Origin of the sequence: Streptomyces sp. DG2A-72, assembly GCF_030499575.1 — a bacterium.
In the GTDB taxonomy this organism is placed as follows: Bacteria; Actinomycetota; Actinomycetes; order Streptomycetales; family Streptomycetaceae; genus Streptomyces.
In genome coordinates, this window is sequence record NZ_JASTLC010000001.1 from 5,763,727 (window position 1) to 5,821,397 (window position 57,671).

The window sequence follows — 57,671 nt, forward strand, 5'->3', positions numbered from 1 at the left end:
CGCCGAACGCGAAGATCGCCGCAGCCGACGCCGCGATCAACAAGGTGGCCACGGACAGCGAGCCCGAGGAGCTCCAGAAGGTCGATTCCAAGTCATTCGGAGACCTTGCCGATGGCTTCAAGGAGCGGGCGACCCACCTTCAGGACGCCGGAGCGCCTCCGGGTGTCGACGGCGGTGCGACCAAGCAGCAGGACGCCGTCAAGAAGCTCAACGCCGTCTCCACGGCCTACGCCGACCTGAAGAAGCAGGTCGATGCGCTGAACACGAAGGACCAGGCGAAGTTCGCGTCCGGGCTCAATGAGCTGTCGAACGGGATGAAGGACGTGGTGACCCTGCGCAAGAACGCGGTCGCCGCGCTCAAGCAGCTGGAAGAGGGCGACGCCAAGGCGTCTCTGGTCAAGCAGGAGAGCTGCAAGAAGGCAGCCGCGTCGGCCTCGGCCACTGACAGCTGAGGCACCACCGCGGCCGGACGCAGAGCCTGCGCGCCCATCGCCGCGCCACCAAGGCCCGACCCAGAGCCCTTGCGGCCCGGTGCGGGTCACAATGTGGGCGTGAGTAACTCCAGCCTGTCCTCGCTGCCCTCCATCGACCGCCCCGAGATCACCTCCCGCCTCCGGGACGCCCTGCTCGCGGCCTCCTTCACCGCCGACGGACTGCTCGAGCTGCTCGGCGCGCCCGCGTACGCGGCGCTCGCACGGAGCGAAACCGTGCCCGCGCTCCGGGCGACCCGCGGCGACACGCCGCTGGAGATGCTCGTACGGCTGTTCCTGTTGCAGCAGCCCGTGCCGCACGCGCGCGTGGCGGACGTTCTGCCGCTCGCGGAGTGCCTGGAGGGCGGGTGGCTGGTGTCCATCGGCGGGGACGAGGTCGCGGCCACCGTGGATGTACGGCCGTACGGCGGGCCCGGTGGCGAGGACTGGTTCATCGTGTCCGACCTGGGGTGCGCGGTCGGCGGGGCCGGTGGGATCGGCAGCCGGGACGAGCGCGTCGTGCTGGGCGTGGGCGGCGCCTCCACGACCCTGGCCGGCATCACCGTACGTACGCCCGTCTCCGCCGCCCTCGACCTCGGCACCGGCTCCGGGATCCAGGCCCTGCACGCCGCGCAGCACGCCACGCGCGTGACGGCGACCGACGTCAACCCGCGCGCGTTGCACATCACCGCGCTCACGCTGGCGCTGTCGGGCGCCCCGGGGGCCGACCTCAGGGAGGGCTCGCTGTTCGAGCCGGTCCGGGACGGTGAGACGTACGACCTGATCGTGTCGAACCCGCCGTTCGTGATCTCGCCGGGGGCGCGGCTGACCTACCGGGACGGCGGGATGGGCGGGGACGATCTGTGCCGCTCGCTCGTTCAGGGGGCGGGGGAACGGCTGCGGGAGGGCGGGTTCGCGCAGCTCCTCGCCAACTGGCAGCACGTGGAGGGGGAGGACTGGCAGGACAGGATCAGGTCGTGGGTGCCGCGCGGGTGCGATGCGTGGATCGTGCAGCGCGAGGTGCAGGACGTCACGCAGTACGCCGAGCTGTGGCTCAGGGACGCCGGCGACCACCGGGGCGACCCGGCCGAGTACCAGGCGCGGTACGACGCGTGGCTGGACGAGTTCGAGGCGCGCAAGGTGAAGGCGGTCGGCTTCGGCTGGATCACGCTGCGCAGGACGGGGACGGCCGTGCCCTCGGTGACGGTCGAGGAGTGGCCGCATCCGGTCGAACAGCCGCTCGGTGAGACGGTCCGGGCGCACTTCGACCGCCTCGACTTCCTGCGCACGCACGACGACGCCGACCTGCTCGAAGGCCACTTCCGGCTCGGCGCCGAGATCGTCCAGGAGCAGGTCGGGCTGCCCGGCGCCGAGGACCCGGAGCACGTGGTGCTGCGCCAGCACCGCGGTATGCGCCGGGCCACCAAGGTGGACACGGTCGGCGCGGGCTTCGCGGGCGTCTGCGACGGCACGCTGAGCGCGGGCCGCATCCTGGATGCCATCGCCCAACTGATGGGCGAGGACCCCGTCCTGCTGCGCGACCGCACGCCCGCGCAGATCCGGCTGCTGGTGGAACAGGGGTTCCTCGATCCGGCGTAGGGACGAGGCCTGCGGTCAGTGGGCACGGATTTGTTCCGGCGCCGAATGGAATGAGCCAGAAGAAGGGCAGCGACAACTCGATCAAGTTGTGCCGCGACAAAATCGAGTCGACCTGGGAACCCGGTTCGGAGCCGGTCGAGATCGGGCCGAGACCGGTCAGCGTTCGTCGGCGGATGATCCACAGCCGCGCCGGTCCCTCGTTCACCCGAGGTTCGCCGGGTCGCCGTCCGCACGTGTCAGCCTCCCGGCACTGGGCACGCGTGGACGGGAGAAAAGGGGCACAAAGGGCCATGGAGAGCGGACCGGCGATCTTCGCGGGTGTGGTGTTCGCCCTGTTCGGCAGCGGACTGCTGGTGTGGACGGCGGTGCGCGTACGACACCGCGAACCCGTCGCCCACGGTGTGAGCCCCGTCGCATCGGCGACCCTCGCGACCATCGCCGCGGTGATCGCGCTGATCCTCGGAACGTGGTGCTTCACCCGCGTCTGAGAACCGCCCGGGGACAGGGACTTCGATAATGAGGAGGTCACCCTCCGGATAGGTTCGAAAAGGCCGGTGGGCACTCCGGGCGGCAGGAATGGCGGGAGTCGGGTTACCGTTCGAGTGGCCGTTGCGGGCTTTTCCCGTTTGACACGGGGGCGGGATGTACCGTCACACTCCGCAGCGTCAGCATGACCCGACCCCGGGAACCAAGACCTGGGGAGTGACCCCAGCGTCGACCGGAGAGAAGAGCGAAGTTGTCCCCGACCAGCGACACCGCACACGGCGGCCGCCGACTCGTCATCGTCGAGTCGCCTGCCAAGGCGAAGACGATCAAGGGCTATCTCGGCCCCGGCTACGTCGTCGAAGCGAGCGTCGGGCACATCCGCGACCTCCCCAACGGCGCCGCGGAGGTGCCGGAGAAGTACACCGGCGAGGTCCGCCGCCTCGGTGTGGACGTCGAGCACGACTTCGAGCCGATCTATGTCGTCAACGCCGACAAGAGGGCCCAGGTCAAGAAGCTCAAGGATCTGCTGAAGGACTCCGACGAGCTCTACCTCGCCACCGATGAGGACCGCGAGGGCGAGGCCATCGCCTGGCACCTCCAGGAGGTGCTCAAGCCCAAGGTCCCGGTCAAGCGGATGGTCTTCCACGAGATCACCAAGGCCGCGATCCAGGCCGCCGTCGCCAACCCGCGCGAGCTCAACCAGAAGCTCGTCGACGCCCAGGAGACCCGCCGCATCCTCGACCGTCTCTACGGCTACGAGGTCTCGCCGGTCCTGTGGAAGAAGGTCATGCCGCGCCTGTCGGCCGGCCGTGTCCAGTCGGTCGCCACCCGACTCGTGGTGGAGCGGGAACGCGAGCGCATCGCGTTTCGTTCTGCTGAGTACTGGGACCTGACGGGCACCTTCGCGACCGGCCGCGCAGGGGATTCGTCGGACCCGTCGTCGCTGGTCGCCCGCCTTCAGACCGTCGACGGCAGGCGGGTCGCGCAGGGCCGTGACTTCGACTCCCTGGGACAACTCAAGAGCGCGAACATCCTCCACCTCGACGAGGCGAACGCCCGCGCCCTGGCCGCCGCCCTGGAGCGGACGCAGTTCTCCGTCCGGTCCGTCGAGTCCAAGCCGTACCGCCGCTCGCCGTACGCCCCGTTCCGTACGACGACGTTGCAGCAGGAGGCCAGCCGCAAGCTCGGCTTCGGCGCGAAGGCCACGATGCAGGTCGCGCAGAAGCTGTACGAGAACGGCTACATCACGTACATGCGTACGGACTCCACGACGCTGAGCGACACCGCCATCGGGGCCGCCCGCGCCCAGGTCACGCAGCTGTACGGCGCCGACTACCTGCCGTCGTCCCCGCGGACGTACGCCGGGAAGGTCAAGAACGCGCAGGAGGCGCACGAGGCGATCCGCCCCTCGGGCGACCGCTTCCGCACGCCTGCCGAGACCGGACTGACCGGCGACCAGTTCAAGCTGTACGAGCTGATCTGGAAGCGGACCGTCGCCTCCCAGATGAAGGACGCGACCGGTAACTCCGTCACGGTGAAGATCGGTGGCACCGCCGCCGACGGCCGCGACGTCGAATTCAGCGCGTCCGGCAAGACGATCACGTTCCACGGCTTCCTGAAGGCGTACGTCGAGGGCGCCGACGACCCGAACGCGGAGCTGGACGACCGCGAGCGCCGCCTGCCCCAGGTGCGCGAGGGCGACGGGCTCAGCGCCGAGGAGATCACGGTCGACGGGCACGCCACCAAGCCCCCGGCCCGCTACACCGAGGCCAGCCTGGTCAAGGAGCTCGAAGAGCGCGAGATCGGCCGCCCGTCGACGTATGCGTCGATCATCGGCACGATCCTCGACCGCGGCTATGTGTTCAAGAAGGGCACGGCACTCGTCCCGTCCTTCCTGTCCTTCGCTGTGGTCAACCTCCTGGAGAAGCACTTCGGGCGGCTCGTCGACTACGGCTTCACCGCCAAGATGGAGGACGACCTCGACCGCATCGCGCGCGGCGAGGCGCGGGCCGTGCCGTGGCTGAGGCGGTTCTACTTCGGTGAGGGCGACGCGGCCGGTGCCGCTGACGCCGGGAACGGCGACGGGGACCACCTCGGCGGCCTCAAGGAGTTGGTGACCGACCTGGGTGCGATCGACGCGCGCGAGGTGTCGTCGTTCCCGGTGGGCAACGACATCGTGCTGCGGGTCGGGCGCTACGGCCCGTACATCGAGCGCGGCGAGAAGGACACCGAGCAGCACCAGCGCGCGGACGTGCCCGAGGACCTCGCCCCGGACGAGCTGTCCGTCGAATTCGCGGAGGAGCTGCTCGCCAAGCCGAGCGGGGACTTCGAGCTGGGTGCCGACCCGGAGACGGGCCACCAGATCATCGCCAAGGACGGCCGCTACGGCCCGTACGTCACCGAGGTGCTCCCCGAGGGCACCCCGAAGACCGGCAAGAACGCCGTAAAGCCGCGTACGGCCTCGCTGTTCAAGTCGATGTCTCTCGACACGGTGACGCTCGAGGACGCGCTGAAGCTGATGTCGCTGCCGCGTGTCGTCGGCACCGATGCCGAGGGCCAGGAGATCACCGCGCAGAACGGGCGCTACGGGCCGTACCTGAAGAAGGGCACGGACTCGCGTTCGCTGCAGTCGGAGGAGCAGCTCTTCACGATCACCCTCGAAGAGGCACTGGCGATCTACGCCCAGCCCAAGCAGCGCGGCCGGGCCGCCGCCAAGCCGCCGCTGAAGGAGCTGGGCGAGGACCCGGTCAGCGGGAAGCCCGTCGTCGTCAAGGACGGCCGCTTCGGGCCGTACGTCACCGACGGCGAGACCAACGCGACCCTGCGGTCCGGCGACAGCGTCGAGGAGATCACCCCGGAGCGCGGCTTCGAACTGCTCGCCGAGAAGCGGGCGAAGGCGCCCGCCAAGAAGACGGCGAAGAAGACGGCCGCGAAGAAGGCCCCGGCGAAGAAGGCTCCGGCCAAGAAGACGGCTGCCAAGAAGACCGCGGCGAAGAAGACAACGACGACGGCGAAGAAGACGGCCGCGAAGACGGCGGCGGCCAAGAAGGCGACGGCTTCGAACTCGGCGGCGTCTTCGGCGAAGGACTGATTCGGCGAAGGACTGATTCGGCGAAGGACTGATTCGGCGGAGGACTGAGGCTCACCGCGCGTCGTGTGAGCGTCCGTATCTTCACTTCTGGTTCGCAAAAGGCGCGCCCCGGCAACGCTTTGGTGTCGGGGCGCGCGCACGTTCGGACGGGCGCGTCGGGCTGTCGGTGGCTGCCGATAGGCTGAATGCATGACCCGAGCCGAGCAGCCAACGGCCCCTCACCCGGCCCCCGACGACACCCTGGTCGCGGATTCCCGCGAGCGTGCCGTCCGCGCACTGCTGCGCCAACCGCAGCTCAAACGCTTGTGGAGCGCGCACCTCGTGGGCGGAGTCGGTGATGTGCTCGCGCTGCTGGTGCTGGTCGTCCTCGCCCTCCAGGTGGCCATCGCCGATGGCTCGTTCGGCGGCGGCTACCGTGGCGTGGCGTTCGCAGTGGCGACCGTCTTCGCCGTGCGCATCCTCGCGACGCTGCTCTTCGGAGCCGTGCTGCTGGGCCCGCTCACCTCGCTGACGTCCCAGGACGGTCCGCTCGACCGCCGCTGGACCATGGTCGGCGCGGACGGGCTGCGGGCCGCGCTGCTGATCGTCGCGCCGCTGTGGATCGACTGGACGCCGGACGACGCGCTGGCCGTCCTTCTGGTGACCGTCTTCGTGACCGGTGTCGCCGAGCGCTTCTGGACGGTGTGCCGGGAGAGCGCGGCGCCCGCGCTGCTGCCGGCCCCGCCCCCGGAGGGGGCGACGGTGCGCCCGCTGCCGGACCACCTGGACGCCCTGCGGCGCCTGTCGATCCGTACGACCTTCGTGGCGATCCCCCTCGCGGCTGCCGCGCTCATCGCGGCGGGCCTGCTCAACAACCTGCTGGGCGCCGGAATCGACTGGTTCGAGCAGCACCAGGCCGCCCTCGCCTCGTATGTGGCGGCCGGTCTCTTCGCCGCCTCCCTGTCCGTGCTGTCCTTCCTGGAGGTGCCCGGCACCCGCACCCCGCGCGCGCGGTCGCCGCTCGAAGGGCTGCGCCGGCCCAAGACGGGCGATGGCGTCGACAGGGGCCGGACTGGCGCGCTGCCCTTGCTGGTGCTGGCCTGCGCCGCCGTTGCCGCGGCGATCGCGGCGGCCGTCGCCGTGTCGGTGCTGCACGCCAAGGACCTGGGCGGCGGCCCGGTGACGTACGGGCTGCTGGTGCTCGCGCTGACCGGCGGTGTCGTCGTCGGCATCCGTACGGCTCCTTCGGTGCTCCCCGCCCTGTCGCGCCGCCGGCTGCTCGCGCTGGCCATCGCCTTCACCGGCGTCGCGCTGCTGGCCGCCGGGCTGGTGCCGGACCTGACCACCGTGCTGCTCATCGTCGCGCTGGCCGGCGTGGGGGCGGGCGTGGCCGCCAACACCGGGCACACGCTGCTCGACCAGGAGGCCGAGGACCACCGGCGGGCGCGCACGACCGAGCATCTGCACGCGGTCGTACGGGTTTTCGTGGCGCTCGGCGTGGTGATCGCACCGCTGGTGGCGGCGCTCATCGGGCCGCACCGCCTGGAGAACGGCAAGTTCGTGTTCGCGCACGGCGGCGCCGCGTTCACGCTGATGCTGGTCGGCGCGCTGCTCCTGCCGGTGGCCGCGCTGGTGCTGGCCAAGGTCGACGACCGCTCCGGTGTGCCGCTGCGGAAGGACCTGCGGGACGCGCTGCTCGGCGGTGACGACCCGGAGACGGTGCCCGCCGCGTCCGGTTTCTTCATCGCCCTGGAGGGCGGCGACGGTGCCGGGAAGTCCACCCAGGCCGAGGCGCTCGCCGAGTGGATCCGGGCCAAGGGACACGAGGTCGTGGTGACCCGCGAGCCGGGCGCGACGCCGGTCGGCAAGCGGCTGCGGTCGATCCTGCTGGACGTGTCGTCGGCGGGGCTGTCCCACCGGGCGGAGGCGCTGCTGTACGCGGCGGACCGCGCGGAGCACGTGGACACGGTCGTACGGCCCGCGCTGGAGCGTGGCGCGGTGGTCGTCTCGGACCGCTACATCGACTCGTCCGTGGCCTACCAGGGGGCGGGGCGCGACCTGTCCCCGACCGAGATCGCCCGCATAAACCGGTGGGCGACGAACGGGCTGGTGCCGCACCTGACCGTGCTTCTGGACGTCTCGCCGGAGACCGCGCGCGAGCGGTTCACCGAGGCGCCGGACCGGCTGGAGTCGGAGCCCGCCGAGTTCCACGCGCGCGTGCGGTCCGGTTTCCTGACGCTGGCCGCCGCCGACCCCGGGCGGTACCTGGTCGTGGACGCGGGCCAGGAGCCCGAGGCCGTCACGACCGTCGTCCGCGCGCGGCTCGACCAGATGCTGCCGCTGTCCGAGGCCGAGATCCAGGCCCGCGAGGAGGCGCGCCGGAAGGCCGAGGAGGAGGCCCGGCGCAAGGCCGAGGAAGAGGCCGCCCGCAAGGCCGAGGAGGAGCGGCTGGAGCGCGAGCGCCAGGAACAGCTCGAGCGGCTGCGCGCCGAGGAGGAGGAGCGCAAGCGGCGCGAGTTGGAGGAGGCGCAGCGGCGCGAGGCCGAACGGCAGGCCGAGGAGGCCCGGCAGCGGGCCGAGGAAGCGCGTCGGCGTGCGGAGGAGGAGCGGGTTCGGCTCCTCGCCGAGGAGAAGGCGCGCGCCGAGGAGGAGGCCCGCCGCAAGGCCGAGGAGGAGCGGCGGCGCCAGCAGGCCGAGGAAGAGGCCCGGCTTCGCGCCGAGGCGGAGGCACGGCGCCTGGAGAAGCAGCGGAAGGCCGAGGAGGCGCTGCTGCGCGCCGAGGAGGCACGCCGGCTGGCGGAGCAGGCGGCGGCTGCGGCAGAGGCGGGGCCTCGGCAGGAGACGGCTCCTGGGGCGCCGGGTGGGGCTCGGGAAGCGACGCCGGGTGCTGCTTCGGATGCGGCGCGCGGTGCGGCTTCGGACGCGGTGACGGTGCCTACGCCGGTCGTGACGCCGGAGGAAGCGGCGCGCGGGCGGTCGGCTGAGGAGACGGCTGTGCTGCGCCCGGTGCGGGGGGATGCGGCTGAGGGCGGGACCGGTCAGGCCGGTTCCTCGGAGGCCGGTTCTTCCGGGGAGGCCGCTGCTGGTTCTTCCGGTGTCGGCGAGTCCGAGGTGACGGCCGAGCTGCCCAAGCCGGAGGTGGCTCCGGGGGCTGCGGACGAGACCGCTGTGTTGCCGCCGGTGGCGCCCGGTGCCGCCGATGAGACGGCCGTATTGCCGCCGGTCGTCCCTGGTGCCGCGGATGAGACTGCGGTACTTCCGCAGATGCCGCCCGGTGCGGCGGACGAGACCGCGGCGCTTCCTCCCGTACAGGGGGAAGATCCGGCGGACCGGGTTCCGCCGGGGTTCTTCCGGGACGAGTCGGCGGGGGCGCGGCCGGACGGCACCGAGGACCGTACGCGCGAGATGCCCCAGGTCGATGCGGAGGGGGCGCCCCGACGGCGGGCGCGGTCCGACTGGGCCGAGGAGACGCCGCTGGATGATCTGCCCACGTTGGCGGACGAATTGCTGGGGCCGCGCGAGGACGACGAGTTCGACGACGAGCGGGGTGGGGGGCGCGGCCCGCGGCGCTGAGCTCGGCTGGCGGGCCGCCCCGAGGCGGGCTCCCGGCTGTCCCGGCGTCTCGGCTGTCCCGGAGTCCCGGCTGTCCCGGAGTCCCGGCTGTCCCGACAGTCTCAGGAACCCCGTTGTCAGTGCCACCCCCCACAATGGGTGGCACAGCACGGACCGTGACGAAAGGGCGGGGTGACCCATGACCGTATGGGATGACCTGGTCGGCCAGGAGAAGGTGAGCGCGCAGCTCGATGCCGCCGCTCGCGATGCCGATGCCCTGGTCACCGCCACGGCCACGGACACGCCGCCCCCCGAGGCGTCCAAGATGACGCATGCCTGGCTGTTCACCGGCCCCCCCGGCGCGGGGCGCATCCAGGCGGCGCGGGCCTTCGCCGCCGCACTGCAGTGCGTCAGCCCCGACCGCGCGCTCGGCGGAGCCCCCGGCTGCGGGTTCTGCGACGGCTGTCATACGACACTGATCGGCACGCACGCCGACGTCAGCACGGTGGTCGCCGTGGGCACGCAGATCCTCGCCGACGACATGCGGGACACCGTCCGCAAGTCGTTCACCTCGCCGGCGACCGGCCGCTGGCAGATCATCCTCGTCGAGGACGCCGAGCGGCTGAACGAGAAGTCGGCCAACGCCGTTCTCAAGGCCGTCGAGGAGCCCGCCCCCCGCACGGTGTGGCTGCTGTGCGCCCCCTCCATCGAGGACGTGCTGCCCACCATCCGCTCCCGCTGCCGCCACCTGAACCTGCGGACGCCCTCGGTCGACGCCGTCGCCGACATGCTCGTACGACGTGAGGGCATCGAGCCCCCGGTCGCCGCCGCCGCGGCCCGCGCCACCCAGGGGCACATCGACAACGCCCGCCGCCTGGCCACCGACCCGGCCGCACGCGAGCGCCGGGCCGCCGTGCTCAAGCTGCCGCTTCGGGTCGACGACATCGGCGGCTGCCTCAAGGCCGCCCAGGAGCTCGTCGACGCGGCGGCCGAGGACGCCAAGCAGCTCGCCGCCGAGAGGGACGACAAGGAGACCGAGGAGCTGAAGGCGGCGATGGGCGCGTCCCAGGGCGGCCGTATGCCGCGGGGCACGGCCGGCGTGATGAAAGACCTGGAGGACAAGCAGAAGCGCCGCCGCACGCGTACGCAGCGGGACAGCCTCGACCTCGCCCTGACCGACCTCACCGGCTTCTACCGCGACGTCCTCGCCCTCCAGCTCGGCTCCCGCGTGGCCATCGCCAACGCCGACGCCGAGGAAACCCTGCAGCGCCTCGCCCGCGCCGGCTCCCCGGAGTCCACACTCCGCCGCATCGAAGCCATCGCCGCCTGCCGAGACGCCCTCGACCGCAATGTGGCCCCGCTGCTGGCCGTGGAGGCGATGACGATGGCACTGAGAGCGGGCTGAGGGGCGGCGGTCGAGCATCCTCGAACATGCGGGGGTGGCCGATGTGTTGACGACGTAACTCGTACGAGGCACAACTGCAGCAGCCGTCCGAGGCGGGACGGGCGGTCGGGCGGGACAGGCCCCGCACCTGTCCGAGGCGGAGCTCGTACCCGTACGTGGCAGGCCCCGCACCTGTCCGAGGCGGAACTCGTACCCGTACGTGGCAGGCCCCGCACCTGTCCGAGGGGGGACCCGTGCCCGTACGGGGCGCACCGCAGGCCCGATCTCGGCCGACCTGCGTCCGACCTGTGTCTGACCGAGAGGCGACCCGCATCCGACCGAGACCTCACCCGCATCCGACCGAGACCTGACCCGCACGCCTACGAGCCACACCTTGCACGCACAGCGACCAGTCCACCGCGCAGGGTTACGCTCGCTGGATGCACATCAGGCGCGCATCCCGACCGACCAGCCGGAGCCCGAAGCCGAAGCCGAAGCCGAAGCCGAAGCCCAGGCTCCAGCACCCCGCCCGCCCCGGCACTCCCGGTACTACAACCACCGCTGCTGCACTCCTCACGGCCATCACCCTGCTCGCCTCCGCCTGCTCCTCCGGAGGTGCGACGACGTCGGCCGGTACGGCGGCCGAGGCGGCGCTGGCCGCGCTGCCTCAGGCGACGCCGGCGGCGCTCTCGCCGTTCTACGAGCAGAGACCGGGCTGGCGCAGCTGCGGGGTCCCCGGGTTCGAGTGCGCCACGATCAAGGCGCCGCTCGACTACGACCGGCCCGACGCCGGCGACATCCGGCTCGCCGTCGCCCGCAAGAAGGCCGCGGGCCCGGGCAAGCGTCTGGGATCGCTGCTGGTGAACCCGGGCGGGCCGGGCGGCTCGGCGGTCGGCTACGTGCAGGCGTACGCCGGTGTCGGCTACCCGGCGGAGGTCCGCGCGCGCTACGACATGGTGGCCGTGGACCCGCGCGGGGTCGCCCGCAGTGAGCCCGTCGAATGCCTCGACGGGCGGGAGATGGACACGTACACCCGGACGGACACCACGCCCGACGACGAGCGGGAGACGACCCAACTCGTCGACGCGTACAAGAAGTTCGCGGAGGGCTGCGGCAGCGACTCGCCCGAGCTGCTGCGCCATGTCTCGACTGCCGAGGCGGCGCGGGACATGGACATCGTGCGGGCGGCGCTGGGGGACCGGAGGCTGAACTTCGTGGGGGCGTCGTACGGGACGTTCCTCGGGGCGACGTACGCGGGTCTGTTCCCCGACCGGGCCGGGCGGATGGTGCTGGACGGCGCGATGGACCCGTCGCTGCCCGCCCGCCGACTGAACCTCGACCAGACCGCGGGCTTCGAGACGGCGTTCCAGTCCTTCGCGAAGGACTGCGTGCAGCAGCCGGACTGTCCGCTCGGCGGCAAGGGCACGGCGCCGGCGAAGGTCGGCGACAACCTGAAGGCGTTCTTCACGAAGCTCGACGCACAGCCCATCCCCACCGGCGACGCGGACGGCCGCACGCTCACCGAGTCCCTCGCCACCACCGGCGTGATCGCGGCGATGTACGACGAGGGAGCGTGGGCGCAGCTGCGCGAGGCGCTGACTCTGGCGATGAAGGAGAAGGACGGCGCGGGCCTGCTCGCCCTCTCCGACAGCTACTACGAGCGTGACGCCGACGGCCGCTACACCAACCTGATGTTCGCCAACGCCGCCGTGAACTGCCTCGACCTCCCGGCCGCCTTCGACACCCCCGAGGAGGTGCAGAAGGACCTCCCCACCTTCGAGAAGGCCTCCCCGGTCTTCGGCGAGGGCCTCGCCTGGGCCACCCTGCCCTGCGCGTACTGGCCAGTGGCGCCCACGGGCGTACCGCGCCGCATCGAGGCCAAGGGCGCCGCCCCGATCATCGTGGTCGGCACCACCCGCGACCCCGCGACGCCCTACCGCTGGGCCCGCGCCCTGGCCGGCCAGCTCTCCTCCGCCCGCCTCCTCACCTACGAAGGCGACGGCCACACCGCTTACGGCCGCGGCAGCGACTGCATCGACTCCACGATCAACGCCTACCTGCTCCGCGGCACCCCTCCCACGAAGGGAAAACGCTGCTCATAGCCCACCTCACCGGCCCCGGCGCGGGTGGCCCGGGGCCGGTACGGAGCACCCCCCGAAACTGTGTAGACTTACCGACGTTGCTGATCGCACCATAGTGCGGACAGCGCGCCGCCTTAGCTCAGATGGCCAGAGCAACGCACTCGTAATGCGTAGGTCTCGGGTTCGAATCCCGAAGGCGGCTCCACTTAGGACCAGGTCAGATGCCCTCTGACCTGGTCTTTTGTGCTGGGCCTCTGATGGCTGGTCAGCTTGTTGGGCGGCGGCGCCTGAGGGGGAGCGCAAGGGGTGCGCATTGAGATTCGCTGTCCCATGCCTGTGACCTGGTACTTTGCGCACGGGGGTGTCTCGGCCCGCGAGTGTCGGGAAAGCCGGGCGTGTCGATGGCCGGGTCAGGGTGGTCGGTGCAGGGGTGGAAGTGACTGGCTATCGGTGTTCCAGGTAGGAACGGCGCTGCGGTGGCCCCGTCTCCGGCGGTTGCCGGCGTGTGGACCCTGGGTTTGGGGAATGCGTGGAGATCGCGACTTCTGTTGGGAGTCCACAAATTCTGTCCGGGCCGCGGTCCCGGCCACGGACTCTGCGAGATGTGCGTTGCCGAGGCCTATGCCGACATCAGCGAGGCCGACCGGGCCGTCAGCGCGGATCAGGACCGAGCGGAGGGCGTGGCGGCTGATCTTCTCCGCGGTGGGGTCCAGTAAGCGGCCCTATACCCAGGAGTGTCCGCTGTGGCCGACCATGATCAGGTCCGCCCGGTGTTGTTCGGCTGCACGCACCAGTTCCTGAGCCGCGTGCCCGGCCCGTGTCCCGCCCTTGAAAGTGACGCTGTGCTCGGTGACGTATGGCTCGGCGGCAGCCAGCCAGCGGTGGCAGGCCCGTTCCTCGATCTCCAGTTCCTCGGTCACCTCGCCGACCGTCTCGCCGTAGTGCGGCAGATGCGCCTCCACGGCCACCGCGGTCAGCTCGGTCTCGTGCGGGTGGGCCTGCTATGCGCGGCGATCCGCAGGGGCTGCCGTGCTGATTGTCGAAGCGGGCCGTGATGCGCAAGTACGGCGTCGGCCACCCGATGGTGCAGAACGACTTGGAGTCGGCCTGGCTCCGGCCACGTGATCAGCGAGTTGACGTCCATGGGTACCTACGGGCGGCAGATCCTGGCCGGCCGGCAAGCCGAGGAACTCCTGCGCAGCCTGCTCCACCTGGCCGCCAAGCACACCCACACCGCTCCCGGCCACCCCGCGATCTCCGCCGCCCGCTACTGCTTCCAGGCCCACTGCGCCGACCACGCCCACCTGTCGGAACTGGCCACCCTCGCCGAGACCGTCGCCCAGTGGTGGGACGGCATCGAGGCGTACGTCCTGACCGGGATCACGAACGCCGCCGGCGAGGGCAACAACCGCGTCATCAAGCTCGACGCGCGATGCGCCTTCGGCTACCGCAACCGCGCCAACCAGCGCCTACGGTCACTCTGCGCGACCACGAGACGCTCCCGACGCGAAGGGGTCCCCGACTGAATTCGATGACCCACTCATGTACGGCACCTGTTATTAAGGTGAACGATCGAATTCTTTGCGCCTGTGCGGTCGGTTTGTTGCCCGATCTTGGAATATCCCTTGGTCTTCGGCTGTGCCACCCCTGCCATGATCCTCAATCGCCAAGTGATTGTGATCGCTTCGTCAAGTGTTCAGGGGTGGGCTGTGGGGGATTCGGGGGGTAGACGTGTGTGGTCGTCGCGTACGGCGTGGCTGGCTGCGTTCGTCTTGTTGATTCAGCCTGTTGCGACGGCCGCCGCCTATACGGCCGTTGCCGGTGGCCAGGTCACCGGTTCCGACGGCACGACGTCCCTTTCTGCGGAGGCGACCGCCTCCCAGAAGGCGGTGGCCAGTGGTTCCGCGGTTGAGGTCGGCGCCGACCGTACGGAGTACACGACGACGTACGCCAATCCGGACGGCACGACGTTCAGGCTGGACCAGTCGACGGTGCCGGTGCGGGTGCACCAGGGCGACGGGTCGTGGGTGTCCCCGGATCCGAGCCTGGAGATGCGGTCGGACGGGACGGTCGGCCCGAAGGCGACGGTGGTGGATCTGGCGTTCTCTGATGGCGGTGACGGTTCGGGGCTGGTGGACATCGCCCGGGGTGGCAAGTCGTTGCGGCTGGGCTGGCCGGGGACGCTGCCGAAGCCGACGCTGGACGGGGCGAGCGCGGTCTACGCCGATGTGCTGCCCGGCGTGGACCTGCGGATGACGGCGACGACCGAGGGCTTCCGTGAACTGCTCGTGGTGAAGACCCCGCAGGCGGCTGCCGACCCGGAGCTGAAGAAGGTTGCCTTCTCGCTGCAGTCGGACGGGCTGACGGTGGCGTCGACGAGCGGCGGCGGGATGACCGCCGTGGACGACGACGCGCGCCCCGTCTTCTCCGCTCCGGCCGCGCTGATGTGGGATTCACAGGGCGACGCGACCACCTCCGGCACATCCACTCAGTTGGAGCGGACGACTGCGGTCACGCAGGCGAGCGACCCCTCCCCGGCGCCCACCACGGACCCCTCCGCCGGGGCGTCGGCGGACGGTACGGCGGGCCCGGGCGGCGGCGACGCATCCACGGTGCTGCCGGTCCAGGTCGGCCCGGATTCGCTGGCCGTGGTGCCGGACGCGGGCATGCTGGCGAACAGCGACAGCAGCGCCTACCCCCTCTACATCGACCCCAGTGTCGGCCTGGACCAGACGGCCCACACGTATCTGCGCTCGGACGGTGTCACCGACTTCAACTGGGATAACGGCAGTAGCAACGAGGGCAAGGGCATGGGTCATTGCTCCTCGTGGAACGGCTACTACTGCGGCCCCGGCTACACCGAGCGGCTGTACTTCCAGTTCTCGCCGAGCAGCCTGGCGGGCAAGAAGGTGTTGTCGGCGACTTTCCGGGCGACCGAGAGCTGGTCGTTCACCTGCGATGCGCGCTGGATCGATCTGGAGCGCACCGGCAACATCTCGTCGTCCACCACCTGGTCGACCCGTCCGCCATACCTGGGGACGATGGCCAGCCGGGACGTCTCGGCGGGCCGCAGCTCTCTGTGTGATCCTTCGCAGCCGGACGCTCCGATCGAGTTCAGCGGTTCGAGTCTGACGTCCGCGGTGGGGGATTTCGCGGCGGGGAAGTTCTCCCGGTTGACGCTGCTGCTGAAGGCTCGGGACGAGACGGACACCAGCGCGTGGAAGCGGTTTCGGAACGACGCGGTGCTGTCGGTGACCTATGTGGGGCTGCCTGCCGCGCCGACCAAGGCGGGCCTCGTCGAGGGCAGCGGGATCAGCTGCGAGACCAACTCGGGCGACCCGGACGTGATCGCGGATCCCACCCCCAGTCTGACCGCGACGGTGTGGACGGCGACCGGTGGTGGCAGCGGGGCGAGCCTGCGCGCCCACTTCTACATCCAGAAGCAGAACAGCGACGGCAGTTGGTCGGTGGCGACCGAGCCGGTGCGGCCCACCAGCGGCTACGTCGGCAACGGCGCCGTGCTCACCTACCCGTCACCGATCACGTTGTCCGAGGGGCCGCTGTACCGCCTGGCGGTGTTCTCCCGCTCCTACTACAACAGCGGTGCCGATTATCTGGAGTCGCACAGCACGGTGACCACCAAGGGCTGGTGCTACTTCAAGGTGGACACCACCGCCCCGAAGGCGCCCACGATCACCTTCGGCAGCCCGTACTCGGAGTGCACGGCCAACGCTTGCGACCCGGCCGGAGGCCCGGGCGTGGCGGGCCAGTTCACCTTCTCGCCGGCCTCGGGGGACACCAACACTGCTTACGAGTACAAGCTGGCGACCTCCACCTCCTGGTCCAAGCCGATCTCCGGCAACAAGGTCACGGCCGGGATCACCCCCAGTTGGCGGGCACCCAGCAACTGCAGGTGCGGGCGCAGGACAGTGCCCAACGCTGGGGCGCGAAGACGATCGTGAAGTTCAATGTCGCCGAGGGGCAGACGGCGATCGGCCGCTGGCACTTCGACGACGCGGCACCGGGCTCCGGCGTGACCACGGCCGCGGACACGGCGACCGAGGGCACACGTCACCCGGCGACCCTCTACACCCAAGGCGCGGGCTGGTCGTCGCTGGCACGCCGGGGTGACGGGGACCGTTCGCTGTGGCTGAACGACACCTCCGACACCACCCGCCAGTCCGGGTATGCGGCCTCAGCCACTCCGGTGGTCAACACCCAGTCGTCGTTCACTGTTTCGGCATGGGCCTACCTTTCGGACGGATCCGACTTCCGCACGGTGGTGTCGGAGACGGGCAGCGACGGCTCCGGGTTCGCCCTGTACTACTCGCCGGGCATCCAGCGCTGGGTGTTCCTGTGGAACTGGTACGAGAACGGAGTACGCAAGTACCTGGGCGCGAACGCCGACGCGGCCGGGGTGCCGCTGAAGGCGTGGACGCACCTGACCGGCGTCTACAACTCCGTGGACCGCACCATCTCCCTGTACGTCAACGGTCGTTTGCAGGGCTCGCCGGTGGCGCTGCCCAGCACGTCGGACGCCACAGTCACCGACGGCACCCTGCAGTTCGGCCGGGCCAGCTTCACCCCGGGCAGTTACGTGAACTACTGGCGGGGACGGGTCGACGAGGTAGCTGTCTGGCAGCGCGTCCTGACGGACGACGAGGTCGCCACTGAGGACCAGTTGCTCGACGCCAATGGCGCGACGGGCGTGGAGCTGATGGGCGCCTGGAACCCGGACGGCGCCGGCGGCACCACGCTGACGGACTCCACCTCCGGCTACGGCCGCACGCTCACCCTGGCCGGCGGTGCCTCGCTCGACGGCCGGGCCCTCGTCCTGAACGGAACGGACGGCGCCGCCACCGCGCCCGGACCGGTGCTCGACGACACGGCCTCGTTCACCGCCACCACGCTGGTGGACGTGGACAGGGACGCCCTGTTGTCCAAGCCGGTCGGATACACCGCCCAGGTCATCGGCCAGCGCGGTGCGGACGGCTCCTCCTGGGGTTTCTGGTACCAGTTGACCGGCACCGACCTCGACCCGGACACCGACACCACCGTCCCGGTCGGCAAGTGGTACTTCGGCCGGCTGAACACGGACGGCGGTTTCGACGGAGTGGTCTCCGACGAGGCCGCAGTGCTCGGCAGCCCCGTACGGATGACCGGAACCTACGACGCCCCCTCCGGCACGATCCACTTCTACCTCGGCCCCGACGAGAACGGCGCGGATGCCACCCATCCCTACACGGCTGTGGCGGGGGCCGGTGACTTCGCGGCCGGTGAGGGATACGTCGGCGGAGCGTGGGGCCACTACCTGCCCGGAAAGATCACCGACATCAGGCTCTGGACCGGTGCCATGGCCGACCAGCAACAAATCATCGACACCGTCGGGGACTGACCCCACGACGCACATCCGGTGGGGCGGTGAACAGCCGTCCCACCGGGCCGCAGCGCAAATTCTCCCACTTCCACTTCTCCCGCTTCCACAGCTTGATCGCATGGAGGTCCGGTCATGAGTTCCGGCATGAAAGCCCGCTGGATCCGCGGCGCCCTGACACCTGTCGTCGCCGTGCTGAGCATGGCCTTGGCCGCTTCGGCGGGGCTGGGGGCACCGGTGGCGCATGCGGCCGGTGGCGGCCTGGGCAAGCCCTCCCTGCCCAAGCAGCGGGTCGACAAGGTCCGGGCGCACCCCGGCCTCGGTGCCAAGCGGGCCCGGGAGCAGGTCGCGAGAGGCAGAACCGTCAACGCGGCTCAGGCCAAGCGAGCGCGTGCCCAGCAGCACGCCGTCTGGCCCGCCGACGCCACGGCCACTGGGCGGATACCCGGGCAGGGTGCGACGCGGCTGATGGCGGGAGGACTGGCGGTCACGGTTGCGGCCGGTCGCGCGAATGGCTCCGCGTCAGGCCAGGTGCAGGTGCGGATTCTCGGGCAACGGCAGGCGCAGGCGGCAGGCATCAAGGGTGTAATCCTGACGGCCTCGGCGAGCGCACCGGGCTCCGCCCGACTGAGCGTCGATTACTCGGCGTTCGCCTCGGCCTACGGCGGCGGCTGGTCCGGGCGGCTGCGGCTGGTCCAGCTCCCCGCGTGCGTCCTGACCACACCGCAGAAAGCGGCCTGCCGGACGCAGACCCCGCTCGGCTCGCACAACGACATCGGCAAGCAGACCCTGACGGCCAAGGTCGGTCTCGGCCAGGCAGGCCGCGGCGCCGGTCCGGAGCGGGCCTCGCGTTCGATGCCGCGCGCCGCCCTGATGGCCGCCGATACGACCTCCTCGGCCACGGTATTGGCTGCGACCGCCACATCTGGGGAATCGGCGTCCGGCGCCGGCAACTACGCGGCCAGCCCGCTGTCGGCCTCCACCAGCTGGGCAGCCGGCGGCTCTTCGGGCGCCTTCAGCTGGTCGTATCCCATGACCACGCCGCCCGCCGCCGCGGGGCCGGCTCCCCAGCTGTCGTTGTCGTACGACTCCGGCAGCGTGGATGGCAGGACCGCGTCGACGAACAACCAGGGTTCCCAGGTCGGTGAGGGTTACGACCTGACCTCGTCCTACGTCGAACGGTCCTACGGCTCCTGTGACGACGACGGCCAGGACGGCAAGTACGACCTGTGCTGGAAGTACGACAACGCCCTGCTGGTGCTGAACGGCAAGTCCACCGAGCTGGTCAAGGACGACACCACCGGCGCCTGGCACCTCAAGGACGACGACGCCTCGACCGTCACCCACTCCACCGGCGCGGACAACGGCGACGAGGGCGACTCCGGCCTCGATGGCGCGGGCGAGTACTGGACGGTCACCACAGGCGACGGCACCAAGTACGTCTTCGGTCTCGACAAGCTGCCCGGCGCCGACACCCAGCGCACCAACTCGGTGTGGACGGTCCCGGTGTTCGGCGACGATTCCGGAGAGCCCGGCTACTCGGCCGGAGACTCCTTCTCCGGCCGTGCGCTCAACCAGGCCTGGCGGTGGAACCTGGACTACGTCGTGGACCCGCACGGCAACGCGATGTCGTACTGGTACACCGCCGAGACCAACTACTACGGCAAGAACGGCGCGTCCACCGGCACCGCCCAGTACACGCGGGGCGGCTACCTCACCAAGATCCTCTACGGCCAGAACAAGGACACCCTGTTCACCGGCACGGCCTCGGACGAGGTCACCTTCGGCTACGACGAGCGGTGCACTGCCTCCGACTGCTCCTCACTGACGTCCTCCACCGCCTCCAACTGGCCCGACGTCCCCTTCGACCGCATCTGCGCCTCCGGCGCCGACTGTCTTGCCACCGGTCCCACGTTCTTCACGCGTAAGCGCCTGACCAGCATCGACACCCACGCCTGGTCGGCCTCCACCAGTGCCTACACGGATGTCGACTCCTGGGCGCTGGCCCAGCAGTTCCTGGACCCCGGCGACATCGGCAACAGCTCCGACCAGACCCTGGTCCTCAAGAGCATCCGGCACACAGGCAAGAACGGCACCGCCGTCTCCCTGGATCCGGTGACGTTCACCTACCAGATGCGGCCCAACCGTGTCGATTCCTCCACCGACAACATCCTGCCGCTGAACCGGCCCCGTATTCAGACGATCACCTCGGAGACGGGCGCCGTCACCACCGTGACCCTCTCGAACCCGGAGTGCGTACGCGGCTCGACCATGCCGTCGTCCGAGGACAACGACACGATGAGCTGCTACCCGGTGTACTGGCACATCAACGGCGCCACCGAGGCGTCGCTGGACTGGTTCAACAAGTACCGGGTGACCGACGTCATCACCTCCGACCCCACGGGTCACGGCGAGACGATGGAGAGCCACTACAGCTACTCGGGCCCGGCCTGGCACTACAGCGACAACCCCATCACCCCGGACAAGGAGCGAACCTGGTCCGACTGGCGGGGCTACCGCACCGTCACCACCGTCAAGGGCGCGTCCAGCGAAACCCAGTCCAAGACCGTGTCGCTGTACCTGCAGGGCATGGACGGCGACAGGCAGAAGGACGGTACGACCCGCTCGGTCTCCGTTCCGGGCATCGGCTTCACCGGCCTGAGCGTGGCCGACCAGACCGACAGCGACCGCTTCGCCGGTTTCAGCCGTGAACAGGTCACGTACAACGGCTCCGCGCCGGTCTCCGTGACGGTCGACTACCCCTGGTCCCAGCTCACCGCCAGCCAGAAGAAGTCGTACGCCGACATCCAGGCCTACTTCGTCCGCACCTACAAGACCGAGACCTCCACCTACCTGACGGCCACCGCCGGCTGGCGCACGCACAGCGTGAACACCAGCTTCGACAGCTACGGCATGCCCGTCAGCGTCAACGACTCCGGCCAGCTCGGCCTCAGCGGCGACGAGACGTGCACCCGCACCTGGTACGCCCGCAACGCGAGCCTGGGCATCACCTCACTGGTCTCCCGCACCCGGGTCGTCGGCCGCGCCTGCTCCACCGCCGAGACCGACCTGAACCTGCCTGCCTCGTCCGGCTCCCGCGGCGATGTCCTGTCCGACAAGGCCACCGTCTACGACGGCACCAGTGCCACCGCCTGGACCGCCTCGCAGACTCCCACCCTCGGCAACGCCACCTGGACCGGACGTGCCTCCGCCTATCCAGCGACCGCCACCAACGGCGAGCGGTACCCGACCTCCTGGCAGACCGTCGCCAGCACGACGGGCTACGACACCCTGGGCCGGCCCGGGACCGTGACCGATGCCGCCGGCAACCCGACCACCACCGTCTACACCCCGACCACGACCGGCCCGCTGACCAAGGTCACGGTCACCAACGCGAAAACCCAGAAGAGCTACTCCTACCTCGACTACGCCCGCGGCACCCCCGTCAAGGTCTACGACGTCAACACGAAGCTGACCGAGTCGACGTATGACGCCCTGGGCCGGGTCACCGCCGTCTGGCTGCCCAACCGTTCCCGTGCCGCCGGATACGGCGCCAACTACACCTACGCGTACTCCGTCACCGGCACCGCCCCGTCCTGGGTCTCCACCTCCACCATCCGCGCCGACGGCGTCTACAACACCAGCTACACGATCTACGACTCGCTGCTGCGCTCGCTGCAAACCCAGTCTCCGACGGCGAACGGCGGCCGTCTGCTCACCGACACTCGCTACGACAGCCGCGGCCTGGCCTACGAGACCTACGCCGACGTCTTCGACTCTGCCACGTCCCCGTCCGGCACCTACGCACGGGCTGAATACGGTGGCGCGCCCAAGCAGACCGACACGGAGTTCGACGGCGCGGAACGTCCGACAAGCAGCACCTTCTACGTCTACGGCGTCAAGAAGCGGTCCACGTCGACGACGTACACCGGAGACTCCACCGCCACCACTGCTCCGGCCGGCGGCTCAGCCGTCCGCACCATCGCCGACATCTTCGGCCGCACCACCGAGCGCCGCGACTACTCCGGCAACGACCCGGCCGACACCGCCTACGGCGCGGGCAGCGGTGCCGCCTACACCTCGACCAAGTACGCGTACACCCGCGACGGCAAGCCGGACACCGTCACCGGCCCCGACGGCACCAAGTGGTCCTACACCTACGACCTGTTCGGCCGACAGGTCTCGGCGACGGACCCGGACAAGGGAACCACCACCACGTCGTACACCGACCTGGACCAGGTCTCCGGCACCACGGATTCCCGCAACACCACCCTCCTCTACGGCTACGACGAACTCGGCCGCACGACCGACGAGTGGCAGACGGCCAGGACCGATGCCGACAAACTCACCCACTGGGCCTACGACACCCTGGCCAAGGGCCAGTTGGACTCGGCCACCAGCTACGTCGGTGGCGTGACCGGCACGGCCTACACCCGGAAGGTCACCGCCTACGACAGCCTGTACCGTCCGACCACGACCCAGTTGGTCCTGCCGTCTACCGACCCCCTGGTCACCTCCGGCGCCGTGGCAGCGACGACGACGTCCTCGACGTACTACAACCTCGACGGCACCCGGCAGTACATCTCCGAGCCCGCGGCCGGCGGCCTCGCCGCCGAGACCGTCAACACCGGCTACGACACCGTCGGTCTGCCCACCACCGTCAGCGGCTCCAGCGGATACCTCCTCGGCGCCGCCTACTCCGCCATCGGCCAGACCGACCAGCTCACCCTCGGCACCTCCGCGGCAGCCGGCACCAAGAAGGCCTACATCACCAACGCCTGGGAGGAAGGCACCGACCGGCTCAAGCAGTCGGCCGTCACCGACCAGACCCACAACTACGAACTTCAGGAACTGAACTACGCCTACGACGACGCCGGCAACGTCACCTCCATCACCGACCCCACCACCCTCGGCGGCACGGGCAAGGCCGACGACCAGTGCTTCACCTACGACGGACACCGGCGCCTGACCGAGGCCTGGACTCCGACCACCGCCGACTGCTCCACCTCCGGCCGCACCGCGGCCAACCTCGGCGGTGCCGCCCCGTACTGGACCTCGTACTCCTACAGCGACAGCGGGCTGCGCGACACGGAGACCAGCCACACCTCTGCCGGCGACACCACCAAGACCTACTGCTACGGCGACACCGCTCACCCGCACGGACTGACCGCGACGACCACGGCGTCCTCATGCACGGGAGTCACCGCCACCTACGCCTACGACAAGACCGGCAACACCACCGGCCGACCCAACGGCACCGACTCCCAGAGCCTCACCTGGAACCCCGAGGGCCGGCTCGACACCCTCACCGAGAAATCCAGCTCCGGCACCACGAAGAGCACCACCAGCCACATCTACGACGCTGACGGCAACCTCCTGATTCGTCGCAACACCGGTGGAGAGACCGTTCTCTACCTTGACGACGCCACCGAGGTCCACCTCGACGCGTCCACCTCGACGACCAAGTACTGGGCCCAGCGCTACTACACCGCAGGCGCCACCACGATCGCCCTGCGCAGCAACCAGACCGGCACCGAAACACTGTCCTGGCTCGCCGCAGACCGGCACGGCACCAGCAGTCTCGCCCTCGACGCCACCAGCCAGGCGATCACCACGCGTTACACCACCCCCTTCGGGGCGCCGCGCGGCGGCGGCACCGGAACCTGGCCCGACGACAAGACCTTTCTCGGCAAAGCCACCGACTCCACCAGCAGCCTCACGTATGTCGGCGCGCGCGAATACGCCCCTGCCACCGGCCGCTTCCTCAGCGTCGATCTTCTCCTCGACACGAGCGACGCACAATCCCTGAACGGCTACACCTACGCCGACGACAACCCCACCACTGGCAGTGACCCCACCGGGCTGCGGGACTGCGGCGAAACCGAATACTGCGGAAAGGGCAGCAGGCCCAACCTGGAGTACGGAACCGCAGCGAGCGCTGACGCGAAGGACATCCTCCCCGACGGCAGGCACGTCGACGCGGCTGTGGTCGGGGCCACCGCGGCCGCGATCCGAGCAGCAGCAGCACAGACCACGTACGAGCAGGACGCGTACATCGCCAAGATCAGCGGCAAGAATTCGGTTTCAGGGGCCGTTGCCGTTGCTGATCAGGAATGGCAGACGAAGGAATATCTTGCGGCTGCGCGCGAGGTTCGGGCGGATGTGCTGGCGAGCCTGCAGAAACTCGTCGCCGAAGGAAAGCTTTCACCCACTCAGTTCAGGCGGTTCACGACCATCTCCGTGGCGTGGGACGAGAAAAAGAAGACGATCTACTGGGCCGCTCTGAAGTCGCAGCGCAAGGGCAGTAGAGGGTACTGCGCCGAAGACCTTTGCGACAGCGAGGCGGAAAGCCACGGTTCCAAGAAGGAGGACCTTCAATTCACGGAGACTCTTCGGCCTCGCGACGAGGAGGAGGTGGAAATCTGCATACGATGCCAGGACTCCCACGAGCTTGATCAGTTCAAGGCGTCCGGTGCGAAGATGCAGGAAGGAGGGCGACTAGCCGAGCTCCAGAATTCCGAAGCGGTGTCGGAAGCCGAAGCGGAAGAGTACGCAGAACTCGAAGCGGAGAGTATGGCTCAGGCCGAAGCCATGGCGTTTGAGGATGAGTGACATCCGAGAATGAGCAAGTGTTTGGGTTTCTGTCGCCTGAGCGTTCCCGGAAACCGCAAAGGCGACAGAATCCGGACTTTCGCATGGGCTAATATGGCGCTATGGATGAAGACTGGTTCGAAGTTGAAGACGATGAAGTGGACGACCGACAGAAGGCGTTCGTGGACCGGGTGAGGTCGTACGCTCGGAATTGGCCAGAATGCCTACCCCAGTACACGACCGTGCTGGTTTTCGAGCCAGGGGAGGAGATGGACGACGATGAAATCGAAGAGGACAAAGGCGAACTGCGCCTGATCGTCGACGTATGCGATATTATCGGGAAGCGTGTCCTTCTGACGCTCGGAGCCATTCTGGTCGAAGGCGAACTTCTGTGCAGCGCTGTGCACAACCAGACCTACTGGCCCGAGGAGAACCCGTTGGTGACGACGGTGAAGTCCTCCGGTGACCCGGAGGAACTGGGAGAGACTGCTGCGGCCTGGTTCGAGGAAGTCCTGCGCCGACCGGTGATCGGACAAATCAGCGGTCCAGGCCGCTGGTCGTTCGTCCCACCGGGAAGCCCCCTTCCGAAGGGGTACCGCTGGATGCGTGGAGGGCACCTGTCGCAGGCGTAGCCGTCCATCGAGACGCCGTCCCGCCTCTCTGGCGGTGGCCTCAGAGCGGTTCGCATCAGCGGCTCAGGTCGACCCGGACGACATGGCCGACCTGACAACCACTGAGGCCGGGGAGCCCGCACATGCGGATCTCGTTGCGGAACTCGCCGCTTCGGCGGAAATCCTGCTCGTGTCGCTGCTCCTCAATGTTCCAAGGCGGCTCGCGACGCGGACACGTTGACCGGTGTCTTCTCATGGGTCGCGGTCGATCTCGATCGGATCCACCGAATGAAGCCGACCGGACTGCGGTCGTGTCCCGATCCGTTGGCAGGGGAGCGCAAGGGGAGCGCGGACGCCTGTGGACGGTGCAACACGGGGTACGAACAGCGGGACCACGACATGTGCTCTGATCTGCGAAAACGGGATCTGATGCGACCACGCAGCACAGCCCGGCACGACCCCTATCGGGCTCGTAATGCGTAGGTCTCGGGTTCGAATCCCGAAGGCGGCTCCATCTGAAGCCCAGGCCAGACGGCGTCTGACCTGGGCTTCTGTCGTTCAGCGGACCCGACGACGACGGCGCGCACGGGCCGTGCGGCTGTCCGTGGTCTCTATTGTGGTCTCAATTGCAGGTTCCGGCTCTTCTTCGTCTTGGGGCGGGTGAAAGTCAGGCCCCGCCCTTGCGCTCCGGGCAGATGCTCGCGTGCTTCGTGCAGTCCTTCGGGCACGGCGCGGGGCATCCGCGCCTGTAGCTCTTGTGCGTCCTGCAGCCCGGCGGACACGGCTCGAAGCCGACCGGGCTGGCGGAGCCGCTGTGCGAGGAGAGGGCAATCAATTGGGGACGGGAGTAACTTCCGTGCTCATGGGAGTAGGCGCCGCTCCGTTCTGATTCACGGTATTTTCGCCCCATTCAAGCGCACATTTCGGCCCGTCATGCAATCCTTATGCGTTTTCAACATGCGAGGCGCATACTTCGCAGAGGGATTCCTTTTAGTTGATTCTGATAACGGCTTAAGGGTTTCCTCATGCTCCGCTGAAGGTGGCATCCCAGTGTGACGGCCATGAACGAATCGGTCGTACTGGCGCGAGAGCCCGCCGACGAGGCGACGCCACCCGGCCCGGACGGTCCCGCATCGGGCCCGGCACACCTCGTCGAGGTCGTGATCCCGGTCTACAACGAGGAAAGGGTCCTGGAGCGGAGCGTCCGAAGACTCCACGTCTACCTCACCGAGGGCCTGCCGTACCGGTTCCGGATCACCATCGCGGACAACGCCAGCACGGACGGCACCTGGCAGGTCGCCACCGCCCTGGAACGGCGGCTCGCACACGTCCAGGCGGTGCACCTGGACCTCAAGGGACGTGGCCGGGCCCTGCGCCATGTCTGGAGCCGCAGTGACGCCGACGTCGTCAGCTACATGGACGTGGACCTGTCCACAGGGCTGGACGCGTTCCTGCCGCTGGTCGCCCCGTTGATGTCCGGTCACAGCGACCTGGCCATCGGCAGTCGTCTGCACCGCGGCTCGATGGTGGTACGCGGCCCGAAGCGGGAGTTCATATCGCGGACGTACAACATGCTGCTGCGTACCACGATGGCCGCCCGTTTCTCCGACGCGCAGTGCGGCTTCAAGGCCGGCCGCACCGATGTGGTCAAGGCGCTGCTGACCCACGTCGAGGATGAGGCATGGTTCTTCGACACCGAGCTGCTGCTGCTCGCCGAGCGCAGCGGGTTGCGGGTGCATGAGGTACCGGTGGACTGGGTGGACGACCCCGACAGCCGGGTCGACATCGTCCGTACCGCATTGGACGACCTGAGGGGGATGGTCCGAGTCGGTCGCCGGACGCTGTCCGGGTCGGCCGGAGTGCGGGTGCCGCCGCGGGAGCGGCCCCGCATCTCCACCGGGGTGCGCGGGCAGCTGTCCAGCTTCACGGTGATCGGCATCTGCTGCACCGTCGCCTACCTGCTGCTGTACCTGCTGCTGAGGCAGTTGATGCCCGCGCTGGCCGCCAACGCGCTGGCGCTGCTGGTCACCGCCGTCGCGAACACCGCCGCCAACCGTCGCTACACCTTCGGCCTGACCGGCCCGCGTGACGCATTGCGCCACCAGGTGGAGGGCGGGCTCGCCTTCGTCATCGGGCTGGTGGTCAGCACCGGCACCCTGGCCCTGGTGCGGACGGACGAGCAGCACGCCTCCCGGCTGGCCGAACTCCTCGCGCTGGTCGGTGCGAACGTTCTGGCCAGTGCGGCCAGGTTTCTTCTCATGAGGGTGTGGGTGTTCAACCCGCACCGCACGAAACGCCAGTTGTACGGCACACCTGTGCCGTCCGAGGAGCACTGAATGAGTGACAGAACGTACGCACCGCCGCGCGGGGTACTCGACCGCACAGCCGAGGCCGAGCGACCTGGCAACGGCGGCTCCCGACTCGGGCGGCTGCTGCTCGGTGGGCCGGACGATCCCCGGTGGGCCCGGCCCGCACTGTGGGCCGTGATGGTGCTGGCCGCCGCGCTCTACACATACGGGCTGGGCGCGAATGGCGATGCCAACAGCTACTACGCGGCGGCGGTGCTGTCCGGTACCAAGAGCTGGACCTCCTTCTTCTTCGGCTCCCTGGACACCGGCAACTTCATCACCGTGGACAAGCCTCCGGTGGCGTTGTGGCTGATGGGACTCTCCTGCCGGGTATTCGGGTTCGGTACCTGGCAGATGCTGCTGCCGATGGCCGCTTCCGGTGTGGCCTCGGTCGCGGTGCTGTACAGCGCGGTCCGGCGGGTCTTCGGGTACGCGGCTGCCACGGTCGCGGCGCTGGTCATGGCCCTGACTCCGATCACGGTGGCGATCACCCGGGACAACAACCCCGACCCCGTCCTGGTGCTGCTCTGCGTCTGTGCGGCCTGGTTCCTGCTGGAGGCGGTGCGCAGCGGCAAGCTGCTACCGCTGGTCTGGTCGGCGGTGCTGGTCGGTTTCGCCTTCAACGCCAAGATGCTCCAGGCCTTTATCGTGCTGCCCGCCTTCTTCGTGACGTATCTGTTCGCCGCGCCCGGCCGCATCGGGCGACGGATCAGGCACATCCTGGCCGCCGGGGTCGCGCTGGTGGTGTCCACCGGCTGGTGGATGGTGACCGTGGACTCCATCCCGGCCGCCGACCGGCCCTTCATCGGCAGCAGCACCAAGAACTCGATCTGGGACCTCGCCACCGGCTACAACGGCCTGGCCCGCATCCTGGGCAAGGGCGGCGGCAAGGGTGGCGGGCGGGGCGACGCGGTACGGCATGCCGGTGGTACGACAACCGATGCCGTACACCAGTTGGCCCAGACCGCTGCCGGGCGGGCCGGCGGTGGTGGCAGAGGCGGCTTCGGCGGGTCCACCGGCATCAGCCGGCTGTTCAGCGAACAGCTCGGCGGGCAGATCTCCTGGCTGCTGCCCTTCGCGGCGGTGGCACTGATCAGCGCCCTGGTACTGCGCGGGCGTCGGCCCCGGACCGACTGGAAACGTGCCGCACTGGTGCTGTGGGGCGTGTGGATGCTCACCCACTTCGTCACGTTCAGTTACGCCTCGGGGACGTTCCATCCCTACTACACGACGATGCTCACCCCGTCGGTCGCCGCTCTGACCGGCGCGGGCGGGGTGGCGCTGCTCCGGGCGGTGCGCCGGGGCTCGGTGTGGGCGGGCGTGCTGGCGGCGGCGGTGCTCGGTTCGGCTGCCTGGGCGGTGGTGCTGCTGCGCCGGACGCCGGACTTCGCCTCCTGGTTGTGGCCGCTGATCGCGTTGGCCGGCCTGGTCGCGGTGGTGGCGTTGCTGGTCGGCACGGCTCGGGAACCGCGTGCGGCGGTGCCCCGACGTGGGCGACGGCTCCTCCCCGTCGGCGCGGTGACGGCGCTGGTCGCGCTGTTGGCCGGTCCGGCGGCGTACGCGACCGACACCGTCGCAGCGGGAGCCATCCAGGGCAGCAATCCGATGGGCGGCCCCTCAAGCCGTACCGGCGGCTTCGGAGGCTTCGGCGGCCTCACCGACCTCCGGCCGGGCCTCAAGGGCCAGTACGGGCACGGCGCGTACGGCGGCTTGGGTCGCTTCATGGGCGGCGGCGGTCATGGTGGCGCGGACATGATGGAACAGCTCCGCACAAGCAGGGGCTTCGGCGGTGGGCGGGGCGGCTCGACCAGTCCCAAGCTGATCAGCTACCTCGAACGGCATCAGGGCGGCGCGAAGTGGCTGGTGGCCACCTCCAACGCCACCTCGGCGGCCCGGATCATCCTGGCGACGGGCGGCAAGGCGGCCCTCGCCATGGGCGGTTTCACCGGCAGCGACCCGGCGATGACGGTCACGAAGTTCCTGAGGTACGTGTCATCCGGCCGACTGCACTACGTCCTCGCCGGTGGCGGCGCGTTCGGCGGCGGTTTCGGTGGCGGCCGGGGCGGCGGCACCTCACAGGTCATGTCGTACGTCCAGACGCACTGCTCGGCGGTGCCCGCATCGGCGTACGGGGGCACTGCCACATCCGCCACATCCCTGAGGACGGCGGGCTCGGACACGTCCGGCACATTCGGCGGCGCGTCGCGCGCATCGGGTGCTTCGCCCCGTTCGGCCGGGATGGGCCGCCAGGCTGCCGGCAGTGGTCGTCCTGACAGTACGGCCGCCTCGCAGACGCTGTACGACTGCACTGGTTGACCGGCACCACACGGCCCCGCCGGAAAGCCCGGCGTGGCAGGCGCGCCCCGGGCCGGCGCCAGGTGGGCGGCCCGCGTGAGCGTTGCGTGAGCGGACGGCCCGGCACAGGCCGTCCGCAGCCGGACGGCGCAACGCGCCGCGCGGCGCTGATCTGCGGAAACAGCACCGCGTGGCACACGCCGACACCACCCGCCACGACCCCGGCAGTCCTCGTAATGCGTAGGTCTCGGGTTCGAATCCCGAAGGCGGCTCATCCAAAACCCAGCTCAGACAGCGTCTCAGCTGGGTCTTGTCGTTCAGCGGATGCGGCGGCGACGCTGCGCGCGTGCCGCGCGGCGGTCCGTGGTCTCGGTCTTGGTCTCAATTGCGGGTTCCTGGCCAGGCATGAAGGCGTCTTCCATGCGGCGCATCGCGTCCTTCGAAAGGTGCGATGCAGTTCCTCTTCGGACGGGTGAAGACCAAGCCCTCGCCTTTTCGGTCCGGGCAGGCACTGGCGTGCTTCGTGCAGTCCTTCAGACACGGCTTGGGGCATCCACGCTTGTAGTTCTTGTGTGTCTTGCAGTCCGGTGGGCACGGATCGAATCGGTGAAGACGCTCACCGCAGGCCCAGAGTCTCGCCCACCGGAAGCCCATACCGACGCCAACGCACCACCGTATGAAGGTTGGCCGCTTGGCGGCAGCCTCCAGGAACGCCTTTGCCTCTTCTGTCGTGAATGGATTCGCCTCGGTCTCGTCCACGGCGGGCGGGTCCAGGAGGGTGGCCACGTTCTCGACGATGAGTCGACGGCGGTGTGGCCCTCATCGAGCATCACGCGATACATCCGCTCCAGATGCTCCGGCTGAAGCTTGTCGATCCGGTGCTTGCCGATGCCGGGGACGATGTCGTTCCTGGTCTTGGACCAGTAGTCATCCGGGGAACGCGGCTTGAGCTTCAAGGATGCGATGTCGGTCAGGTAGGTGGTCATCCACTGTCGGCTTCGAGGCGGTGGAAGAGTTCGTTGTCGTCGTCGGGGTGCTTCACTGAGGGTTCCTTCCAATGGGAGGCAGGCGGGGTCCGGCCGTCGCTGTAGGAGGTGGGCGGACGGACCCCGCACGGTGGTGCTACGGGGGGTGGCATGGGGGAATCCGAGTTCAGGACGCGGCCGTGCAATTGGTGCGGCCAGCCGGTGCAGCAGCCAGAGAGCCGCTGGCGAAGGCGGCGCTTTTGCAGCAAGGCACACCGCCGCAGGAACCGGATCCTGGAGGCTGTCACGGAATTCCTGGACATCTGGTAGGTCACGCAGCGCGTTCGTCGGGATAGGCGCAGGGCACGCACATGCCGAGCGAGGCAGGGATGACGTATCCGGCGTCCTGTCGGCAGGCGGGGCAGGTGCGGCGGGCAGGCATGGCCTTGGCGAGCGCGGCCCACTTGCCCGGCGTCATCGGCCGGACGGGCTTGGCGCGGTCGACGTGGTAGGGGTAGGCGACGAGCGGGCCGCGCCGGTAGCGCGGGCGCATGATCTGCGCCGCTGTCGACTGCCCACCGGGGCGTAGGCCGCGGGCCCGTAACTGCCGTTTGGTGGCGAGTCCGTCGGGGGCGTAGCGCCACGGGTGGGTGGGCAGTCCGTGCCTCGCGCCGGTCGGGTCGAAGCACTTGGCGAACATCAGGCGGCCTCAGCCGTCGTGCCGTCGCCCTCCGGGGCGGCGTGTGTGGCGGCGCAGGCGCTTGGCGTTGCGGTCGCTGTATCCGCGCGGCACGTCTGTCCCTCTCGCGCGCTGCCGACCCAGCACGGCAGGTACGAGAGCGGACTGCTTCGACTTGGTGCTGTGGGTACTGCGGCGGGTGGAGCAGACCTCGACTTCTTTCTCCCGGGACGACACCGCGGTCGGGCGGTGTCAGGAGGGGCCTCCCGTAAGGCCGTCTCCCAAGGTGCCGTCACGGTCAGTCGGTGTCTTGCGATACGCCGATGCGCTCACCCGTGTGCAGCAGTGGTACGCGGCGGGCTGGGCTGTCCAAGCGTCCAAGACCTCTCTACGGTTGGTGTTCGACTGCCTTGAGGGACTGGATGAGGGCGAAGGGGGCTGTGTGGAAGCCGAGTTGGCGGCTCTTGCCGCGTCGGGGGCAACGGCGTTGGCCGGGTTGATGGTTTCGGATGCGTACGAGCGAGCGAAGAGCGGGCTGACCCGGCTCTTCGGGCGACGCGCTTCGGATGAGGCCGCCGAGGAGGAACTGCAAGCCACGTACGAGGAGTTGGACAGGGCTCACACGGTGGGTGACGCCGAGGCTCAGGCAGTTGTCCAAGCCCGCCTGCGGCAGCGGCTGGAAGGCCTGTTCCAGGAGGATCCGGACGCAGCCGAGGAACTGGCGCGGCTGTTGTCCGAGCTGGCGCCGGACGCGTCACGTACCTTCGTCAACTTGGTCAGCGGCGGAGTGAACCACGGCCCGGTCTTCCAGGGCTCACCCATCCACGGTGACGTCCACTTCCACGTCCCCCCGGCGCCCTCGTCTGCGGCGGGCCGGTCCGCCAGGCCGGATCAAGTGCCCGTCGTGACCGGGCCGTTCAGTGATCGGACGGCTGAACTCGGGACCCTGCAGACGAGGCTCGGCGCGCTGGCGGGCGGCTCCGGATCTGTGGGCGTCGATGTGCTGTTCGGGCCTCCGGGGGTCGGCAAGTCGGCCATGGCCTGGCGGTGCGCGGAGAAGGTCAAGGGGCATTTTCCGGACGGGCAGTTGTACGTGGATTTCGCGGCCCTGCGCGACCAGGCCACGCCGCTGACCGGTCCTGGCGGAGACGTCTCCGAGGCCCTGGCCATGTGCCTGAGGTCGTTGCCGGGAGGTGAGCTCGGCATTCCGGACTCGCTCCTCGACCGGACCAATCTGTTCCGGTCGCGCACGGCCGACCTGCGCATCCTTCTCGTCCTCGACGACGTCGACCAGCCTGCACAGGTTCGCGCCCTGATTCCCAAGGGGGCAGGCAGCGCCGTACTGGCCACGAGTCAGGGCAGGATCGGGGAACTGGCCGTCCAGGGCGGTGCCCGGTTGGTCCGCGTCAAGCCGCTGGACACACATGGTGGGCTGGAACTGCTGAAAGACCGGTGCGGACCGGAGGCGGTCGAGGCCGAACCGGAGGCCGCGCGGCGGCTGGTGGAGCTGTGTGACGGGCTGCCCGTGGCCTTGCTGGTGGTGGCGGCGCGACTGGACGACGAGAGTCTGAGCATGGCGGAACTGGCCGCCGAACTCGACGACGAGGCAGGCCGGCTGGCCGGACTCGCACTGGACGGGGAGGAGTCCTCGGTGTCCGCAGTTCTGGGCCCCTCCTACCGGCTGCTGCCGCCCGACGCGGCCCGGCTCTACCGGCTGCTCGGATGGCTGCCGTTCGGACTCTTCGACGCCGGCGTGGCCGCGGTCGCTGCCGGCGTGGACCCGGGGAGCGCGAAGCGCCTGCTGGGCGTGCTGGCGAAGGCCAGCCTGGTGGAGAAGATGCGCGACGACCGGTACCGCATGCACGACCTGGTCCGTCTGCACGCCCGCGAGTGTGCGGCCGACGAGGAGCCGCGGACCGAGCGGACGGCACTGACACAGCGCGTCGGAACCCACTACCTCGTGCTGAGCGCTTTCGCCGACCGGGCGCTCAGGAGAGAGCGGCTGCGGATCGCCAACCTCGACGACCTACTGCGGGACGCCCACGACCCATTCGCTGGAGCGAGCGGTCCATCGCCGCTGGAGTGGCTGAACGCTGAGCGTTCCGCCATCCTCGCGGTACTGCGCGAGACCGTCCGGCACGAGCTGTACACCCTGGCCTGGCGACTGGCCGAGGCGTTCTCGGTGCTGTTCCTCTACCACCGCTACCTCAGGGCGTGGACGGAAACACTGGAGCTGGGCATCAAGGCGGCCGAGGCGGCGATCGTCGTAGCGGAAACGGCAGGGGGGACCGACGAGGAGGCCACGGCGGGCTGTGCCCGGCTGCGCAGCCTGCTGTCACGTCCGCTGCTGGACCTCGGGGAGAACGACCGCGCGGGAGAGCAACTGGAGGGGGCCGTCGCCCTGGCCGAGGCGACCGATCGCCTCGCCTTGCGGGCCTCCGTTCAGGAATTCCTCGGCCGTTACCTGGATGTCGTTGCCCCGACCGAAGCGGCCGGGGCGTACCGGCGCTCCCTCGAACTCAACGAGCGGGCCGGGGAAACCCGCGGTGCCGCCCTCGCCACCTTCTTCCTCGGATGCGCCCTGGATGCAGGGGGCGATCACGCGGAGGCCATGGACCTGCTGCGCCGGGCACAGCGGGACTTGGAGGACCGTGAGGAGCCCGACCGGCGGATGGCGGCGCGGGTGAAGGCCGCCATCGGCGTCGTACACGGGAATCTCGGCGACACCGGGCAGGCGATCAACGACCTGCGGGAGGCGATCCGGGAACTGTCCGAGGTAGCGGACGGAATGCAGTACGAGGCGCAGGCCCGAGTGCGACTCGCCGACATCGCCCAGAGGGAGGGCGGTCACGAGGAGTTGGTGCGCGAGTGCCTGGGCCGAGCCGCCGACATCTACGAGGCGCTCGGCAACCAGCGCCTGACGGAGGAACTGCGCCAGAGGTTGAGCGATCTCGACCGCTGAACCTGGTTCCCGATGTGCCCAGGCGGCACTATCCGGTCGGCAACGCGGGACGAAGCCGCAGAACGACGTCCTCGTCCCGCAAGTCACCGATCCGCAGCGTCACTTGGGTGTCGTCAAGCGGAAGTCCCGCGCGCAGGCAGGCATAGACGACTGCGGCCGGCAGGCCCGGATCCAGTACCGGGCCCGTGGCCGCCGCCTCCACGACCCGGCCGTCCCGCAGCCCGACCAGACAGCCGCCCCCGCGCACCGCCGATGCCGCGAGAAGGCTTCCGGGCAACCGAGCGAGGCCGTCCTCGATCCAGCGCAGCGCCGTCACCGCGGCGGATGTGGGCCGGCGTCGGACGAGAACCGAGGCGCTCTCGGTCAGCCGACGGTCGCGTTCGTCGTCCGCGCAGGCGAGGTGCGTGAAGAGGGCGGCGGACTCCGGGCGGGTCTTGCCGTACGAGGCGACGGCTGCCGGAAAGCGGTGCACGGTGACGGTCGGTGCCACGCTGTCCCCGGTGACGTTCGTGGTCACCTGCCAGGAGGTGGCTGGCGCGGCGGGCGGATCCGGATCCGGCAGTACCAGTGGAGCGGGTGGGGGAGAGGAGGGCTCCGGAAGCTTCAGCAGGCGGTAGAGGGCGGTGCGGAGCCGGGCCAGGGCGTGCCCCGGTTCGGCGAAGGCCTGCGCGGCGACGGCGGCGTACTGCTGGGGCGTGTGCCCGCGTATGACGTCCTCCACCTGCCGGCGCAGGTTCCCGCGAGTGTCGAGCCGGGGCGCGACGGCCGCCAGCTCGTGGACGGCGGTCCCGGGCACCGCGTCGCTGCCGAATGCCGCGAGCAGCAGTGGGTTGCCGGCCGCCGCGCTGTACAGCGTCACCGAGCCGTGATCGCCCACGACGACATCGGCGGCGACGAGCGCGGGCCGCCAGGCGTGGACGGCGGGCATCAGCAGCAGACCCGCGTCCAGGGCCGCGGCCAGCAGGGTGCGGATCTGCCAGGCCCCGTGAGCCGACCACACATTGGGGTGGACGATCGCGCCGACCTGGTACTCGTCACAGGGCAGTTGGGCGATCAGACGCGGGAGAAGATCCGGGAGACTCCCCAGGAGCGAAGTGCGGCCCCAGGTGGAACTGACCATGACCAGACGCTGATGCTCCGCGACGCCCAACGCCTCTCGGTACGCCCCCCTGCGCGACCGGCTGCCCACCAGCTCGTCGAAGCACGGGTCACCCACCATCAGCGTGCGACCGGCCGCTTTCGGATGGGTGGCGATCAACTGTTCCTCCTGCGCCGGATGCGAGACCGCCAGCCAGGCACGTCCCGACTCCAGGAGGGAATCCGGTACGACTCCGGAGAGCCTCTCGTGTGGACTGCGGGAATCCGGCACGAACTTCTGGAAGCCGACGCCGTGCGGCAACACCAGCACCGGGCAGTCGCCCTCCGGCACGTCGATGTTCTCGCTGGCGGACAGGATGAGGTCGGGGGCGATGTGCCCCAGCTGCTCCCAGGGAGCGACCCGGCAGCCGGCGGCGTGGAGGAGGTCGAGGACGCCGTCGTTGAACGCGGAGGTGGGGTCGTAGGCGAAGACGACGGTCACGCGGGCGTCGTCGCGCAGGAGCGACGGCAGTGTTTCGAGGGCGCGTACGGTCGAAGTGACGGTACGGGCGGCGACGACAAGGGTGCGGTCGCCGTGGAAGGTGCTCCAGCGGTGGGCATCAGAGCCCACGGGCACGCGAAGGGGTTGGCTACCGAACAAGCCGACCGCCTCTAACAAACCCACGCCTCCAGTCGGTCAGCGGCTCGCGGCTCGCGGCTCGCGGCTCGCGGCTCGCGGCTCGCGGCTCGCGGCTCGCGGCTCGCGGCTCGCGGCTCGCGGCTCGCGGCTCGCGGCTATGGTTGCTTTATCGCATTTCAAGCCGGTTAGCAATCCTTTGGGTGGCCCTGTGGTCAGTGGGGCAGTGTCTGAACTCGTACACGGTAACGAACCATGCCGACTGCAATGTAAGCCTTGGTCGCATGATCGACAGTTGGCGCTTAGGCACGAAACGCGGGTTCGTAGACGGGGCATGGACGATAGGTCCGTTCGAACGTCGACCACCTCGGCAGCACGGCGGAGGTGGAAGCGACGCACCGCCGGAGAGGTCGGGGCGAGTCGCTCGAAGAGGTCGGAGATCTTGTCCGGGTGGAGGAGGGAGCCGTCCTCCTCGGTGAAGATGCGGCCGCTCGCCTGGCCGCTGGTACGCCGACTCCCCGACGGCCCCGCGGTGCCGGCCTCCGGATCCGCCGTTACGGGAGAGGTGGCCTCGGCGAGACCGGCGGTCGTACTGCTTGTCGGCACCGGGCTCCTGTGGGCCGTCACCATGGGCGCATGGTCGTACGCCTTGGTCCTGGGGCGTCAGCACACCGGCATAGCGTCGTCGCACTCGTCGGCGCCGTGGTGGGACCCATCGCCGCGCGGCACTTCGGGCGTATGCGGTCGATGGCCGTCTTCGTCACGGCGCAGGCCCTCGCGATGGCGGTCCTGATCTTCACCCACGACTCCGTGCTCTTCGTCGTCGCGGCCGTCCTCTGGCAGACCTGCCAGCCGGCCGTCCTGGTGCAGATGATCGCCGCCGCGGCGCTCATCGACCCGACCGGCCGCCTGGTGGCCTCCGACGGTGCCGGGGCCGGCGTAATGAGTCTCGTCCTGGCGATCGGCACCTTCGCCGCCTCGCTGCCCCTGCTGCGGATGACGGTGGCCGGCGGGAAGGCCACGACGAACCGCGGCCCGGACGCGTGCCGACGGTCTGAAGACGTCGTCCAGTTCTCCCGACCTCGCGGAACGGCCGCTGCCCCTGTCCGATGTCAGGGGCAGCGAGGTCGGCCTGTTCCGCCCTGCCGTCAGCTCGTAGGCAAGGTCACGAGCTCCAATCGGCCTCCGCCGAGAGCGACGACAGCGGAGACCAGGGCCTGCAGACAGGTGAGCTCGGCCTCCTCGTCGGGCAGTGAGAGATGCTGCTCCGCGAGGCCGTCGAAGCCGGCCAGGAAGAACCGGGCGATGGTCTCCGGCGGCTGGGCGAGCTGGTGAATCGACTTAGTCCCATGAGCAAGTCGTTCGATCAAGTGGCCGTGGAGGGGAGGCGACCTGCCGTCCCTCGACCAGGCTTCACACGGACCCCCCGGATTCCCCACAGCGGAACGAGGCCTCAACGGTTGAACCACTCCCGCCCCGGCGCCCCCAGCATGGTCTTCGCGATCAGGACGGCGATGATCATCCCGACCACCGCGGTGGGCATCCCCGCGACGAAGAAGTTGATCAGCGAGAACAGCACGATCACGCCCTCGACCGCGACCACAGTGATCCGCACCCACCCGAACCGCTTCCACGCGAAGATCCCGGAGACGACGAGTGCGATCGCCGCGCACAGGGCGGAGTACGTGGAGAAGCGGACCAGTCCGAGCTGCTCGACCTCCTGATTGTGATCGAGACGGTCGTTCACCAGCATCATGAGGAAGAACGCGCCGAGGAGATTGAACACGGCCTGGATCCACACGCCCACCAGCGCCGCCTTGACGCCGCCCGGCATACGCTCGCTGCGCTCCGACACCTGAGTGACCACGAGTCCCACACCCCTTCCCGTGCACCTGAGGACCGACGCGACGGCGGAGTTCCGCACCGCCGCCCGCCTCACTGTGCTGGGTGTGCCTCGGGACCGGTCCCCGCGCGGCGGGGCTACAACGAGACCGTTCCGATCTCCGACGTCTCCGACGACCGGGAGTCCCTGTGAGTGCCTCGTCCCCGTTCCCGCGCTGGTCGGCGGGTGGTGCCCTGCTGCTCGCGCTCCTGGTCGCCGGGTGCGGCTCCGCGTCCGACGGCGATACGTCCGACAGCGCTGCGTCCGGCAAGGGCCGAGCCGATGACCGTACGCCTTCGGCCGAGCCCACCCCCACTCCCACTCCCACCCCCACCCTCACCGCCTCCGACGGCACGCGCTACTCCGCGTGCGCCGACGGCACCTGCGAAGTGGCCATCTCCCGCCCCGTGGAGTTCGCGGTGAACGGCAGCATGTTCAACGTCACGAAGGTGAACCGCGGAAACAGCCTCGAATTCAAGCTGGCCCTCTCATACGGCGCGCGGGGTTCCGGCACCCTGGCGGCCAACTGCGGCGTCACCAGGTTCATGCCGGGTCGCCTCAGCACCGAGAGGTGCACCGACGACAACCGCTCCCAGAAGCCGCCCGCTCCGCAGGCGGGCACGCTGGCGCTGCAGATGGCCGGATGGGACGCCGACAACGCCGCGGTCGTGCGGCTGGTGTCCGGCTGAACAAGTCCGCTGCGCAAGCGGGCATGAGGACGTCATGCGGGGATCAGGACGTCAAGCGGGCATCCGGACGTCGCGGGAATCACGACGCGGCCCCCAACCCCGCATCCCGCGCCAGCAGCGCCGCCTGCACCCGGTTCTCGCACTGCAGCTTCGTCAGGATCCGGCTGACGTAGGTCTTCACCGTCGCCTCGCTGACATGGATCCGTTCGCCGGCGTCGGCGTTCGAGAGCCCCTCCCCGAGAAGCGCGAGGACTTCCAACTCCCGCTCGCTGAGCGACTCCAGGCGCCGCCGCGCCTCCTCCGCGCGGGCCGCCGCCCGGCCCGAGGCGAGCGAGTCGACGACGTGGCGGGTGGCGCCGGGGGAGAGGTACGCGTCCCCGGCCGCCGCAGCCCGTACCGCTTGGATCAGCTCGCCCGGTGCCGAGTCCTTCAAAAGAAATCCCGCGCCGCCGTGGCTCAGTGCGCGCAGTACGTTCTCGCGTTCGCCGAACGTCGTGAGGATCAGCGGGCGTACGGACGGCGCGGCCCGCCGTAGCTCGGCCAGGGCACTCAGCCCGTCCAGCACCGGCATCTGGATGTCGAGCAGGGCCACGTCGACGGCGTGGGCCCGGACCAGGTCGACCGCCTCGCGGCCGTTGCCGGCCTCTGCCACGACGTCGATGTCGTCGGCGGAGGTGAGGATCATCCTGATGCCCGCCCGGATGAGCGGTTCGTCATCCGCGACGAGGACCCTGATCACAACTCTCCCGCAAGGCTTCCGGTAGGGACGCGTAGGACGTCGCGTAGGACGTCACTTAGGACATCGCGTAGGACATGAGGACGCCTCTACCTTACTCACGCCCCAAGAGAGGCCGTATGACTACGACTTGACCGTGTACGACTGCTTCTCGATCAGCTTTCCGTCCTTGAAGCAGAACCGGAAGAGAGGCTCGTCATCCAGGTTGTCCGGTATCTCAGTCGACAGGAGGACGAGGCAGTCGGCGCCCTTCGGCTTCGCGGGCCCCTTGTCGTGCAGGCCGTCGGTCAGGAACGACTTGCCGTCCGGCAGCTTGCCTCGTACGACCGTCTCGGTGTCGCCGACCTTCACGGACTTGTAGACGGACGGTTCGATCATGGCCTTGTCGCTCTCGTCCCACAGTTTGGCGATGCCCCAGACGGCCAGCACTCCGAGACCGACGATGATCACGAGTGCGGCGCCGCACCCGATCGCGATGCCCTTCTTCTTGCTTCCCATGGCGAGGTCGAGCTCCTTCTGCTTCTCCGGCGGGCCGGACCAGTCGATGACCGCTCCACCGTCGCCGGGCCGCACCCCCTCGCTCTGCCCCCGGAAGTCGTTCGCCGCTTCGACGAACGTCGTCACCTGCGGCGCCGAACCCGCCCGCTCCGCGCTCCCGTACGGCAGGACGCCCGCGACCCGGAACCCCCCGCCCGCCGCCGGCCCGGCATGCACCATGCCGCCGACCAGCCGGGCCCGTTCCTGCAGCCCGGTCAGCCCCTGCCCGCCGCTCACCACGAGCCGCCGCCCGCCGTCCGCCGCCGCGGGCACCGGCCCGTTGGCGACCTCGACCACCAGCGAGTCCGGCTCATACCGCAGCTCTACGACGATCGGGGCGCCCGGCGCGTGCTTCAGCGCGTTGGTCAGCGCCTCCTGCACGATCCGGTACGCCGCATGGTCCGCGGCGGGGGCCAGCGACCGCTCCTCGCCCGCCCGCCGCAGCTCTACGTCCGCCCCCGCGCCCCGCGACGCCTCCACCAGGCCGTCGATCCCCGCCACGCCCCGGGTCGCGGGCGCCGCCTCGCTCTCGTGCTCCTGCGCGTGCGTACCGTCGCGCAGGATGCCGACGGCCTCGCGCAGCTCGTGCATCGCGGCCACGGACGCGTCGCGCAGCACCCCGACGGCTTCACGCTGCCCGTCCGTCAGCTTGCGGTCGACCTCCAGCGCACCGGTGTGCACGGCGATCAGCGCCAGCTGGTGGCCGAGGCTGTCGTGCATGTCCTGGGCTATGCGCTGGCGCTCCCGCAGGCGGGCATGGGAGGCGATGATCTCGCGTTCCCGCAGCAGTTGGGCGTTGTGCTCGTGCAACGCGTGCATGAGGGTGCGGCGTTGGGCGCGGTAGCGGGCGGCGAGGCCGGGCACGACGGTCGTCGCCAGGAACGAGAGGGTGGTGAACAGCAGCGTCTGGGCCGCGGGGAGGCTGGACTCCGTCTGGAGGACGGACACCGCCGCATTGAGGACGTACGAGAGCGTGAACGCCGCCAGTGCCCATCGCGGCGCCTTGATCCTCGGGCCCGCCGACCAGCCCGCGACCGTCAACAGGGCCCAGAAACCGGGGAGTTCGGCGGCGAGCGCGCCCGTCAGGACGAGCACGCTCGCCGGGAACGCCCGTCGCAGCAGGGACATCGCGGCGGCGGCCAGTGCCACGGCGACCGTCGCCGCCGGGCCGTCGTCCAGCACACCCAGCGTCGCCGACAGGGCCAGCAGCAGGGCGAGGACCGTCTCGCCGACGATCCGCCGACGGGACCACATCCCCGCCACGACCAGTCGTTTCCAGCCGGCGCGGGCCATCGTCGTCACATTCACACGCCAAAGGTAGGTGTCGACGACCTTGCCCACAGCATCCGTTCGTCGCACCCGCGTCCGACGAAAGTCGCACCGTACGCCTGGACGGCGCTCACTTCCGGCAGGTCGGGTTTCCGGTGGGCAGCCGCCCGGACTCCAGGTACGCGTTCACCTTCGCGTCGACGCAGGCGTTGCCGTACTCGCCGTACACACCGTGCACGATGGCTCCTTGCAGGGTCAGCAGGCGGGAGCCGGTCAGCAGGTTGTGCATGGCCCTGCTGCCCCGGTAGGTGGTGGCGGTGTCGCCGGTGGCGGAGACGATCAGGGCGGCGGTGTCGTTGGCGATCGTGGTCGGCTGCTCGCGGGGCGGCTCGGGCCAGAAGGCGCATGGGGCGATGTTGTTGGTCATCGGTCCGAAGAGGGGGTGGCGGGCCCGGCTGCGTTCGACATCGCGCCAGTAGACCTCGGGATCCCGGGGCGCGGCCGCGTCGCCGCAGATGATCGCTGCCGCGGGGCTGGCGAGAGGCGAGCTCGAGGCGTCGAGCGCGAAGCGCAGGAGACCCGCCAGCTCCGGGGTCGGTTCGACGGCGACCCCCTTGGCCGCCTTGTCCAGCACGCCGACGGCGCGTGCGAACGCGGCACGCTGCTCCTCGTGGTCGCTGCCGCTGCTGTTCGAGATCAGATACGGCAGCACGTGCTCGTCGATGTCGTACGTGCCGACGCGCAACGGCCGTTCCCTCGCCGCCTCGGCGATCCGCTGCACGGTGGCGAGCACGGCGGCCCGGCTCGCGCCCAGGCCGTACGTCCCGTGCCGCGCCGCGGTCCAGGACGCCCAGGCGCGCAGCGCCCGCTCCGCGGGGATCTCCCTGCCCCGCAGCAGTCGGGGGCCGTACGTGCGTGGATCGCCGGCGCTGTCGAGGACCACCCGGTCGGTGCGGCCGGGGAACATCTGCGTGTACACGGCGCCGAGATAGGCGCCGTAGGAGTAGCCGAGGAAGGAGATCCGGCGCTCGCCCAGCACCGAGCGGACGATGTCCATGTCGCGGGCGGTGTTGCGGGTGGTGACGTACGGCAGAACGTCGCCGTGCCGGGCGGCGCACCGCTCGGCGAGATCCTTCTGGAAGGCGACCTGGCGGTTGAACGCGGCCCGGCTGTGCCCGGCCGAGCGGATCCAGATGCCGGCGGGCCAGCCGCAGTCGAGTGCCTCACTGCGGCCCACGAACCTCGGGTCCATGCCGATCACGTCGTACCGCGCGGCCGTCTTGCCGAGGTGGGCGCGGGTCCTCAGCGGCATGCCCAGCGTCGGCTCGGCGGGACCGCCGCTGTTGAGCATCAGCGTGCCGATCCGGTGCTTCCGGTCGGCCGCGGGTAACCGGGACAGGGCGATCTCCATCGTCCGGCCCGTCGGGCGGGAGTAGTCGAGCGGCACGGTGACCCGCGCGCACCGGGCCCCGGCCCGGTCCAGAGCGATCCCCTCCTCGTCGTCCGGCCCCTGCCGGCAATCGGTCCAGGTGATGTGCTGGCGGTGGTAGGCGGCCAGTCCGGTGCCGGAGTCCTCGGCGGCGTGGGCCGCGGTGCCCGAGGCGGCGAGCGCCAGTACGCCGAGGGCTGCGCCCAGGCGCTTTGCCGAGGTACCCCAAGTCAGCGCGTGGGTGCGTGTTTTGCGTGTTTTCGTCATCATGCGGCGAAGCTAAGCGCTCCGCGGGATGTGCCGCAATTGGCCGTCTGTTTTCTGCGGGTCCGTCGTGGCTTGTCGCGCCCACGCGGCGGAGCCGCATATCGACACAGCCCCGCGCCCCTTCGGGGCGCTGCCGAACCCCAGCCAGAATCGGCGTACATGACGACTCTCGCGGCGGGCTGATCATTTCGCGTCCGCGTAACACTCCACGACCGCCGTCGTGAACGGAAACCGCACCGGCGTCTCGCCGAACGTCAGCCGGCCCGCGAGGTCCGACGCCTCCCGGATCGCCGCCACGACCGTCTCGGCCTCCTCCTCGGGACAGTGCACGATCACCTCGTCGTGCTGGAAGAAGACCAGCTCCGCCGCCATGCCCGCACAGGCCTGCCGCAGCGCGGCGAGCAGCAGCAGGGTCCAGTCGGCGGCGCTGCCCTGGACGACGAAGTTGCGGGCGAAGCGGCCACGGGCGCGGGCGTTGGTGGAGGCGTAGCCCGGCACCCAGGCGTCGTCGCCGGGCGGCGCGTCGGCCGGACCGTCCTGCGGAATCCCCGCCTCCTCCGTGGTGGCGTCGGTCGCTCCGGCCGCCGGGGGACACGTACGCCCGAGCCAGGTCCGTACGAGCCGCCCCTCCGCGCCCTCCCGCGCCGCGTCGTCGACGTACGCCACCGCCTTGGGGAAGCGGCGTCTGAGGGCGGCGAGGTTCTTCAGGCCGTCGCCGGACGTCTGCCCGTACACCGCCCCCAGGACGGCGAGCTTGGCCTGGGCGCGGTCGCCGGAGAAGGCGCGGTCGGACACCGACTGGTACAGGTCGGTCTCCCGGCCGGCCACCTCCATCAGTCCGGGGTCGCGGGAGATGGCCGCGAGGACGCGCGGCTCCATCTGGTCGGCGTCGGCGACGACCAGCCGCCAGCCGGGATCGGCGACCACCGCGCGCCGGATGACCTTGGGGATCTGCAACGCGCCCCCGCCGTTGGTCACCCAGCGGCCGGTGACGGTCCCGCCCGCGAGGAACTCGGGCCGGAACCGGCCGTCCCGGACCCAGTCCTGCAGCCAGGACCAGCCGTGGGCGACCCAGATGCGGTACAGCTTCTTGTACTCGATCAGCGGCTTCACGGCCGGGTGGTCGACGGACTCGATCTCCCAGCGGCGGGTCGATCTGACCTTGATCCCGGCCTGCGCGAACGCCTTGATCACATCGGCCGGCAGATCGGGCCGCACCCGGCGCCCGAACGCGGCCGACACCTCGTCCGCCAGCTCCGCCAGCCGCCGCGGCTCCCCGCCGCCCGCATACCGCTCGCCGAGCAGTTCGTGCAGCACCCGGCGGTGGACGTCGGCGCTCCACGGCAGCCCCGCCCGGTTCATCTCGGCGGCGACCAGCATCCCCGCCGACTCGGCGGCCGTCAGCAGCCGCATCCGCTGCGGATGCGCCGCCCGGTCGTGCCGGCGCTGCTGCTCGGCGTAGACCTCGACGAGGTCGGCCAGCGGTACGTGCACGGACTGCGGCTCGAAGAGGGGTGACTGGGCGCCGGGTTCGGCCGAGCGCTGGGGCGGATCCGGCGGTACGGGGCCGCGGCGCAGCCGGGCCAGGGCGGCGGCTGCCGAGCGGGGTTCGCCGGACCGCCCCTCGTGGCCGAGCAGGAGGGTCTCGGCGTCCTCGATGTCGTAGCACCGCTCCACTCGCACCCCCGTGGCGAGCAGACGCGGATAGACCTCGGCGGTGGAACGCCAGACCCAGCGCGTGACCTCCGGCCGGCCGCGCACCGCCGCGGCCAGGTCCGGCTCCCGCACGACCGGTCCGGCGGGCAGCCCGTCCGAGCCGAGGGGGGCGAGCTCGGCGCCGCCGTCCTCGGCCGGAGCGAGTGCCCACCGATCGGTCATGCTGCGAGTGTGGCACCCGGGTCTGACAACGGCCTCAGCCTTGCGTTTCGCCCTTCCCAGGAGCCTTTCCGGGGGCCTCCCCGGCAGCCTCCTCGGTGGTCTCCTCGCCGCTCTTCAGGAACTGGGAGAGCAGCCCGACGATGTACTCCTCCATCGCCTGCTTGGTGAGCCCGAGGCCGGACAGAATGCCCGTGCCGTTCTCGAATTCCAGCAGGGCCAGCAGGATGTGCTCGGTGCCGATGTAGTTGTGGCCGAGGCGCAGGGCCTCGCGGAAGGTGAGCTCCAGGACCTTCTTGGCGTCGGAGCCGTAGGGGACCAGGTCGGGGACCTTGTCGGCGGCGGGCGGCAGCGCGGCGGTGGCGGCCTGGCGTACGGAGTCCAGGGGGACGCCGTGCGCCGTGATCGCCTTCGCGGCCAGACCGTCCGGGTCGGCCAGCAGACCGAGCACCAGGTGCGCGGGGCGGCCCTCGGGGTTGCGGGCCGCGATGGCCTCGTTGTGGGCGGCCATCACCGCGTTGCGGGCACGCGGCGTGTAGCGGTCGAAGCCCGTTTGCGGGTCGAGGTCGGCCGACTCCTTCGGCACGAAGCGCTTCTGCGCAGCCTGCCGGGTGACGCCCATGCTCTTGCCGATGTCGGTCCAGGAGGCGCCCGATCGCCGGGCCTGATCCACGAAGTGGCCGATCAGATGGTCGGCCACCTCCCCGAGGTGATCGCCGGCGATCACCGCGTCCTGGAGCTGGTCGAGGGGCTCGTCGTGGACCTTCTTGATGGCCGCGATGAGTTCGTCGAGACGTACGGATGACGTGATGGTCGGGTTCGTCGACATGTGTCAACCGTAGGTTGCACTCTCCGCTGGTGTCAACCCTTGGTTGACAGTGGTTGGCGCCCACGCGCGCGTGCCCCCATGGCACGATCGCCGGGTGAGCAGCAGCACCGTCGAACGCGCCTTCCAGGCCGCCCTGTACGGCGACACCGACACCGCCCTCGACACCGGCGCGTCCCTCCTCGCCGCCGACCCGAGCGCGGACGCCGAACTCGCCCGCCGTGGCCAGGAGTTCGTGGCGACGGCCTGGCGACGCGGCTGGCAGCCCGCCGACGTCGTACGGATCGTGCGGCGCGAGCTGGACGACGTACACGTACGCCTCGTATCGGCCCTCATCCGCGCGCAGGTGTCGTACGACCGACCGCGCGGCCCCCGCTGGACCGCACAGCTCGACGAACTGACCGCCAAGGCCCCGCCCTCCACCGACCGCTTCTCGCACGCGACAGCCGTCCTGGAGCTGTACCGGCTGCTGCTGCGCCTGCCCGCGCTGGAACCCCTGGACGAGCCGTCCAGCAGGCACCCCAGGTCCGATTCCCGCATGCTCACCCGCATCCGTGCCCTGCTGGCGAAGGCGGAGGCGACCGGCTTCCCGGAGGAGGCGGAGGCGCTCAGTGCCAAGGCGCAGGAGCTGATGGCGCGGCACAGCATCGACGAGGCGCTGCTTGCGGGCCAGGCGCCCACCGCGGACGTGCCCGGCGCCTGCCGGATCGGGGTCGAGCCACCGTACGAGCAGGCCAAGGCGGTGCTGCTGGACGCGGTCGCCACCGCCAACCACTGCCGGGCCGTGTGGAACGAACCCCTCGGCTTCTCCACCGTCGTCGGCTTCGAACCCGACCTGGAGGCCGTCGAACTCCTCTACACCTCACTGCTGGTGCAGGCGCAGACCGCGATGACGCAGGCGGAGGCCGCCCAGCGCGCGGGCGGACGCAGGCGGACCAAGACCTTCCGGCAGTCCTTCCTCGCGGCCTACGCCCACCGGGTCGGCACCCGCCTCGCAGCCGCCGCCGAGACCCAGGTGACCGGCGACCTGCTCCCGGTCCTCGCCTCCCGTGAACTCGCCGTCACCGGCCGCCTGGACCGCATGTTCCCGGAGACGACCACGACCCGGCTGCGCGGGGTCACGGACGCGGCGGGCTGGACGGAAGGGGCTCAGGCGGCGGACCGGGCGCAGGTCGGCCGTCGTAAGCCGCTGCGCTGAGCCTCCTGCCTCCTCAGTCGCCGGACTGCGTGAACCCGCTCACCGTGGCGTCCGGCTCGTCCCCGCTCTTCAGGGCGACCGCACCGTACGTCCACGGGAACTCCTGCGTGTCGGCGTCGTCGCCGGGCAGCGAGACCTTCATCGTCTTCGCGGCGACGCTCGACTTGCCGCCCTCCGCACCGCGTACGTACGTGATGGTGAACGACGTGGTCGAGCCCTTGGCGAGCGTCAGCTTCTGCGACGGGGCCGCCTTGTCCACGGGGACGGCGGCGGAGGAGTCCCCGGCGTGGAGGCCGACGCCGGGGAAGCCGTCCAGGGTGCATTGGGCGCTGCTGTTCGTGACGGTGACGGAGACATTGCCCGTGTCCCCGGCGGCGGGCGCGGCGTTGGCCGGTCCGATCTCCAGACTGACCTCACCGAGCGTGCAGGCGGTGCTCTTTTCCTTGCCGGTTTCCTTGGCGGAGTCGCCGCCACTGTCACAGGCAGTCAGCAGCAGGGCCGCGGCAAGGGCGGTGACGGCGAGAGGTGTGGCGCGCATGTGCTTCCTCGGGGCGTGGGCGGTCGCGTGCATGGATCATCACGCATGAGGAAGTGGCGCGGTTGCCCGCCCCCACCCAAGGGCCCCGAGGGGCCCGTCAAGCGCTCCGGGCGCCCCGAAGATCAGCCGAGACTCGCCGTGGGCAGCCCGGAAGGCAGCTGCCCGCCCTCCGCCTTGGTGTACGTCTCCGTGCCGAGCCCGTCCTCCCACGTCACCTTGAGCGTCTTCCCGTCGACGGAGTCGACCATCCCCGTCGCCCGGTCCTTGCTGCCGTCGGTGCACTTGAGGTGGATCATCCGCATGCCGGACTCCTCGCCCGCGGTCCCGCTGCACACGGTTCCGCCGGTCGCGAAGAGCCCGGCCTCCGTGCCGGTGATGACCAGCGCGACGGCCTTGCCGTCGGTCGTGGCGAGCCAACTGCCCGCCAGGTCGCCGGACGCGGACGCCGACCCGCCGGTGCCGCCGCCCGTGTCCGCCGTCTCGGCCGAGGAGGCGGAGGCGCTGGGGCTGGGGCTGGGCGCGGAATCGTCTTCCGAGCCGCCGCCACCGCAGGCGGTCAGCACCAGCGCGCCCACCACGCCGGCGACCGCGAGTCGCACGTTCGTCACCGAAGTCACTGCTGGCTCCCAAGCTCTGGCCGGAGGTCCGCAGCAAGCTACCAGTACTTACCGGTAGGGGACTTTTACCAGGAGGACTTCCGGACCCCCGGCAGGTACCCCGCGTGCGCCTGTCCACGCAGGTTCACCCGGGACAGCCCGAAGGTACGGAGGTAGCCGCGGGGCCGCCCGTCGACGCTGTCGCGGTTGCGTACGCGCGTGCTGCTGGCGTCGCGCGGCTGCCTGCGCAACTCCTGCTGGGCGGCGAGGCGTTCGGCCTCCGTCGAGGACGGCCGGCGGATGATCTCCTTCAGCTCGGCCCGGCGCTCGGCGTACCGCGCGACGATCTCCTGCCGCTTCTCGTTCTTCGCGATCTTGCTCTTCTTCGCCATCAGACCTTCACTCCCCGGGCACGGATCCGGGCCACGGCGGCCTCGATGCCGATCGTGTCGATGGTCTTGATGCCCTTCGTGCTCAGCTTCAGCCGGACGTAACGGCCCTCACTGGGCAGCCAGTAGCGCTTGGACTGGATGTTCGGGTCGAAGCGGCGGGAGGTCCGCCGGTGCGAGTGGGAGATCGTGTTGCCGAAGCCCGGCTGGGCTCCGGTCAGCATGCAGTGGGCGGACAAGGGTGACGCACCTCTCTCGACGGTGTTGTGTAAATGGAATTCATTTTCAGTAAGATACCAGCATGGCACGCAACGAACTCCGACCGGTCATCAAGCTCCGGTCCACGGCGGGGACCGGCTACACGTACGTGACCCGCAAGAACCGCCGCAACGACCCGGACCGTATGACCCTGCGCAAGTACGACCCGGTCGTCGGCCGTCACGTCGACTTCCGAGAGGAGCGCTGAACCACCCCCATGCGCAAGGAAATCCACCCCGAGTACGGCCCCGTCGTCTTCCGTGACCGTGCCGCGGACTACGCCTTCCTCACCCGCTCCACGATGACCAGCGAGAAGACCATCGAGTGGGAGGACGGCAACACCTACCCGGTCGTCGACGTCGAGATCTCGAACGTCAGCCACCCCTTCTACACCGGCACCGCCCGCGTCCTGGACACCGCAGGCCGCGTCGAGCGCTTCGAGCGCCGGTACGGAAAGCAGGGCTGATGCTCTCCGTCGTCATCGTCGGCGGGCTGCACGCCGACGCCCGCAAGGCGACCGTGGAGCGGTTGCTCACCGACGTGCCCGGCAGCGTCGTACTCCATCACGACCTGGCGACGGCCGTCGCCGGCACGGTCGTACGGACCGTGCGTGACGCCACCGGCATCCTGTCCGCCGGTGAGGCCCCACTGGTCAACGACTGTGCGTGCTGCGCGCTGCGGGAAGACCTGGTGCCCGAGCTGCTGCGCCTGCGCGACGCCGGAACGGTCCGGCTCGCGGTCGTCGAGCTGTGGGACTCCGTCGAGCCCAAGGCCATGGCCGAGGTGGTCACCGGCGGCGGGCTCACCGTCACCGGCGTGATCACCGCGGTCGACCCGGCACTCGTGCTGCCGTACCTCGGCAACGGCGACGACCTGGCGGAGCGCGGCCTCGCCGCCGCGGCCACCGACCAGCGCACGGTCGCCGACACCTTCGCGCGACAGCTGGAGTACGCCCCCGTCCTCGCCCTCGTCGACTCCCCGGAGGCCGACGACGAGGACCGTGAGCTGCTCGCCCAGCTGCACCCGACGGCCCGCCAGGTCCCGATCGGCCACGGTGACCTGGCGGGCGCTCATGGCGATCTCGCGCCGGACGCGGCCGACGACGGCCTGACGGTGCCCGCCCCGCGCCGCCGCCCCCTGACGCCCCTCGCGCAGGCGGCCCTGGCCGGCTTCGACGTCGAGTCGGCCGCCGCCGCCCAGCACCCCGCGTGCGCGCTGCTGCCCGCCGACGCGGACGCGCACGGCGTCTCCACGCTGGTCTGGCACCGACGCAGGCCCTTCCACCCGGAGCGGCTGTATGCGGCGCTGGAGGACCTGACCTGCGCGGCGGCCCGCAGCCGGGGCCGGTTCTGGCTCGCCGACAAGCCGGACACGCTGCTGCACTGGGACGCCGCGGGCGGCGCGCTGTGCGTGGAGAGCGCGGGCCCCTGGCTCGCCGCGCTGCCGGACGCGGCCTGGGAGATGGTGCCGCCGGTACGCCGCGCCGCCGCCGCGCTGGACTGGCATCCGGAGCACGGCGACTGCTGCCAGCACCTGGTCTTCACGTCCCCCGGCCTCGACCGCGACGGACTTCAGGAGCTGCTGGAGTCCTGCCTGCTCACCGACGCCGAGTACGCCGCCGGGCGCGACGCCTGGAAGCGGCTGCCGCCCGCCTTCGACACCCTCCTGGAGGTCTGACCCCATGGCCCGCAAGCCCGAACGCAAGCCCGCCAAGCACCGCCCCAACCCGCTGGACCAGGCCAAGGTCGAGTACATCGACTACAAGGACACCGACCTGCTGCGGAAGTTCATCTCCGACCGCGGAAAGATCCGCAGCCGCCGCGTCACCCGCGTCTCCGCCCAGCAGCAGCGCCTGCTGGCCCGCGCGATCAAGAACGCACGCGAGATGGCACTGCTCCCGTACGCGAGCCGCTGAGGCTCCGCGCTCCCTCAAGACACCGCCGGCTCTGGAGACACCCGGCGTCGACGCGGGGCCTGCCCTCCCCAGCAGGCCCCAGCCTCGGCCCTGAGCCCCCGGCGGTGCGGTGCAGGACCCCGAATCTGCTCGTGCAGCGGCACCGTCCCCCGGGCGATGGAACAGGAATCGCGCGGCGCGCGTCTGTTCCTAGGACACGAGGAACTCGATCCGGTCGATCCGGCGCGGCTGATGGCGCGGAAGAGCATGGACGGGGGATGGCGGTCGCATGTCATGCGGTCCCCGGGGCAGACGCTGGAGAAGCTTCGGTAAAGGGGTCGCCAAAGCTGTAACCGCAGGACCACCCCGCGTGCACGTGCATCTGCCCATGCATCTGCACAGGAACACGGTTATGATCCGGGTCAAGTTGACCACTGCATCAATGGCCTCACCAGCCAGTGCACCACCGGGGAGCGACCTGTGGACCACGACGTGTACGACGTTGACGACGCGTCCGGCGTGTACAACGGCATGGCCGCCACCCAACTGCACGGGGTGGCCTGGCAGAAGAGCAGGCACAGCAACTCGCAGGGCTCCTGCGTGGAGTTCGCGCGGCTGCCCGGCGGCGAGGTCGCCGTGCGCAACTCGCGCTTCCCGGACGGTCCCGCGCTCGTCTACACGCGTGCGGAGATCGAGGCGATGCTCCTGGGCATCAAGGACGGCGAGTTCGATCACTTGACAGCGGGTTGAGACCCGGTCCGGCAGCGGACCGGGAACCGGCCGACCAGGCGACAACTCAGGGTGATCGCCCTCTGGCATTGCGTAACGCGCGTAGAACCGCGGCCCCAGAGAGGGCCGCGGTCGATCACTCGGCCGAGCTGGGCGCCGACAGCAGGAACAGCGCCCAGACGACCTTGCCGCCCATGGTGCCGGCCAGCGGATGCCAGCCCCAGCTGTCGCTGAACGAGTCCACCAGGAACAGGCCGCGACCGGATTCCGCCGAGAAGTCGTCCGAATCGCGCGCGACCGGGCTGTCGTCACTGGGATCGCGCACCGCGCACACCAGCCGCTCCGTCCAGCGCATCAGGTGCAGGCGCACGGGCGGTATCTGCTCCGTGATACAAGCGGGCGCAGGCAGCGCATGACGCAGGGAGTTGGTGACCAGTTCGGAGACGACCAGGCACACGTCGTCGAAGCGGTCGCCCAGTTCCCACTGGTCGAGCGTTCTGCGGGTGAACCGCCGCGCCTCGCGCACCGCTTCGTAGCGGGCAGGCAGGGCACAGGAGGCGGCGCTGGACACGGCCGCGGGATCCAGCGGCGGAAGGCCCTGCCGTAACGGCTCGAGCATGGTCGATCCATTCGTCCCCATGCGAGGCACTCCCGGGAATCGCGGTCGTTGCGATGCAGATGCAGCGGTGGCGCGGGACCATGGTTTCGGATGCGCCAACCAGATGCAAGGGCAGATGCACGTGCACGCGACCGAATTGGACCCTCCCGTACCGCTTCTTGGTCATTTTTTCTGCCCACTTCCCTCCTGTTGGTGGCCCCTCCTCCCTTGAACCCGGGTGGAATCTTTGGCTTCTTTCCATCTCTGTAATCGGACGAGTACTGCTCGGAGTGTTTTAGTGGCAGACTTCGGGCCCTGAAGACGGTTGGGGAGGCTGGCGAACGTGAGCGCGGGAGAGCCCGGATCGGTGGTGCGGCGGATGCTGCTCGGCTCGCAACTCAGGCGACTGCGTGAGACACGTGGCATCACGCGCGAGGCCGCGGGGTACTCCATCCGTGCCTCCGAGTCGAAGATCAGCCGGATGGAGCTGGGCCGGGTGAGCTTCAAGACGCGGGACGTCGAGGATCTGCTGACGCTGTACGGCATCACGGACGAGTCGGAGCGCACCTCGCTGCTCTCACTCGCCAGGGAGGCCAACGTGGCGGGCTGGTGGCACAGTTACTCGGACGTCCTGCCGAGCTGGTTCCCCACATATGTGGGCCTGGAGGGCGCGTGCTCCCTCATCCGCGCCTACGAGGTGCAGTTCGTGCACGGGCTGCTGCAGACCGAGGCATACGCCCACGCGGTCGTCCGGCGCGGTATGAAGGGCGCGAGCGAGGCGGACGTGGAGCGGCGGGTGGCGTTGCGCCTGGAGCGGCAGAAGTACCTCGTCGACGAGAGCGGCCCCGAGTTCCACATCGTCCTCGACGAGGCCGCCCTGCGCCGTCCGTACGGCGACCGCGAGGTGATGCGCGGTCAGCTCCAGCACCTCATCGAGATCTCCGAGCGGCCCAACGTACGACTGCAGATCATGCCGTTCAGCTTCGGCGGCCACTCCGGCGAGTCCGGCGCGTTCACGATCCTTTCCTTCCCGGAGTCCGACCTGTCGGACGTGGTCTACCTGGAGCAGCTCACCAGCGCGCTGTACCTCGACAAGCACGAGGACGTGACCCAGTACGAGAAGGCGCTGAAGGAACTTCAGCAGGACAGCCCGGGGCCCGACGAGAGCCGCGATCTTCTCCGGGGTCTCCTTCAACTCTCTTGAAACACAAGTACGATGACTTGTGATCAGACCGTGAAGTCGATCGACGGTGATGGCAGTCGATCGGTGTCTGCTAGGGATTGAGGGATCACATTGTCGTCCTACTTCACCGACCTGGCTCAGCAGTACATCGACGGTGAGTGGCGCCCGGGCACAGGCTCCTGGGACATCATCGACTTCAACCCGTACAACGGCGAGAAGCTGGCGTCGATCACCATAGCCACGGTCGACGAGGTCGACGAGGCGTACCAGGCGGCGGCCCGCGCCCAGAAGCAATGGGCCGCGACCAATCCGTACGCGCGCCGTGCGGTCTTCGAGAAGGCCCTTCGCGTGATCGAGGAGCGCGAGCAGGAGATCACCGAGGTGATCATCGCCGAGCTCGGCGGCACCCGTCTGAAGGCCGGCTTCGAACTCCACCTCGCCAAGGAGTTCCTGCGCGAGGCGATCCACCTGGCGTTGCGCCCCGAGGGCAAGATCATCCCGTCTGCGGTGGACGGCAAGGAGAACCGCGTCTACCGCGTGCCGGTGGGCGTCGTGGGCGTCATCAGCCCCTTCAACTTCCCGTTCCTCCTCTCGATCAAGTCGGTCGCCCCGGCCCTCGCGCTCGGCAACGGTGTGGTCCTCAAGCCCCACCAGAACACCCCGATCTGCGGCGGCTCCCTGGTCGCGAAGATCCTCGAGGACGCGGGCCTGCCGGCCGGTCTGCTCAACGTCGTCATCACGGACATCGCGGAGATCGGCGACGCCTTCCTCGAGCACCCGATCCCGAAGGTCATCTCCTTCACCGGCTCCGACAAGGTCGGCCGCCACGTCGGCACCGTCTGCGCCTCGCACTTCAAGCGCTCGGTCCTCGAACTGGGCGGCAACAGCGCGCTGGTGGTGCTCGACGACGCCGACATCGACTACGCGGTCGACGCGGCGGTCTTCAGCCGGTTCGTCCATCAGGGCCAGGTCTGCATGGCCGCGAACCGTGTGCTGGTGGACCGCTCGGTCGCCGACGAGTTCACCGAGAAGTTCGTCGCCAAGGTCAGGACCCTCAAGGCCGGCGACCCGAGCGACCCGCAGACCGTCATCGGCCCGGTCATCAACTCCTCGCAGGCGGACGCCCTTTCGGCCACCGTCGAGCAGGCGATCGCCGAGGGCGCGACGGCCCTGGTGCACGGCACGACCACGGACAACCTGGTCGAGCCGTCCGTCCTGACAGGCCTCCCGGCCGACTCGCCCCTCCTCAGGCAGGAGATCTTCGGCCCGGTCGTCTTCCTCGCCCCCTTCGACGGCGAGGCCGAGGCCGTACGCCTCGTCAACGACACGCCGTACGGCCTCAGCGGCGCCGTGCACACCGGCAACATCGAGCGCGGCGTGAACTTCGCCAAGCAGATCGACACCGGCATGTTCCACGTGAACGACGGCACTGTCCACGACGAGCCGATCGTCCCCTTCGGCGGCGAGAAGAACTCAGGGCTCGGCCGCCTCAACGGCGAGACCATGCTGGACTCGTTCACCACCATGAAGTGGATCTCGGTACAGCACGGGCGGAGCGGGTTCCCGTTCTAGGGCGCGGGTTCCGGGGGCATGGCAGACATGCATCTAGGTGTACAGTAGATGCATGTCTGCCACCTATCCCATTGCGGAAGCGCGGGGCAAACTCGGCGAGCTCGCTCGCCGGGCCGCGCAGCACGAGCACATCACCCTGACTGACCGCGGTGTCCCGGCTGCAGTGCTGATCTCACCGGCCGAGCTGGAAGACCTGGAGGACGCGCTCGCGCTGGCCCGCCTGGAGCGGGACAGGGCCCTGGGGCGCGCCGAGGCCCCCATTCCGCATGATGAGGCGCGGCGCGCACTGCTCGAAGCGGCGGGGAGGAGTGAGTGACCTGGCAGGTTGTCTGGGAGCCCGCGGCCCTCAACGCGGCCGCGGGGCACCTCAAGGACGACCCGCACAGTGTCGACGCGCTTCTGCAAGCCACCGACCGGCTCGCCGAGAACGAGCGGCCAGAGGGGTCGCGTGCCTGGGGTGCGCAGCACCGCCGCCTGCATCACGGCCCCTGGCGCGTCCTGTACCGCGTCGAGCCGGACACGCACACACTCCACATCGAGCACGTCGGCCGCACGGCCATATAGGTTGCCCCCGCCGAAAGGTGAGGTCATAACCTGGACCGCATGTCAGCGATCCGTCTCCTCGTGCTCGGTGCGGTCCGTCAGCACGGGCGGGCCCATGGGTACCAGGTGCGCAACGACCTGGAGTACTGGGGCGCGCACGAGTGGTCCAACGCCAAGCCCGGCTCGATCTACCACGCCCTGAAGCAGATGGCGAAACAGGGACTGCTGCACGCGCACGAGATCGCGCCGTCCACAGCCGGCGGGCCGCCGAGGACCGAGTACGAGATCACCGAGAAGGGCACCGAGGAGTTCCTCCGGCTGGTGCGCGAGGCGCTGACCTCGTACGACCAGAAGATGGACGTCAAGTCGGCCGCCATCGGCTTCATGGTGGACCTGCCGAGGGCCGAGGCGGTGGCCCTCCTCAAGGAGCGGATCCGGCGGATCGAGGAGTGGCGCGGGGCCGTAACCGAGCACTACGTCCCCGAGGACGGCCCTGAACAGTTCGGCCACATCGGCGAGATCATGAACCTCTGGATCCACACCGCCGACGCCGAGGCCGCCTGGGCGCTGGGGCTCATCGAGCGGATCGAGGGCGGGGCGTACACGTTCGCGGGGGAGGGCGAGCCGTTCGTCGGTGTCCTCGCCGAGGGTCAGGAGAACCCGTACGCGACGAAGCAGCCGCATCCCGAGGACCACCATTAATCAAGTTTGACTAACCGAGTTCGGGGTACTACCTTCGGCTGGTAGTCAAGATTGACTAGCGAGGGAGTCCCAGTGGCCGACACGGCGATCACCGTCGAAGGCGCACACAAGAAGTACGGCGACAAGAAGGCACTGGACGGGCTCGACCTGGTGGTCGGGCGCGGCACGGTGCACGGAGTGCTCGGCCCGAACGGCGCCGGCAAGACGACCCTGGTCCGCATCCTGTCCACCTTGCTGCGACCCGACGGCGGCCGTGTCGAGGTGGCGGGACACGACGTGCTGACCGAGGCCCAGGCGGTCCGCTTCCGCATCGGCCTGCTCGGCCAGCACGCGGCGCTCGACGAGGAACTCGGCGGCCACCAGAACCTGGAGATGTTCGGCCGCCTGTACCACCTCGGCGCCCGCCACGCGCGCGTGCGGGCCGGCGAGCTCCTGGAGCGCTTCGGCCTCGCGGACACCGGACGCAAGGCGGTCAAGCAGTACAGCGGCGGCATGCGGCGCCGGCTGGACCTGGCCGCCTCCCTGATCACCGAGCCGGAGGTGCTCTTCCTGGACGAACCCACGACCGGCCTCGACCCGCGCGGCCGCGCCGAGGTGTGGGCCGCGGTCCGCTCGCTGGTCGGCGGCGGTACGACGGTCCTGCTCACCACCCAGTACCTGGAGGAGGCCGATCAACTGGCCGACCGTATCTCGGTCGTCGACTCCGGCCGGGTCGTCGCCGACGGCACGGCGGACGAGCTGAAGCGGCTGATCGGCGGCGACCGCATCGACGTCGTCCTGCGCGAGGCGGGACAGCTGGGAGCCGCCGTGGCCCTGCTGCCCGTACCGAAGGACGACATCTCCGTCGACCCCGACCGCCGACTGCTCAGCGCCCCGGTCACCGACCGGATGGCGGCGCTCTCCGGGGTCGTACGGGCCCTGGAGTCGGCCGGGATCGAGGCCGAGGACGTCGCGCTGCGGCGCCCGACGCTGGACGAGGTGTTCCTGCATCTGACGGCGGACCGAGCCAAGGAGGCCGTATGACCACATATGCACTGACCGACTCCTGGACCATGACCCGCCGTGAACTCGCCCACTGGGCGCGGCAACCGGTCCAGATGATCGTCGGGCTCGTCTTCCCCGTGATGCTGCTGGTGATGTTCGGCTACCTCGTCGGTGGCGGCCGGGGCGTGAGCGGCGACTACATCGACTACCTGATGCCCGGCATGCTCGCGCTCACCATGGCCTTCGGCCTGGAGGGCACGATGCTCGCCGTCACCCAGGACCTCAACAAGGGGGTCATCGACCGCTTCCGTTCGATGCCGATGGCCAACGGGGCGGTCCTGGTGGGCCGTTCGACCGCCGACATGCTGCAGTCGGCGGTCGGCCTGGCGGTGATGATCGGCGTCGGCCACGCGCTCGGCTGGCGGGCGAACGGCTCGATGGGAGGCTTCCTGGGCGCGGTCGGCCTGTTGCTGCTGTTCCGGTTCGCGATGCTGTGGATCGGCATCCACCTGGCGATGGTGGCGGGGAAACCGGAGATGCTGATGGCCGTCCAGATCCTGGTCTGGCCGGTCGGCTTCCTCTCCAACGCCTTCGCCACCCCCGCCTCCATGCCCGACTGGCTGGGCACGGTCGTCGAGTGGAACCCGATGTCCCAGACCGCGACCGCGGTACGGGAGCTGTTCGGCAGCCCGGGCGGCGAACCGGGCCACGTCTGGGCGGCGGTCGTATGGCCGCTGGTCCTGCTCGCGGTGTTCTTCCCGCTGGCGGTACGGCGGTTCGGGCGGCTCAGTCGCTG

Annotated in this window: 43 protein-coding genes, 1 tRNA gene and 3 pseudogenes (2 of these 47 only partly in view); 30 read left to right on the forward strand and 17 right to left on the reverse strand. The window is 69.9% G+C overall.

Annotated features, from left to right (window positions below; translation table 11 throughout):
* The 8 genes from QQY66_RS27550 to QQY66_RS27585 form a co-directional block, all read left to right on the forward strand.
* Positions 1–452, forward strand: the 3' portion of a protein-coding gene (locus QQY66_RS27550; RefSeq protein ID WP_301982971.1) for a small secreted protein. The gene continues 148 nt to the left of window position 1, outside the view; 452 of the gene's 600 nt are visible here — the last part of the coding sequence; its start codon lies off the left edge, out of view; its stop codon occupies positions 450–452.
* Between the two features lie 99 nt (positions 453–551).
* Positions 552–2,069, forward strand: coding sequence for a class I SAM-dependent methyltransferase (locus QQY66_RS27555; RefSeq protein WP_301982972.1), 1,518 nt, complete (start codon positions 552–554; stop codon positions 2,067–2,069).
* Positions 2,070–2,359: 290 nt separating this feature from the next.
* Entirely contained in the window at positions 2,360–2,557 is a 198-nt protein-coding gene (locus tag QQY66_RS27560) for a hypothetical protein (RefSeq protein ID WP_301982973.1), read from the forward strand.
* A 248-nt stretch (positions 2,558–2,805) separates the two neighbouring features.
* Positions 2,806–5,646: a type I DNA topoisomerase gene (topA, locus tag QQY66_RS27565; RefSeq protein WP_301982974.1), complete on the forward strand. Its 2,841-nt coding sequence runs from the start codon at positions 2,806–2,808 to the stop codon at positions 5,644–5,646.
* A gap of 189 nt (positions 5,647–5,835) precedes the next feature.
* A complete protein-coding gene (gene tmk, locus QQY66_RS27570) occupies positions 5,836–9,198 on the forward strand; it encodes a dTMP kinase (RefSeq protein ID WP_301982975.1) in 3,363 nt (1,120 codons plus the stop codon).
* A 178-nt stretch (positions 9,199–9,376) separates the two neighbouring features.
* Positions 9,377–10,582, forward strand: a complete 1,206-nt coding sequence (locus QQY66_RS27575) for a DNA polymerase III subunit delta' (protein WP_301982976.1) — start codon at positions 9,377–9,379, stop codon at positions 10,580–10,582.
* 419 nt (positions 10,583–11,001) lie between these two features.
* The gene (locus tag QQY66_RS27580) at positions 11,002–12,663 is read left to right on the forward strand and encodes an alpha/beta hydrolase (RefSeq protein ID WP_301982977.1); all 1,662 of its coding nucleotides are present in this window, start codon (positions 11,002–11,004) and stop codon (positions 12,661–12,663) included.
* A gap of 107 nt (positions 12,664–12,770) precedes the next feature.
* Positions 12,771–12,847, forward strand: a tRNA-Thr gene (locus QQY66_RS27585).
* Positions 12,848–13,364: 517 nt separating this feature from the next.
* Here the strand turns inward: QQY66_RS27585 and QQY66_RS27590 are convergent.
* Entirely contained in the window at positions 13,365–13,619 is a 255-nt protein-coding gene (locus QQY66_RS27590; protein WP_367667090.1) for a universal stress protein, read from the reverse strand.
* 165 nt (positions 13,620–13,784) lie between these two features.
* Here QQY66_RS27590 and QQY66_RS27595 point away from each other — a divergent pair, with 165 nt between their 5' ends.
* The 5 genes from QQY66_RS27595 to QQY66_RS27610 all read left to right on the forward strand — a co-directional run bounded on the left by QQY66_RS27595 (position 13,785) and on the right by QQY66_RS27610 (position 25,239).
* A complete protein-coding gene (locus QQY66_RS27595) occupies positions 13,785–14,168 on the forward strand; it encodes a transposase (protein ID WP_301982979.1) in 384 nt (127 codons plus the stop codon).
* Positions 14,169–14,417: 249 nt separating this feature from the next.
* The gene (locus QQY66_RS50480) at positions 14,418–16,604 is read left to right on the forward strand and encodes a hypothetical protein (protein WP_367666998.1); all 2,187 of its coding nucleotides are present in this window, start codon (positions 14,418–14,420) and stop codon (positions 16,602–16,604) included.
* Positions 16,532–18,037 carry a LamG-like jellyroll fold domain-containing protein gene (locus QQY66_RS50485; protein ID WP_367666999.1) on the forward strand — a complete coding sequence of 502 codons (1,506 nt, stop codon included), beginning with the start codon at positions 16,532–16,534 and terminating at the stop codon, positions 18,035–18,037. Before QQY66_RS50480 ends, QQY66_RS50485 begins: the two co-directional genes overlap by 73 nt.
* A gap of 114 nt (positions 18,038–18,151) precedes the next feature.
* Entirely contained in the window at positions 18,152–24,628 is a 6,477-nt protein-coding gene (locus QQY66_RS27605) for an RHS repeat-associated core domain-containing protein (RefSeq protein ID WP_301982980.1), read from the forward strand.
* Between the two features lie 101 nt (positions 24,629–24,729).
* Positions 24,730–25,239: a hypothetical protein gene (locus QQY66_RS27610; protein WP_301982981.1), complete on the forward strand. Its 510-nt coding sequence runs from the start codon at positions 24,730–24,732 to the stop codon at positions 25,237–25,239.
* A gap of 611 nt (positions 25,240–25,850) precedes the next feature.
* Here the strand turns inward: QQY66_RS27610 and QQY66_RS27615 are convergent.
* Positions 25,851–26,008, reverse strand: a pseudogene (locus QQY66_RS27615) (integrase); the annotation flags it as partial.
* A gap of 271 nt (positions 26,009–26,279) precedes the next feature.
* Between QQY66_RS27615 and QQY66_RS27620 the strand changes: the two are divergent.
* On the forward strand, positions 26,280–27,554 hold the full coding sequence (locus QQY66_RS27620; RefSeq protein WP_301982982.1) for a glycosyltransferase: 1,275 nt from the start codon (positions 26,280–26,282) through the stop codon (positions 27,552–27,554).
* Positions 27,555–29,882, forward strand: a complete 2,328-nt coding sequence (locus tag QQY66_RS27625) for a glycosyltransferase family 39 protein (protein ID WP_301982983.1) — start codon at positions 27,555–27,557, stop codon at positions 29,880–29,882.
* A gap of 296 nt (positions 29,883–30,178) precedes the next feature.
* Here QQY66_RS27625 and QQY66_RS27630 read toward each other — a convergent pair.
* Positions 30,179–30,853, reverse strand: a pseudogene (locus tag QQY66_RS27630) (hypothetical protein); the annotation flags it as partial.
* 304 nt (positions 30,854–31,157) lie between these two features.
* A complete protein-coding gene (locus QQY66_RS27635) occupies positions 31,158–31,526 on the reverse strand; it encodes an RRQRL motif-containing zinc-binding protein (RefSeq protein ID WP_301982984.1) in 369 nt (122 codons plus the stop codon).
* Between the two features lie 421 nt (positions 31,527–31,947).
* On the opposite strand from QQY66_RS27635, the gene QQY66_RS27640 reads away from it, so the two are divergent.
* Positions 31,948–34,467 (forward strand): tetratricopeptide repeat protein, encoded by a 2,520-nt coding sequence (locus QQY66_RS27640; protein ID WP_301982985.1) that lies wholly within the window; start codon positions 31,948–31,950, stop codon positions 34,465–34,467.
* A 28-nt stretch (positions 34,468–34,495) separates the two neighbouring features.
* Here the strand turns inward: QQY66_RS27640 and QQY66_RS27645 are convergent, their stop codons facing one another.
* The 3 genes and pseudogenes from QQY66_RS27645 to QQY66_RS27655 form a co-directional block, all read right to left on the reverse strand.
* A complete protein-coding gene (locus QQY66_RS27645; RefSeq protein ID WP_301982986.1) occupies positions 34,496–36,181 on the reverse strand; it encodes a hypothetical protein in 1,686 nt (561 codons plus the stop codon).
* Between the two features lie 1,148 nt (positions 36,182–37,329).
* Positions 37,330–37,515: pseudogene (locus tag QQY66_RS27650) on the reverse strand (TetR/AcrR family transcriptional regulator); the annotation flags it as partial.
* A 119-nt stretch (positions 37,516–37,634) separates the two neighbouring features.
* Positions 37,635–38,048, reverse strand: coding sequence for a hypothetical protein (locus QQY66_RS27655; RefSeq protein WP_301982987.1), 414 nt, complete (start codon positions 38,046–38,048; stop codon positions 37,635–37,637).
* A 164-nt stretch (positions 38,049–38,212) separates the two neighbouring features.
* Here QQY66_RS27655 and QQY66_RS27660 point away from each other — a divergent pair, with 164 nt between their 5' ends.
* Positions 38,213–38,752, forward strand: coding sequence for a hypothetical protein (locus QQY66_RS27660; RefSeq protein WP_301982988.1), 540 nt, complete (start codon positions 38,213–38,215; stop codon positions 38,750–38,752).
* A gap of 79 nt (positions 38,753–38,831) precedes the next feature.
* On the opposite strand, the gene QQY66_RS27665 is transcribed toward QQY66_RS27660, so the two are convergent.
* From QQY66_RS27665 to QQY66_RS27685, 5 genes are all read right to left on the reverse strand, one after another.
* Positions 38,832–39,491: a response regulator transcription factor gene (locus QQY66_RS27665; RefSeq protein ID WP_301982989.1), complete on the reverse strand. Its 660-nt coding sequence runs from the start codon at positions 39,489–39,491 to the stop codon at positions 38,832–38,834.
* Between the two features lie 120 nt (positions 39,492–39,611).
* Positions 39,612–41,318: a sensor histidine kinase gene (locus QQY66_RS27670; protein ID WP_301987511.1), complete on the reverse strand. Its 1,707-nt coding sequence runs from the start codon at positions 41,316–41,318 to the stop codon at positions 39,612–39,614.
* Between the two features lie 106 nt (positions 41,319–41,424).
* Positions 41,425–42,993 carry an alpha/beta hydrolase gene (locus QQY66_RS27675; protein ID WP_301982990.1) on the reverse strand — a complete coding sequence of 523 codons (1,569 nt, stop codon included), beginning with the start codon at positions 42,991–42,993 and terminating at the stop codon, positions 41,425–41,427.
* Positions 42,994–43,173: 180 nt separating this feature from the next.
* On the reverse strand, positions 43,174–44,868 hold the full coding sequence (locus tag QQY66_RS27680) for a bifunctional 3'-5' exonuclease/DNA polymerase (RefSeq protein WP_301982991.1): 1,695 nt from the start codon (positions 44,866–44,868) through the stop codon (positions 43,174–43,176).
* Between the two features lie 34 nt (positions 44,869–44,902).
* Positions 44,903–45,694 carry a Clp protease N-terminal domain-containing protein gene (locus QQY66_RS27685; protein ID WP_301982992.1) on the reverse strand — a complete coding sequence of 264 codons (792 nt, stop codon included), beginning with the start codon at positions 45,692–45,694 and terminating at the stop codon, positions 44,903–44,905.
* Positions 45,695–45,788: 94 nt separating this feature from the next.
* Here QQY66_RS27685 and QQY66_RS27690 point away from each other — a divergent pair, with 94 nt between their 5' ends.
* Positions 45,789–46,889: a DUF2786 domain-containing protein gene (locus QQY66_RS27690; RefSeq protein ID WP_301982993.1), complete on the forward strand. Its 1,101-nt coding sequence runs from the start codon at positions 45,789–45,791 to the stop codon at positions 46,887–46,889.
* A gap of 13 nt (positions 46,890–46,902) precedes the next feature.
* Here QQY66_RS27690 and QQY66_RS27695 read toward each other — a convergent pair whose 3' ends face one another.
* From QQY66_RS27695 to rpmB, 4 genes are all read right to left on the reverse strand, one after another.
* Positions 46,903–47,427, reverse strand: coding sequence for a DUF4232 domain-containing protein (locus tag QQY66_RS27695; RefSeq protein WP_301982994.1), 525 nt, complete (start codon positions 47,425–47,427; stop codon positions 46,903–46,905).
* A 122-nt stretch (positions 47,428–47,549) separates the two neighbouring features.
* Positions 47,550–48,044: a hypothetical protein gene (locus QQY66_RS27700; protein WP_301982995.1), complete on the reverse strand. Its 495-nt coding sequence runs from the start codon at positions 48,042–48,044 to the stop codon at positions 47,550–47,552.
* A 65-nt stretch (positions 48,045–48,109) separates the two neighbouring features.
* Entirely contained in the window at positions 48,110–48,415 is a 306-nt protein-coding gene (gene rpsN / locus QQY66_RS27705) for a 30S ribosomal protein S14 (protein ID WP_301982996.1), read from the reverse strand.
* Positions 48,415–48,651 carry a 50S ribosomal protein L28 gene (gene rpmB / locus QQY66_RS27710; protein WP_210577944.1) on the reverse strand — a complete coding sequence of 79 codons (237 nt, stop codon included), beginning with the start codon at positions 48,649–48,651 and terminating at the stop codon, positions 48,415–48,417. Before rpmB ends, rpsN begins: the two co-directional genes overlap by 1 nt.
* Positions 48,652–48,713: 62 nt before the next feature.
* On the opposite strand from rpmB, the gene rpmG reads away from it, so the two are divergent.
* From rpmG to QQY66_RS27735, 5 genes are all read left to right on the forward strand, one after another.
* A complete protein-coding gene (rpmG, locus tag QQY66_RS27715; protein WP_003999141.1) occupies positions 48,714–48,878 on the forward strand; it encodes a 50S ribosomal protein L33 in 165 nt (54 codons plus the stop codon).
* A gap of 9 nt (positions 48,879–48,887) precedes the next feature.
* On the forward strand, positions 48,888–49,136 hold the full coding sequence (locus tag QQY66_RS27720; protein ID WP_301982997.1) for a type B 50S ribosomal protein L31: 249 nt from the start codon (positions 48,888–48,890) through the stop codon (positions 49,134–49,136).
* Positions 49,136–50,347: a GTP-binding protein gene (locus tag QQY66_RS27725; protein ID WP_301982998.1), complete on the forward strand. Its 1,212-nt coding sequence runs from the start codon at positions 49,136–49,138 to the stop codon at positions 50,345–50,347. The genes QQY66_RS27720 and QQY66_RS27725 overlap by 1 nt, the downstream gene beginning before the upstream one ends.
* A 4-nt stretch (positions 50,348–50,351) precedes the next feature.
* Positions 50,352–50,585 carry a 30S ribosomal protein S18 gene (gene rpsR / locus QQY66_RS27730; protein ID WP_301982999.1) on the forward strand — a complete coding sequence of 78 codons (234 nt, stop codon included), beginning with the start codon at positions 50,352–50,354 and terminating at the stop codon, positions 50,583–50,585.
* Positions 50,586–51,044: 459 nt separating this feature from the next.
* On the forward strand, positions 51,045–51,314 hold the full coding sequence (locus QQY66_RS27735; RefSeq protein WP_301983000.1) for a DUF397 domain-containing protein: 270 nt from the start codon (positions 51,045–51,047) through the stop codon (positions 51,312–51,314).
* Positions 51,315–51,429: 115 nt separating this feature from the next.
* Here QQY66_RS27735 and QQY66_RS27740 read toward each other — a convergent pair whose 3' ends face one another.
* Complete coding sequence (locus QQY66_RS27740) at positions 51,430–51,912, reverse strand: ATP-binding protein (RefSeq protein WP_301983001.1); 483 nt, start codon at positions 51,910–51,912, stop codon at positions 51,430–51,432.
* A 358-nt stretch (positions 51,913–52,270) separates the two neighbouring features.
* On the opposite strand from QQY66_RS27740, the gene QQY66_RS27745 reads away from it, so the two are divergent.
* The 7 genes from QQY66_RS27745 to QQY66_RS27775 all read left to right on the forward strand — a co-directional run.
* On the forward strand, positions 52,271–53,095 hold the full coding sequence (locus QQY66_RS27745; protein ID WP_301987512.1) for a helix-turn-helix transcriptional regulator: 825 nt from the start codon (positions 52,271–52,273) through the stop codon (positions 53,093–53,095).
* 90 nt (positions 53,096–53,185) lie between these two features.
* A complete protein-coding gene (locus QQY66_RS27750) occupies positions 53,186–54,646 on the forward strand; it encodes an aldehyde dehydrogenase family protein (protein ID WP_301983002.1) in 1,461 nt (486 codons plus the stop codon).
* A 52-nt stretch (positions 54,647–54,698) separates the two neighbouring features.
* Entirely contained in the window at positions 54,699–54,962 is a 264-nt protein-coding gene (locus QQY66_RS27755) for a type II toxin-antitoxin system prevent-host-death family antitoxin (RefSeq protein ID WP_224737349.1), read from the forward strand.
* Entirely contained in the window at positions 54,959–55,210 is a 252-nt protein-coding gene (locus QQY66_RS27760) for a type II toxin-antitoxin system RelE/ParE family toxin (RefSeq protein WP_301983003.1), read from the forward strand. The genes QQY66_RS27755 and QQY66_RS27760 overlap by 4 nt, the downstream gene beginning before the upstream one ends.
* A 39-nt stretch (positions 55,211–55,249) precedes the next feature.
* On the forward strand, positions 55,250–55,891 hold the full coding sequence (locus QQY66_RS27765; protein WP_301983004.1) for a PadR family transcriptional regulator: 642 nt from the start codon (positions 55,250–55,252) through the stop codon (positions 55,889–55,891).
* Positions 55,892–55,963: 72 nt separating this feature from the next.
* The gene (locus tag QQY66_RS27770) at positions 55,964–56,914 is read left to right on the forward strand and encodes an ATP-binding cassette domain-containing protein (protein WP_301983005.1); all 951 of its coding nucleotides are present in this window, start codon (positions 55,964–55,966) and stop codon (positions 56,912–56,914) included.
* Positions 56,911–57,671 carry the 5' portion of an ABC transporter permease gene (locus QQY66_RS27775; RefSeq protein WP_301983006.1) on the forward strand. Its footprint extends 1 nt past the window's final position, so 761 of the gene's 762 nt are visible here — the first part of the coding sequence; the start codon lies at positions 56,911–56,913; the stop codon is cut by the window's right edge — 2 of its three bases fall inside, at positions 57,670–57,671. The genes QQY66_RS27770 and QQY66_RS27775 overlap by 4 nt, the downstream gene beginning before the upstream one ends.

Bases quoted from the DNA above. Each gene is read 5' to 3' on its own strand.
- QQY66_RS27560 (WP_301982973.1), top strand. From the start codon at position 2,360: ATGGAGAGCGGACCGGCGATCTTCGCGGGTGTGGTGTTCGCCCTGTTC.
- tmk (WP_301982975.1), top strand. From the start codon at position 5,836: ATGACCCGAGCCGAGCAGCCAACGGCCCCTCACCCGGCCCCCGACGAC.
- QQY66_RS27575 (WP_301982976.1), top strand. From the start codon at position 9,377: ATGACCGTATGGGATGACCTGGTCGGCCAGGAGAAGGTGAGCGCGCAG.
- QQY66_RS27580 (WP_301982977.1), top strand. From the start codon at position 11,002: ATGCACATCAGGCGCGCATCCCGACCGACCAGCCGGAGCCCGAAGCCG.
- QQY66_RS27595 (WP_301982979.1), top strand. From the start codon at position 13,785: ATGGGTACCTACGGGCGGCAGATCCTGGCCGGCCGGCAAGCCGAGGAA.
- QQY66_RS27605 (WP_301982980.1), top strand. From the start codon at position 18,152: ATGAGTTCCGGCATGAAAGCCCGCTGGATCCGCGGCGCCCTGACACCT.
- QQY66_RS27610 (WP_301982981.1), top strand. From the start codon at position 24,730: ATGGATGAAGACTGGTTCGAAGTTGAAGACGATGAAGTGGACGACCGA.
- QQY66_RS27620 (WP_301982982.1), top strand. From the start codon at position 26,280: ATGAACGAATCGGTCGTACTGGCGCGAGAGCCCGCCGACGAGGCGACG.
- QQY66_RS27625 (WP_301982983.1), top strand. From the start codon at position 27,555: ATGAGTGACAGAACGTACGCACCGCCGCGCGGGGTACTCGACCGCACA.
- QQY66_RS27635 (WP_301982984.1), bottom strand. From the start codon at position 31,526: ATGTTCGCCAAGTGCTTCGACCCGACCGGCGCGAGGCACGGACTGCCC.
- QQY66_RS27670 (WP_301987511.1), bottom strand. From the start codon at position 41,318: ATGGCCCGCGCCGGCTGGAAACGACTGGTCGTGGCGGGGATGTGGTCC.
- QQY66_RS27675 (WP_301982990.1), bottom strand. From the start codon at position 42,993: ATGATGACGAAAACACGCAAAACACGCACCCACGCGCTGACTTGGGGT.
- QQY66_RS27680 (WP_301982991.1), bottom strand. From the start codon at position 44,868: ATGACCGATCGGTGGGCACTCGCTCCGGCCGAGGACGGCGGCGCCGAG.
- QQY66_RS27685 (WP_301982992.1), bottom strand. From the start codon at position 45,694: ATGTCGACGAACCCGACCATCACGTCATCCGTACGTCTCGACGAACTC.
- QQY66_RS27695 (WP_301982994.1), bottom strand. From the start codon at position 47,427: ATGCGCGCCACACCTCTCGCCGTCACCGCCCTTGCCGCGGCCCTGCTG.
- rpsN (WP_301982996.1), bottom strand. From the start codon at position 48,415: ATGGCGAAGAAGAGCAAGATCGCGAAGAACGAGAAGCGGCAGGAGATC.
- rpmG (WP_003999141.1), top strand. From the start codon at position 48,714: ATGGCACGCAACGAACTCCGACCGGTCATCAAGCTCCGGTCCACGGCG.
- QQY66_RS27720 (WP_301982997.1), top strand. From the start codon at position 48,888: ATGCGCAAGGAAATCCACCCCGAGTACGGCCCCGTCGTCTTCCGTGAC.
- QQY66_RS27725 (WP_301982998.1), top strand. From the start codon at position 49,136: ATGCTCTCCGTCGTCATCGTCGGCGGGCTGCACGCCGACGCCCGCAAG.
- rpsR (WP_301982999.1), top strand. From the start codon at position 50,352: ATGGCCCGCAAGCCCGAACGCAAGCCCGCCAAGCACCGCCCCAACCCG.
- QQY66_RS27740 (WP_301983001.1), bottom strand. From the start codon at position 51,912: ATGCTCGAGCCGTTACGGCAGGGCCTTCCGCCGCTGGATCCCGCGGCC.
- QQY66_RS27745 (WP_301987512.1), top strand. From the start codon at position 52,271: ATGCTGCTCGGCTCGCAACTCAGGCGACTGCGTGAGACACGTGGCATC.
- QQY66_RS27755 (WP_224737349.1), top strand. From the start codon at position 54,699: ATGTCTGCCACCTATCCCATTGCGGAAGCGCGGGGCAAACTCGGCGAG.
- QQY66_RS27765 (WP_301983004.1), top strand. From the start codon at position 55,250: ATGTCAGCGATCCGTCTCCTCGTGCTCGGTGCGGTCCGTCAGCACGGG.